47 protein-coding genes and 2 tRNA genes (1 of these 49 cut by a window edge) are annotated in these 56,057 nt (G+C 66.7%); 12 read left to right on the plus strand and 37 right to left on the minus strand.

What is annotated here, in order from left to right; all coding sequences use genetic code 11:
* The 6 genes from ACYVH8_RS07485 to ACYVH8_RS07510 all read right to left on the minus strand — a co-directional run.
* Positions 1-556, minus strand: partial view of an ABC transporter substrate-binding protein gene (locus ACYVH8_RS07485; RefSeq protein WP_460488215.1) — the beginning only. Its footprint begins 1,178 nt before the window's first position; only the first 556 of its 1,734 coding nucleotides appear in the window; it begins with the start codon at positions 554-556; its stop codon lies beyond the left edge, outside the window.
* A gap of 119 nt (positions 557-675) precedes the next feature.
* Complete coding sequence (locus tag ACYVH8_RS07490) at positions 676-984, minus strand: DUF2160 domain-containing protein (protein ID WP_460488216.1); 309 nt, start codon at positions 982-984, stop codon at positions 676-678.
* Positions 985-1,127: 143 nt separating this feature from the next.
* Positions 1,128-1,949 carry a carbohydrate ABC transporter permease gene (locus ACYVH8_RS07495; protein ID WP_460488217.1) on the minus strand — a complete coding sequence of 274 codons (822 nt, stop codon included), beginning with the start codon at positions 1,947-1,949 and terminating at the stop codon, positions 1,128-1,130.
* Complete coding sequence (locus ACYVH8_RS07500; protein WP_460488218.1) at positions 1,942-2,823, minus strand: carbohydrate ABC transporter permease; 882 nt, start codon at positions 2,821-2,823, stop codon at positions 1,942-1,944. Before ACYVH8_RS07500 ends, ACYVH8_RS07495 begins: the two co-directional genes overlap by 8 nt.
* Positions 2,820-3,932 carry an ABC transporter ATP-binding protein gene (locus ACYVH8_RS07505; RefSeq protein WP_460488219.1) on the minus strand — a complete coding sequence of 371 codons (1,113 nt, stop codon included), beginning with the start codon at positions 3,930-3,932 and terminating at the stop codon, positions 2,820-2,822. Before ACYVH8_RS07505 ends, ACYVH8_RS07500 begins: the two co-directional genes overlap by 4 nt.
* A 1-nt stretch (position 3,933) precedes the next feature.
* A complete protein-coding gene (locus ACYVH8_RS07510; RefSeq protein ID WP_460488264.1) occupies positions 3,934-5,034 on the minus strand; it encodes an ABC transporter ATP-binding protein in 1,101 nt (366 codons plus the stop codon).
* 146 nt (positions 5,035-5,180) lie between these two features.
* Between ACYVH8_RS07510 and ACYVH8_RS07515 the strand changes: the two genes are divergently transcribed.
* The 3 genes from ACYVH8_RS07515 to proC all read left to right on the plus strand — a co-directional run bounded on the left by ACYVH8_RS07515 (position 5,181) and on the right by proC (position 8,417).
* Positions 5,181-5,993, plus strand: a complete 813-nt coding sequence (locus ACYVH8_RS07515; protein WP_460488220.1) for a DeoR/GlpR family DNA-binding transcription regulator — start codon at positions 5,181-5,183, stop codon at positions 5,991-5,993.
* 24 nt (positions 5,994-6,017) lie between these two features.
* A complete protein-coding gene (glpK, locus tag ACYVH8_RS07520; protein ID WP_460488221.1) occupies positions 6,018-7,511 on the plus strand; it encodes a glycerol kinase GlpK in 1,494 nt (497 codons plus the stop codon).
* A gap of 90 nt (positions 7,512-7,601) precedes the next feature.
* Positions 7,602-8,417 (plus strand): pyrroline-5-carboxylate reductase, encoded by an 816-nt coding sequence (gene proC / locus ACYVH8_RS07525; RefSeq protein ID WP_460488222.1) that lies wholly within the window; start codon positions 7,602-7,604, stop codon positions 8,415-8,417.
* A gap of 3 nt (positions 8,418-8,420) precedes the next feature.
* On the opposite strand, the gene ubiA is transcribed toward proC, so the two are convergent.
* The 4 genes from ubiA to ACYVH8_RS07545 all read right to left on the minus strand — a co-directional run bounded on the left by ubiA (position 8,421) and on the right by ACYVH8_RS07545 (position 11,447).
* On the minus strand, positions 8,421-9,278 hold the full coding sequence (ubiA, locus tag ACYVH8_RS07530; protein ID WP_460488223.1) for a 4-hydroxybenzoate octaprenyltransferase: 858 nt from the start codon (positions 9,276-9,278) through the stop codon (positions 8,421-8,423).
* A gap of 26 nt (positions 9,279-9,304) precedes the next feature.
* On the minus strand, positions 9,305-9,796 hold the full coding sequence (locus ACYVH8_RS07535) for a Dps family protein (protein WP_460488224.1): 492 nt from the start codon (positions 9,794-9,796) through the stop codon (positions 9,305-9,307).
* Between the two features lie 25 nt (positions 9,797-9,821).
* Positions 9,822-10,787, minus strand: coding sequence for a LysR substrate-binding domain-containing protein (locus tag ACYVH8_RS07540; protein WP_460488225.1), 966 nt, complete (start codon positions 10,785-10,787; stop codon positions 9,822-9,824).
* Positions 10,788-10,880: 93 nt separating this feature from the next.
* Entirely contained in the window at positions 10,881-11,447 is a 567-nt protein-coding gene (locus ACYVH8_RS07545; RefSeq protein WP_460488226.1) for a hypothetical protein, read from the minus strand.
* Between the two features lie 124 nt (positions 11,448-11,571).
* On the opposite strand from ACYVH8_RS07545, the gene ACYVH8_RS07550 reads away from it, so the two are divergent.
* On the plus strand, positions 11,572-12,693 hold the full coding sequence (locus tag ACYVH8_RS07550; RefSeq protein WP_460488227.1) for an NADH:flavin oxidoreductase/NADH oxidase: 1,122 nt from the start codon (positions 11,572-11,574) through the stop codon (positions 12,691-12,693).
* A 9-nt stretch (positions 12,694-12,702) separates the two neighbouring features.
* On the opposite strand, the gene ACYVH8_RS07555 is transcribed toward ACYVH8_RS07550, so the two are convergent.
* The gene (locus ACYVH8_RS07555) at positions 12,703-13,884 is read right to left on the minus strand and encodes an SPOR domain-containing protein (protein WP_460488228.1); all 1,182 of its coding nucleotides are present in this window, start codon (positions 13,882-13,884) and stop codon (positions 12,703-12,705) included.
* Between the two features lie 98 nt (positions 13,885-13,982).
* Positions 13,983-16,328 carry an ATP-dependent DNA helicase RecG gene (gene recG / locus ACYVH8_RS07560; RefSeq protein WP_460488229.1) on the minus strand — a complete coding sequence of 782 codons (2,346 nt, stop codon included), beginning with the start codon at positions 16,326-16,328 and terminating at the stop codon, positions 13,983-13,985.
* 95 nt (positions 16,329-16,423) lie between these two features.
* On the opposite strand from recG, the gene ACYVH8_RS07565 reads away from it, so the two are divergent.
* Positions 16,424-18,994: a chemotaxis protein CheW gene (locus ACYVH8_RS07565; RefSeq protein WP_460488230.1), complete on the plus strand. Its 2,571-nt coding sequence runs from the start codon at positions 16,424-16,426 to the stop codon at positions 18,992-18,994.
* A 13-nt stretch (positions 18,995-19,007) separates the two neighbouring features.
* On the opposite strand, the gene ACYVH8_RS07570 is transcribed toward ACYVH8_RS07565, so the two are convergent.
* From ACYVH8_RS07570 to ACYVH8_RS07580, 3 genes are all read right to left on the minus strand, one after another.
* On the minus strand, positions 19,008-19,976 hold the full coding sequence (locus ACYVH8_RS07570) for a Bug family tripartite tricarboxylate transporter substrate binding protein (RefSeq protein WP_460488231.1): 969 nt from the start codon (positions 19,974-19,976) through the stop codon (positions 19,008-19,010).
* Between the two features lie 32 nt (positions 19,977-20,008).
* Positions 20,009-20,326, minus strand: coding sequence for an AtuA-related protein (locus ACYVH8_RS07575; protein ID WP_460488232.1), 318 nt, complete (start codon positions 20,324-20,326; stop codon positions 20,009-20,011).
* A 158-nt stretch (positions 20,327-20,484) separates the two neighbouring features.
* The gene (locus tag ACYVH8_RS07580; RefSeq protein ID WP_460488233.1) at positions 20,485-21,822 is read right to left on the minus strand and encodes an acyclic terpene utilization AtuA family protein; all 1,338 of its coding nucleotides are present in this window, start codon (positions 21,820-21,822) and stop codon (positions 20,485-20,487) included.
* 165 nt (positions 21,823-21,987) lie between these two features.
* Between ACYVH8_RS07580 and queA the strand changes: the two genes are divergently transcribed.
* Complete coding sequence (gene queA, locus ACYVH8_RS07585) at positions 21,988-23,043, plus strand: tRNA preQ1(34) S-adenosylmethionine ribosyltransferase-isomerase QueA (RefSeq protein WP_460488234.1); 1,056 nt, start codon at positions 21,988-21,990, stop codon at positions 23,041-23,043.
* A gap of 492 nt (positions 23,044-23,535) precedes the next feature.
* Here the strand turns inward: queA and katG are convergent, their stop codons facing one another.
* Positions 23,536-25,695, minus strand: coding sequence for a catalase/peroxidase HPI (gene katG / locus ACYVH8_RS07590; RefSeq protein ID WP_460488235.1), 2,160 nt, complete (start codon positions 25,693-25,695; stop codon positions 23,536-23,538).
* Between the two features lie 311 nt (positions 25,696-26,006).
* A complete protein-coding gene (locus tag ACYVH8_RS07595) occupies positions 26,007-26,903 on the minus strand; it encodes a LysR substrate-binding domain-containing protein (protein WP_460488236.1) in 897 nt (298 codons plus the stop codon).
* A 143-nt stretch (positions 26,904-27,046) separates the two neighbouring features.
* On the opposite strand from ACYVH8_RS07595, the gene ACYVH8_RS07600 reads away from it, so the two are divergent.
* A complete protein-coding gene (locus tag ACYVH8_RS07600; protein ID WP_460488237.1) occupies positions 27,047-27,895 on the plus strand; it encodes a class II aldolase/adducin family protein in 849 nt (282 codons plus the stop codon).
* Between the two features lie 38 nt (positions 27,896-27,933).
* Here ACYVH8_RS07600 and ACYVH8_RS07605 read toward each other — a convergent pair whose 3' ends face one another.
* Both ACYVH8_RS07605 and ACYVH8_RS07610 read right to left on the minus strand, forming a co-directional pair.
* The gene (locus ACYVH8_RS07605; RefSeq protein WP_460488238.1) at positions 27,934-28,902 is read right to left on the minus strand and encodes an AEC family transporter; all 969 of its coding nucleotides are present in this window, start codon (positions 28,900-28,902) and stop codon (positions 27,934-27,936) included.
* Positions 28,903-28,929: 27 nt separating this feature from the next.
* Positions 28,930-29,634, minus strand: a complete 705-nt coding sequence (locus tag ACYVH8_RS07610) for a GntR family transcriptional regulator (protein WP_460488239.1) — start codon at positions 29,632-29,634, stop codon at positions 28,930-28,932.
* 196 nt (positions 29,635-29,830) lie between these two features.
* Here ACYVH8_RS07610 and ACYVH8_RS07615 point away from each other — a divergent pair, with 196 nt between their 5' ends.
* From ACYVH8_RS07615 to ACYVH8_RS07635, 5 genes are all read left to right on the plus strand, one after another.
* Positions 29,831-31,381 (plus strand): Rieske 2Fe-2S domain-containing protein, encoded by a 1,551-nt coding sequence (locus tag ACYVH8_RS07615; protein WP_460488265.1) that lies wholly within the window; start codon positions 29,831-29,833, stop codon positions 31,379-31,381.
* Between the two features lie 16 nt (positions 31,382-31,397).
* A complete protein-coding gene (locus tag ACYVH8_RS07620; protein WP_460488240.1) occupies positions 31,398-32,366 on the plus strand; it encodes a PDR/VanB family oxidoreductase in 969 nt (322 codons plus the stop codon).
* Positions 32,367-32,429: 63 nt separating this feature from the next.
* Positions 32,430-34,553, plus strand: coding sequence for an ATP-dependent helicase (locus ACYVH8_RS07625; protein WP_460488241.1), 2,124 nt, complete (start codon positions 32,430-32,432; stop codon positions 34,551-34,553).
* Positions 34,550-35,659 carry a phospholipase A gene (locus ACYVH8_RS07630; protein ID WP_460488242.1) on the plus strand — a complete coding sequence of 370 codons (1,110 nt, stop codon included), beginning with the start codon at positions 34,550-34,552 and terminating at the stop codon, positions 35,657-35,659. The genes ACYVH8_RS07625 and ACYVH8_RS07630 overlap by 4 nt, the downstream gene beginning before the upstream one ends.
* Positions 35,660-35,762: 103 nt before the next feature.
* Positions 35,763-35,927 (plus strand): hypothetical protein, encoded by a 165-nt coding sequence (locus tag ACYVH8_RS07635; protein WP_460488243.1) that lies wholly within the window; start codon positions 35,763-35,765, stop codon positions 35,925-35,927.
* Between the two features lie 118 nt (positions 35,928-36,045).
* Here the strand turns inward: ACYVH8_RS07635 and ACYVH8_RS07640 are convergent, their stop codons facing one another.
* The 18 genes from ACYVH8_RS07640 to ACYVH8_RS07725 all read right to left on the minus strand — a co-directional run.
* Complete coding sequence (locus ACYVH8_RS07640) at positions 36,046-36,441, minus strand: carboxymuconolactone decarboxylase family protein (protein ID WP_460488244.1); 396 nt, start codon at positions 36,439-36,441, stop codon at positions 36,046-36,048.
* A 65-nt stretch (positions 36,442-36,506) separates the two neighbouring features.
* Entirely contained in the window at positions 36,507-37,841 is a 1,335-nt protein-coding gene (locus tag ACYVH8_RS07645) for an MATE family efflux transporter (protein WP_460488245.1), read from the minus strand.
* A 142-nt stretch (positions 37,842-37,983) separates the two neighbouring features.
* Positions 37,984-38,385 (minus strand): hypothetical protein, encoded by a 402-nt coding sequence (locus tag ACYVH8_RS07650; protein WP_460488246.1) that lies wholly within the window; start codon positions 38,383-38,385, stop codon positions 37,984-37,986.
* A 253-nt stretch (positions 38,386-38,638) separates the two neighbouring features.
* Positions 38,639-38,714 (minus strand) — tRNA-Phe (locus ACYVH8_RS07655).
* A gap of 47 nt (positions 38,715-38,761) precedes the next feature.
* On the minus strand, positions 38,762-39,436 hold the full coding sequence (locus ACYVH8_RS07660) for a response regulator (protein ID WP_460488247.1): 675 nt from the start codon (positions 39,434-39,436) through the stop codon (positions 38,762-38,764).
* Between the two features lie 37 nt (positions 39,437-39,473).
* Complete coding sequence (locus tag ACYVH8_RS07665; RefSeq protein WP_460488248.1) at positions 39,474-41,762, minus strand: sensor histidine kinase; 2,289 nt, start codon at positions 41,760-41,762, stop codon at positions 39,474-39,476.
* Positions 41,759-42,388, minus strand: coding sequence for a DUF4390 domain-containing protein (locus tag ACYVH8_RS07670; RefSeq protein ID WP_460488249.1), 630 nt, complete (start codon positions 42,386-42,388; stop codon positions 41,759-41,761). Before ACYVH8_RS07670 ends, ACYVH8_RS07665 begins: the two co-directional genes overlap by 4 nt.
* A complete protein-coding gene (rsmB, locus tag ACYVH8_RS07675; RefSeq protein WP_460488250.1) occupies positions 42,348-43,676 on the minus strand; it encodes a 16S rRNA (cytosine(967)-C(5))-methyltransferase RsmB in 1,329 nt (442 codons plus the stop codon). Before rsmB ends, ACYVH8_RS07670 begins: the two co-directional genes overlap by 41 nt.
* A 98-nt stretch (positions 43,677-43,774) precedes the next feature.
* A complete protein-coding gene (gene rpoC, locus ACYVH8_RS07680; protein WP_460488251.1) occupies positions 43,775-47,974 on the minus strand; it encodes a DNA-directed RNA polymerase subunit beta' in 4,200 nt (1,399 codons plus the stop codon).
* Positions 47,975-47,994: 20 nt separating this feature from the next.
* Complete coding sequence (gene rpoB / locus ACYVH8_RS07685) at positions 47,995-52,107, minus strand: DNA-directed RNA polymerase subunit beta (protein ID WP_460488252.1); 4,113 nt, start codon at positions 52,105-52,107, stop codon at positions 47,995-47,997.
* 248 nt (positions 52,108-52,355) lie between these two features.
* Positions 52,356-52,730 (minus strand): 50S ribosomal protein L7/L12, encoded by a 375-nt coding sequence (gene rplL, locus ACYVH8_RS07690; RefSeq protein ID WP_460488253.1) that lies wholly within the window; start codon positions 52,728-52,730, stop codon positions 52,356-52,358.
* Positions 52,731-52,778: 48 nt separating this feature from the next.
* Positions 52,779-53,279, minus strand: a complete 501-nt coding sequence (gene rplJ / locus ACYVH8_RS07695) for a 50S ribosomal protein L10 (protein ID WP_460488254.1) — start codon at positions 53,277-53,279, stop codon at positions 52,779-52,781.
* A gap of 238 nt (positions 53,280-53,517) precedes the next feature.
* Positions 53,518-54,207 carry a 50S ribosomal protein L1 gene (gene rplA / locus ACYVH8_RS07700; protein WP_460488255.1) on the minus strand — a complete coding sequence of 230 codons (690 nt, stop codon included), beginning with the start codon at positions 54,205-54,207 and terminating at the stop codon, positions 53,518-53,520.
* Positions 54,208-54,639 (minus strand): 50S ribosomal protein L11, encoded by a 432-nt coding sequence (rplK, locus tag ACYVH8_RS07705; protein WP_460488256.1) that lies wholly within the window; start codon positions 54,637-54,639, stop codon positions 54,208-54,210.
* A 125-nt stretch (positions 54,640-54,764) separates the two neighbouring features.
* Positions 54,765-55,349: a transcription termination/antitermination protein NusG gene (gene nusG / locus ACYVH8_RS07710; protein ID WP_460488257.1), complete on the minus strand. Its 585-nt coding sequence runs from the start codon at positions 55,347-55,349 to the stop codon at positions 54,765-54,767.
* Complete coding sequence (gene secE / locus ACYVH8_RS07715; RefSeq protein WP_460488258.1) at positions 55,349-55,732, minus strand: preprotein translocase subunit SecE; 384 nt, start codon at positions 55,730-55,732, stop codon at positions 55,349-55,351. The genes nusG and secE overlap by 1 nt, the downstream gene beginning before the upstream one ends.
* Before the next feature lie 113 nt (positions 55,733-55,845).
* Positions 55,846-55,921: transfer RNA gene (locus ACYVH8_RS07720), tRNA-Trp, on the minus strand.
* A 9-nt stretch (positions 55,922-55,930) separates the two neighbouring features.
* A partial coding sequence (locus ACYVH8_RS07725) for an EF-Tu C-terminal domain-related protein (RefSeq protein ID WP_460488266.1) occupies positions 55,931-56,057 on the minus strand: 127 nt, incomplete at its 5' end.

Genomic DNA, 56,057 nt, shown 5'->3' on the forward strand with positions numbered 1-56,057 from the left:
ACTGCTGGTCGGGCAGCTGGTAGAGCTTCTTGTCGGGCGCGGTGGTGAAGCTGGTGCCGATGAAGTCCTTGATGTCCAGCCCCGGGTTGGTCCACTCCTTGCCCTTGCCGGCCATGTAGTCGGTCAGATTCATGATCTTGCCGTAGCGGTAATGCGTACCGATCAGGTCCGAATCCGAAATCCACCCGTCGTAGATCGACTTGCCAGACTGCATCGATGTCTGCAGCTTCTCGACCACGTCGCCTTCCTGGATCAGGTCGTGCTTGACCCTGATGCCCGTGATCTCCTCGAAGGCCTTGGCCAGGGTCTTGGATTCGTATTCGTGCGTGGTGATCGTCTCCGACACCACCGCGATCTCCTTCACTCCCTTGGCCTGCAGTTTTTTGGCCGCCTCGATGAACCATTTCATCTCGGCCATCTGCTGGTCCTTGTTCAGCGTGGACGGCTGGAACTCGCTGTCTATCCACTTCTTCGCTTCAGGCTCGCCGGCCCAGGCCGCCTGGCCCGTCACCAGCGCCGCCGCCGCGAACGCTATCAAACCGTATTTGACTTTCATCGGGATCTCCTCAATATCGGCTCCCCTGAACGAGGAACCCGGCCTGGGGAGCTTGCGGCCGTATTCCCTTGCGTCTTAGAGCTGACGCGGTCTTGCCGGTGGGACACGTGGGGGTGCCCTCACCCTTTCCTCATGATCAGCGCCAGCACCAGCATGGAGGCGCCGAAAGAAGTCCAAACCGAAGGTTCCTGCTCCAGTTCCAGCCAGAGCATCAGCTTCTCGCTCACGCCGACAAAGGCGAGGTTGAGATAGGCCGCGCACAGAAGGCCGATGAAGAGACGGTCACCGCGCGTCGTGCGCAGCGGCAGCCAGCCCTTGCGTTCCACGGTGGGGGATTTGATCTCCCACACCGTCATCACCACCAGCGTCAGCGCCACGGCGGCGAAGAAGCCCGCCACGGGCGCCGTCCAGGCCATCCAGTCAAACATGGTGCCCCCCTGTAGCGCCTGCGGCGCTGCTCCCCCTGGGGGGGACGCACCCTGCGGCCCGGCGGAGCCGGTTCCGCGGGTGCCCTGGTTTTTCCACTCCGGGTGAATGCTGGCTTGGGTTCATGGTCTTGTTCCTCTTCGGGTCAGACCCGCCCCATGGCGAAGCCCTTGGCGATGTAGTTGCGCACGAACCAGATCACGATGGCGCCGGGCACGATGGTCAGCGTGCCGGCCGCGGCCAGCACGGCCCAGTCCATGCCGGCCGCGGACACAGTGCGTGTCATGGTGGCCACGATGGGCTTGGCATCGACGCTGGTCAGGGTGCGCGCCATCAGCAGCTCTACCCAGCTGAACATGAAGCAGAAGAAGGCCGCCACACCGACGCCGGACTTGATCAGCGGCATGAAGATGGTCAGGAAAAAGCGCGGGAAAGAGTAGCCGTCGATGTAGGCGGTCTCGTCGATCTCGCGAGGAATGCCGCTCATGAAGCCTTCGAGGATCCAGACCGCCAGCGGCACGTTGAACACCAGATGCGCCAGCGCCACGGCGATGTGCGTGTCCATCAGGCCCAAGGTCGTGTAGAGCTGGAAGAAGGGCAGCAGGAACACCGCGGGCGGCGTCATGCGGTTGGTGAGCAGCCAGAAGAACACGTGCTTGTCGCCGAGGAATCGGTAGCGCGAAAAGGCATAGGCGGCCGGCAGCGCCACAGCGATGGAGATGATCGTGTTCAGCGCCACATAGATCATCGAGTTCACGTAGCCCATGTACCAGGCCGGATCGGTGAAGATGACCTTGTAGTTGTCCCAGGTGAACGGCTGAGGCCACAGCGCGAAGGTCGAGAGGATCTCCTCGTTGGTGCGGAAGGACATGTTGACCATCCAGTAGATCGGCAGGATGGCGAACAGCAGATAGGCCAGCAGGAACAGCACCCTCAGGCGCGGCAAGCGCAGGAACGGCTTAGTCATGGCTGGCCTCCTTGTCCGACGTGCCCACGCGCTGCATCCAGTTGTAGAGCACGAAGCACAGCAGCAGGATGATGAGGAAATAGATCAGCGAGAACGCCGCGGCCGGCCCCAGGTCGAACTGGCCCACGGCCTTCTGCGTCAGGTACTGGCTCAGGAAGGTCGTCGCATTGCCCGGCCCGCCGCCGGTGAGCACAAAGGGTTCGGTGTAGATCATGAAACTGTCCATGAAACGCAGCAGCACGGCGATCATGAGCACACCGCGCAGCTTGGGCAGCTGGATGTAGCGGAACACCGCCAGGCGGCTGGCGCCGTCGATGCGCGCCGCCTGGTAGTAGGCATCGGGGATGCTGCGCAGGCCGGCGTAGCAGAGCAGCGCCACCAGCGGCGTCCAGTGCCAGATGTCCATCACCAGCACCGTGACCCAGGCGTCGCGCGCGCTGCCTGTATAGCTGTAGTCGATGCCCAGCCGGGCCAGCGCGGCACCGAGCAGGCCGATGTCGGTGCGGCCGTAGATCTGCCAGATCGTGCCCACCACGTTCCACGGGATCAGCAGCGAAATCGCCACCAGCACCAGCACGACCGAGGCGCGCCGCCCCTGCGCCGGCATGGACAGGGCCAGGGCGATGCCCAGCGGAATCTCGATCAGCAGCACCGAGCAGGAATAGACCATCTGCCGCCACAGCGCGGCGTGCAGCTCCTCGTCGCGCATCACGGCCTTGAACCATTCCGTGCCGACAAAGACACGGCGCTCGGGGCTGATGATGTCCTGCACCGAGTAGTTCACCACCGTCATCAGCGGCAGGATGGCCGAGAAGGCCACGCAGACCACCACGGGCAGGATCAGCCACCAGGCTTTCTGATTGACGGGTTTCATGCGCCCGACTCCTTGCCTCGCGACCCCAGCAACTGGCCGTCGCGGTAATAACAACTGCGTGGACCCACCAGCCTGAGCCCCACGCGGGCCCCGGCCACGGGCAGCGCCTCGTTCAGCCCCAGGCGCGCGCGCACCAGTGTGTCGCCGAGGCGTGCCGTCAGCAGGCCATAGGTGCCCACATCCTGGCAGCTCAGCACCTGCGCGCCCAGCACACCGGGCGCGCCTTCCGGCGCCAGCGTCACGTATTCCGGCCGCACGCCCAGCGTGAATTCGCCCGCCGTGGCCAGCAGCTGCGCATCGACACCACCCTCCATCGCCACCGGCCAGCCCGCCACCTCCAACGCGCCGCCGCGCCAGGCCGCGGGCAGGAAGTTCATGCCCGGCGAGCCGATGAAGTGCCCGACGAAGGTGTGCTCGGGCCGCTCGAACAGCGCGTCGGCCGTGCCGACCTGTACCACCCGGCCCTCGGTCATCACCACCACCTGGTCGGCGAAGGTCAGCGCCTCCACCTGGTCGTGCGTGACATAGATCAGCGTGAGCTTGAGTTCGTGGTGGATCTGCTTGAGCTTGCGGCGCAGCTTCCACTTCAGGTGCGGGTCGATCACGGTCAGCGGCTCGTCGAAGAGCACGGCGGACACGTCTTCACGCACCAGGCCGCGGCCGAGCGAGATCTTCTGCTTGGCATCGGCCGCCAGCCCCGCCGCCCGCTGGTCCAGCTGGCCGCTGAGTTCGAGCATCTCGGCGATCGCGCCCACGCGCTGGCGGATGCGCTCGGGCGCGACCTTGCGGTTGCGCAGCGGGAAGGCCAGATTCTCCCCGACGGTCATGGTGTCGTAGATCACGGGGAACTGGAACACCTGGGCGATGTTGCGTTCCTGCGGCGTGCGTGGCGTCACGTCCTGCCCGCCGAACCTCACCTGACCGTGCGAGGGTCGCACCAGCCCCGAGATGATGTTGAGCATGGTGGTCTTGCCGCAGCCCGAGGGGCCCAGCAAGGCATAGGCGCCGCCGTCCTCGAAGGCCATGCGCAGGGGACGCAGGGCGTAGTCAGCGTCCTCCTTCGGGTCCGGCTTGTAGGCGTGCGCGAGGTCGAGCTCGATGCGTGCCATCTCAACGCCCTCCCGCGCGGCCAGCGCGCCGCGGCGCCAGCAGCAGCGCTCCCGACGCGTCAAAGACATAAACCTGCGCCGGGTCCAGGCCCAGGTCCAGGTGCGCGCCCAGTTCGAAGCGGTGCACGCCGGTGAATTGCGCCACGAGCTCGCCCACCGGCGTGGCCACGTGCACAAAGGTGTCGGAGCCCGAGATCTCGGCCAGCTCCACGCTGCCGTGCAGCACCAGGCCGCCGGCCTGGGGGGCGAGATGCAGATCGCTGGAACGTACGCCCAGGGTCAGTTGGCCCCTTGCGCCCGGCGGCAATGCCAGCGGCAGGGGCGCGGGCGCCATCTGGCCTGCGCGCGGTTGCAGCACCACACCCTGCGCACCGGCTTCGGCCGCCAGCAGGTTCATGGGCGGGTCGCTGAAGGCGCGTGCCACGCGCAGGTTGCGCGGCGCGTGGAAGACCTCGGCCGTCGGCCCGTACTGCAGCAGCTCGCCGGCGTCGAGCACGGCCGTGTAACCGCCCAGCAGCAAGGCCTCGCCGGGCTCGGTGGTGGCATAGACCACGGTGGCGTCGGAAGCCGCGAAGAGCTGGGCCAGTTCCTCGCGCAACTCCTCGCGCAGCTTGTAGTCCAGATTCACCAGCGGTTCGTCCAGCAGCATCAGAGGCGCGGCCTTGGCCATGGCGCGGGCCAGCGCCACGCGCTGCTGCTGGCCGCCGGACAGCTCGGCCGGCAGGCGCTTCAGATAAGGCCCGATGTGCAGCCTGGCCGCCAGTTCGCGCACGCGCGCCTCGATACCGGCCTCGCGCCGCAGCTTGAGCGGCGAGGCAATGTTGTCGTAGACCGTCATCGACGGGTAGTTGATGAACTGCTGGTAGACCATGGCCACATTGCGTTCGCGCACCGGCACGCCGGTGACGTCGCGCCCGTCCACGCGCACCGCGCCCTGGGTCGGCCGGTCCAGGCCCGCCATCAGGCGCATCAGGCTGGTCTTGCCGGCCTGGGTAGCGCCCAGCAGCACGGTCACGGCACCGGGCTGCAGGTCCAGGTCCAGGGGGTAGAGGTGGGTGCCCGCCCCGACCACCTGACCCACGCGCTCCAGGCTCAGGCGCATGGCAGCCCCCGGGCGCAGGGCCATGCAGCAAGACGGCTGAGAATCAGGAATAAAGGGCGCATGACGTGGGTTATGTGTTTATTTTTTCGAATTTATTGTTTTTATGTTCGTTTTATTTCGGTATTTTCCCTAATCTAGCGTCGCATTTGTTTGTTTATGGTCTACTCCCATCGGAACAAGAGGCCCGACGTACGATGACCCCGAACCCACGCCAGACCCGCCTGCTCGAAGAAGTGCGCACCCACGGCTCCGCCTCCATCGAGGCCCTGGCCGAACAATTCCAGGTCACCTTGCAGACCGTGCGGCGCGATGTGCAACGCCTGGCCGAGGCCGGCCTGCTGGCCCGCTTCCATGGCGGTGTGCGCCTGCCCAGCTCCACCACCGAGAACATCGCCTACCGCCAGCGCCAGGCCCTGCAGGCCGAAGGCAAGGCGCGCATCGCGCGCGCCATCGCGCAGCGCGTGCCCAACGGCTGCTCGCTGATCATGAACATCGGCACCACCATCGAGGCCGTGGCGCGCGAACTGGTGCGCCACCGGGGCCTGCGTGTCATCACCAACAACCTGCATGTGGCCTCCATCCTGATCGACAACCCGGGCTGCGAGGTCATCATCGCCGGCGGCGTGGTGCGCGCGCTGGACCGCGGCATCGTGGGCGAAGCGACGGTGGACTTCATCAAGCAGTTCAAGGTGGACATCGGCCTGATCGGCATCAGCGGTATCGAGGCCGATGGAACACTACGCGACTACGATTACCGTGAGGTGAAAGTCGCCCGCACCATCATCGACCACTCGCGCGAGGTCTGGCTGGCCGCGGACCACAGCAAGTTCCACCGGCCGGCCATGGTGCAGCTGGCACCGCTGGGGGACATCGACCGCCTCTTCACCGACGCCGAGCCGCCCGAGCTCTTCACGCCCCTCATGGCCCAGGCCGGTGTGGAATGCGTGATCGCCAACTGAACAGGCCCCAAAGGAGATACCGCCGTGGATTACCTGCTGGCCCTGGACCAGGGCACTTCCAGCTCGCGCAGCATCGTCTTCCGCCGCGACGGCAGCATCGCGGCCATGGCGCAGCGCGAATTCCGCCAGATCTACCCGCAGCCCGGCTGGGTGGAGCACGACCCGATGGAGATCTGGCAGACCCAGCTGGAGACCGCGCGCGAGGTGCTGCGCCAGGCCGGGCTCGAAGCACGGCAGATCAAGGCCATAGGCATCACCAACCAGCGCGAGACCACCGTGGTGTGGAACCGCCGCACCGGCCGGCCCATCTACAACGCCATCGTCTGGCAGGACCGGCGCGCCGAGCCCAGCTGCGCCGAGCTGCGCGCGCGCGGCTTGGAAGATACGATCCGCGCCAAGACCGGCTTGCGCATCGACGCCTATTTCTCCGGCACCAAGCTCCAGTGGATTCTGGACCACGTGCCCGAGGCGCGCCAGCACGCCGAACGCGGCGAGCTGGCCTTCGGCACCGTGGACGCCTGGCTGATCTGGCAGCTCACCGAAGGCCAGGTGCATGTGACGGACGTCAGCAACGCCTCGCGCACCATGCTCTTCAACGTGCACGAGAACCGCTGGGACGCCGAACTCCTGGCCGTGCTGAACATCCCGCCCCAGCTCATGCCCGAGGTGCATCCCTCCAGCGCGGATTTCGGCCGCACCGCGCCCGCGCTGCTGGGCGCGTCCATTCCCATCGGCGGCGTGGCCGGTGACCAGCAGAGCGCCCTGTTCGGCCAGGCCTGCTTCGCCGCCGGCCAGGCCAAGAACACCTACGGCACGGGCTGCTTCATGCTCATGCACACGGGTCAGCGCTTTCACACCAGCCTCAACGGGCTGATCACCACAAGTTCGGCACAACCACGTGCCACACCCGAGTTCGCGCTCGAAGGCAGCGTCTTCATCGGCGGCGCCGTGGTGCAGTGGCTGCGCGACGGCCTGCACGCCATCCACAGCAGCGGCGAGGTGCAGAGCCTGGCGCAGAGCGTGCCCGACGCCGGCGGCGTGATGTTTGTGCCGGCCTTCACCGGCCTGGGCGCGCCCTACTGGCAGCCCGATGCGCGTGGTGCCATCGTCGGCCTCACACGCGGCACCACCCTCGCCCACATCGCGCGCGCCGCGCTCGAGAGCATCGCCTTCCAGAGCGCGGCCCTGCTGCAGGCCATGAGCCGCGACGCGGTGGAGAACGGCGGCGTGCCCGTCAGCGAGCTGCGCGTGGACGGCGGCGCCTGCGTCAACGACTTCCTCATGCAGTTCCAGGCCGACCTGCTCGGCATCCCGGTGCTGCGGCCGGCCGTGGTTGAAACCACGGCCCTGGGCGCCGCCTACCTGGCCGGCCTGAGCAGCGGCCTGTACGACAACCTGGAAGAACTCTCGCGCCAGTGGCGCGTGGACCGCACCTTCGTGCCCACGCTGCCGCGCGCGCGCGCTGCGGAGCTGATGGAGCGCTGGGAGCACGCGGTACGCCAGACCGTCGCCCTCTGAACCCCGCGGGTAGCCGCAGCACAAGCTGCGACAATGCCCCAGGAATATTCCCTTGCGCACCCGGCGGCCGAGCGGCCACCCTGAAGACCCATGAACGAACGCATTGCAATCATCGGCGGCGGCAATATGGCCAGCGCCATCATCGGCGGCCTGATCAAGAAGGGCCTGCCGGTCGCCCGCATCGAGGTGGTGGACACCAACCCCGAAGCACAGCAGCGGCTCAAGGACAACTTCGGCCTGGTGGCCCATGCCGAACCCGGCCCTTTCCTGAAGAACTTCCCCATCGTGATCTGGGCCGTCAAGCCGCAGACCTTCAAGGACGCCGCACTACCCGCCGCACCCCATGTGCGCGACGCCCTGCACATGAGCGTGGCCGCCGGCATCCCCAGCGGCAGCATCGCGCGATGGCTGGGCTGCGAGCGCATCGTGCGCAGCATGCCCAACACACCGGCGCTGATCGGCCGGGGCATCACCGGCCTGTACGCGCGCGCCGGCGTGGGTGTGCAAGACCGTGAGCACATCGAACACATTGCCTCGGTCATGGGCGAGTTCGTCTGGGTCGAGCGCGAAGAACTGCTCGACGCCGTGACCGCGCTCTCGGGCTCGGGCCCGGCCTATGTGTTTTATTTCCTCGAAGCCATGGCCGCTGCCGGGGTGGAGATGGGCCTGAGCCATGAGCAGGCTTATCACCTGGCCGTGGACACCTTCCGCGGCGCGGGCGAACTGGCCAAGTTCTCCGACGAGCCGCCCGAGGTGCTGCGCCAGCGCGTCACGTCCAAGGGCGGCACCACTTACGCGGCCATCACCCTGATGGAGAGCCAGAAGCTCAAGGCGCTTTTCGGCCAGGCCCTGCATGCGGCCGAACGACGCTCACGCGAGTTAGGCGCCGAGTACGGCAAAGACTGAGTCTTATTTCAACGCGTAGCCGGCCACGATGCCGGCGAACAACGTGAAGCCGAACCAGTGGTTGACGCGGAAGGCCTTGAAACAGCCCTCGCGCGTGCGGGCACGGATCAGGCGGTAATGCCAGACCACCTGGGCCACGGCCGCCACCAGCGCGAGGAACCAGGGCCAGGGCGCCATGCGCTCCACCAGCAGCACGGTCCACAGCAGCAGCTGAACCACGTAAAAGCTGGTCACAGCCATCACATCCCAGCGCCCCAGCGTGATGGCGGAGGTCTTCATGCCGATGCGCAGATCGTCGTCGCGGTCCACCATGGCGTACGCGGTGTCGTAGGCCAGCACCCAGAACAGGTTGCCCACCAGCAGCCCCCAGGCCAGGCCAGGCACCTCGCCGCGCACCGCCGCGAAAGCCATGGGGATGCCGAAGCTGAAGGCGACACCCAGCACCGCCTGCGGCATGGCGAAGAAGCGCTTGGCATAGGGATAGGCCACGGCCACGGCCAGCGCGGCGAAGGACCAGGCCACCGCCACCGGATTGGTCGTCAGCACCAGGCCGAAGGCCAGCAAAGCCAGCACCGCGCCCAGCCACAGCGCCTCGCGTACCGAGACCTTGCCCGCCGTCACCGGCCGCTGCGCGGTGCGCTTCACATGCCTGTCGAAGTCGCGGTCGGCCACGTCGTTGAGGCAGCAGCCCGCGCTGCGCATGAGGATGGTGCCCAGCACGAACACCGTCACCAGATGCCAGCCGGGGAAACCACCGGCCGCCACCCACAACGCGCTCAGGCTGGGCCAAAGCAGCAGCAACCAGCCCGCCGGACGGTCCCAGCGGATCAGGTCGAGATACAAACGGAATTTTTCAGCCACGGCGATGGCTCACTGCGCCATCGCGCTCACTCTTCAAGCAGCGAACGCAGCATCCAGGCCGTCTGCTCATGCACCGTGAGGCGCTGGGTCAGCAGGTCGGCGGTGGGTTCGTCACCGGCCTTGTCGGCCAGCGGAAAAAGGCTGCGCGCCGTGCGCGCCACGGCCTCGTGGCCCGTGACGAGGATGCGCACCATCTCCATGGCCTTGGGCGGCTTGGCCGGCGCGTCGGGCACCGAGGCCAGCTTGCCGAACTGGGCGTAGGAGCCGGGGGCCGGATGGCCCAGGGAGCGGATGCGTTCGGCGATCGGGTCGACCGCGCCCCAGAGCTCGGTGTACTGCGCCATGAACATGGTGTGCAGGGTGTTGAACATGGGGCCCGTCACGTTCCAGTGGAAGTTGTGCGTGGTCAGGTACAGCGTGTAGGTGTCGGCCAGCAGGTGGCTCAGGCCCTTGGCGATGGCGGCGCGGTCTTTCTCGCTGATGCCGATGTTGATGGCGGGGGCGGCGGTCTTGGTCATGGTCTCTCACTCCGGGATAAAAAATTCATTCAGACAGGCGCTTCACGCCGGGCAGCTCGCAGGCATAGACGGCGTTGCGCAGCGAGGCGATGGCTTCATAGCGCGTGAAGCTGCGCCGCCACACCAGCACCACACGGCGCGTGGGCGCCTCGCCGCTGAAGGGCAGGTAGCGCACAAAGCCTTCGTCGGTGCTTGTCGAGACCTTGGCCTTGCCCTTGGGCAGCAGCGCGGACTTGGGCACGCTCAGGCGCGGCACCAGGGTCACGCCCATGCCGGCGGCCACCATGTGCTTGATGGTCTCCAGCGAAGAACCCTCGAAGCTCTTGCGTATGCCCTCGGCATGGCTGGAGAAGCGCGCGAACTCGGGGCAGACTTCCAGCACGTGGTCGCGGAAGCAGTGGCCCGTGCCCAGCAGCAGCATGGTCTCGGCCTTGATCTCGTCGGTGCTGATGCTGTCGTTCGTGGCCAGCGGGTGGGTGTGTGGCACGGCGGCATAAAAGGGCTCGTCGTACAGCGGCGCCACCGCCAGGCCGGTGTCGGGAAAGGGTTCGGCCAGGATGGCGCAGTCGATCTCGCCGGTACGCAGCATCTCCAGCAGCTTGACGGTGAAATTCTCCTGCAGCATCAGCGGCATCTGCGGCGTGTGCTCGATCATCTGGCGCACCAGGTCGGGCAGCAGGTAGGGGCCGATGGTGTAGATCACGCCCAGCTTGAGCGGGCCCGACAGCGGATCCTTGCCGCGCTTGGCGATTTCCTTGATGCTGGCCGCCTGCTCCAGCACGGCCTGCGCCTGGCGCACGATCTCCTCGCCCAGGGGCGTGACCGTCACCTCGTTGGCGCTGCGCTCGAAGAGCTTGACGTCCAGCTCCTCCTCGATCTTCTTCACCGCCACCGACAGCGTGGGCTGCGACACGAAGCAGGCCTCGGCCGCGCGGCCGAAATGCTTCTCACGGGCGACGGCAACGATGTATTTGAGTTCGGTGAGCGTCATGATTGAATTGTGCCATCCAGGCGCGGAAAGCGATAGCACCAGGGGTCCTCTGCATCACTCCCGCGGTGCGCGGCGGGAGTGATGCAGAGACCCCTAGGGAACGGTCACCCGCAACTGCAGCAGGCGCGGCCGCTGCGGGGCTGCGTCGCTGCGGTAGGTGCCGGGCGGCGCGCTGTTGCCGCTGCGCGCCAGCGTGACCCACTGCCCCAGCGGGGCCTGCACCGTGGTGGCCAACTCGCTGCGCTCCTGCGTGGGCAGGTCCCGTCCAGGCTGCTGCTGCACGCTTTGGGTCTGCACTTCGACCTCCACCGCGGCGGGCTTCTGGCCACCGGGCCAGCGCGGCCGCAGTTGCAGGCTCTGCCCGGCCCGCAGCCAGATCAGGCCCTGCTTCACGCCCGCGCCCGTCATCTGCCCCTGCGCCTGCACGGACTGCACCCACTGCAGCGGCGTGGCCTGCGCAAAACTCAGCCGCGCCTGGCTGCCGTTGCGCACCTGCAGTTGCTGCGGTGCCATCAGCGGCGTCTGGGGCCGTGTGCCCACGACATGGCCTGCGCTCCCCTCCTCGATCTCACGCAGCTCGAGCAGCAGGTCGCGCTGGGGTCCTTGCGCGACCGCCGGCCAGGCCAGCCAGAGCGACAGGAGCAGGAATGGCATGCGCATGGCTGAATCTCCTCCAGAAGGAACGGACTTCATTGTGCCAAAGCGCCCTGCCGGCAGGCCCATGCCAGAATTTGCAGCCCTGCCGATCCCTGCTGCTTGACGTACATCAACACCCCATCCGCCCATGAGCCTGCTGTTCACGCCTTTTGATCTGCCCGCGCCGCGCGGCGCCCTGCCCCTCACCAACCGCATCGTCATCGCGCCCATGTGCCAGTACTCGGCAATGAACGGCGAAGCGACCGACTGGCACCTCGCGCACTGGACCAGCCTGCTCAACAGCGGCGCCGGCCTGATGACCATCGAGGCCACCGCGGTCACCGCGGACGGTCGCATCACGCCCGCCTGCCTGGGCCTGTGGGACGAACGCACCGAACAGGCCCTGGCCAGCACCCTGCAGCGCGCGCGCCAGCTGGCGCCGCCCATGCCGGTCTGCATCCAGCTCGCGCACGCCGGCCGCAAGGCCTCCAGCGCCGCGCCCTGGCATGGCGGGCAGCAGCTCGCCCCCGCACAGGGGGGTTGGCAGGCACTGGCGCCCTCGACCCTGGCGCAACTGCCCACAGAGACACCGCCCACGGCGATGACGCTGGCACAGATGCAGCAAGTGCGCGAAGCCTTCGTGGCCGCTGCGCAGCGGGCAGGACGCATCGGCATCGACGCCATCGAACTGCACGGGGCGCACGGCTACCTGCTGCACCAGTTCCTCTCGCCCCTGGCCAACCAGCGCACCGACGACTACGGCGGCAGCCTGGAGAACCGCATGCGTTTCCCGCTGGAAGTGTTTGCCGCCGTGCGCGCCGTGTTCGACGGCCCGCTGGGCGTGCGCGTCTCGGCCACGGACTGGGTCGAGGGCGGCTGGGACCTGCCGCAGACCACCGAGTTCTCGCGCCGCCTCAAAACCCTGGGCTGCAGCTTCATGCACGTCTCCACGGCCGGCGTCTCGCCGCTGCAGAAGATCAGCACAGGCCCGGCTTACCAGGTGCCCTACGCGAGTGCCGTGCGCAAGGCCTGCGGATTGCCGACCACGGCGGTCGGCCTGATCACGGACCCCAGGCAGGCGGAAGACATCCTGCAGGCCGGTGACGCCGACCTGATCGCGATCGCGCGTGCCCTGCTCTACAAACCGCGCTGGCCCTGGGAAGCCGCCGCTGCCCTGAGCGGCCAGGTGCAGGCCAGCGAACAGTATTGGCGCTGCATGCCGCGCGAGGCGCAGGGCATCTTCGGCCAGGTGCGCATCGGCCAGCGCTGAACAGGAAAACTAGGGCCGCTGGCGTATCACCAGGGTCGGCAGGTTCAGCGTCTTGATGCGCAGCGCGGCCTGCTCGGCCTCGGCCTGGCGCGTGAAGGGGCCCACACGCACGCGCATCAGCTTGCCCTTGGGGCTCTCGAAGGATTCCGCCCCTGCCTCCAGGCCCAGCGCCTGCACCTCGGCCAGGGCCTTCTGCGCGTTTGCTTCCTGGGCGTAGGCGCCCACCTGGATCACCCAGACATAACGCAACTGCGGTGCACTGGCGGCAGGACGCGGTGCGGCCGGCGGGGCCACCGCCACAGGGGTCGCAGCCGCCGGGCGCGCGGGCGCAGGCGTCGTAACAGGCTCCGGCCTGGCCGGCGCCGCGCTGCGATCGGAGGCGTTGACCATGGCCGGCTTGCCTTCAGCAGCCGGTCGGGCCGCCGCGGGGGCCGCGGGCAGGCTCGCGGCTTGGGCCACCTGGGGTGTCTCGGGGGCTGCAGTCGCCACGGCGGGCGTTGCAGCTGCGGCCGTGACCGGCGCGCTGGCCGGCGATACAGGCACACTGGCCATCACGGCCGGCGCAGGTGCGGCCGCCAAAGCGCGAACCTGGCCGGACTGGCCGCCAGCCAGCGAGTGCTCTTCACGCGAGGCCAGCTGGGGCAGGCCACTTTCGGCGCCCTGGAACCAGTTCAGCAAGGACAGCACCAGCGCCAACAACACCGCATTGCCCAGGCCCAGCAGCAGCAGGCGGCGGCTGTCCGGCGCCCGGCTGGCCAGCACCGTGGCCGCGTCCTTCACCTCGGGGGCCGTGCGCAGCGCGTCTGAAATCTTCTCGTTGCAATGGGTGTAGAACCAGGCGTTGGCATACATGCCCGGCACGACAAAGGCCATCGTCAGCAGCAGCAGGGACAGCAGCACGGCGCTGGTGTCGGAATAGTTGAGCACCAGCTTGCCCACGCCGAAGACCAGCAGCGCCAGACCCAGCAGGGCCGCCACATAGGCCAGGGCCCAACCCCACATCCTGCGGTAGACCAGCCAGTTGAGGGTGGTCCAGTAGGCGGCCCAGTTCCAGCTGCTGCCGGCCTTGCCCTCGCCGTCGAAGCGGGCGAAATGGCGCAGGTAATAGTCCTGCGCGCGCGGGCCGATGGCGGCGCGGTAAAGGTAGGCGGTGTCGCCGGAAGCAAGCTTGAGGGAGGGGTCCTTGGCCATCGCTGATGTTCCAGGTTTGCCCGGAGTCTAATTCACATTGACCGCTGTGCCACATCCGGCGTGCCGTGGATGCTACACATTTGCAACTGATCGGCGCCTTAGGCTTTCAAATAGTTGGTGCGACTCCCCAGCCAGCGCAGCACATGGCGTTCGGCCAGGGCCGGGTGGCGGTCCAGCATCACGGGGGCCGCCTCGCGCGCCCAGGCCAGCAACTGGCTGTCTTCCGTCAGGTCGGCAAAACGCAGCAGGGCCGCACCCGACTGGCGCGCGCCCAGGAACTCGCCCGGCCCGCGGATGTCCAGGTCGCGCCGCGCGATCTCGAAACCGTCGTTGGTCTCGGCCATGGCCTTGAGGCGCTCGCGCGCCGTCTCGCCCAGGCGCGGCGCATCGCCCGTGGAAAACAGCAGCACGCAAGCCGAAGCCGCCGCCCCGCGCCCCACGCGCCCGCGCAGCTGGTGCAGCTGCGAGAGGCCGAAGCGCTCGGCATGCTCGATCACCATGAGCGTGGCATTGGGCACGTCCACCCCCACCTCGATCACCGTGGTGCTGACCAGCACCCCCATCTGCCCGCCCGTGAACAGCGACATCACCGCCTTCTTCTCGGCCACGGGCATGCGCGAGTGCAGCAGGCCCACCATGACGCCGGCGCCCCTGCCGCCGGGCCGCCCCAAGGCCGGGGCCGCCCCCTCGGGGGACAGCGCCCCGCGCAGCGGCGGAGCGTGGGGGTCGTTCAATGCCGCGCTGAGTTCAGCGTACGTTTCGGTGGCGTTGGTGAGGTCGAGCATCTCGCTCTCCTCGATCAGCGGACAGACCCAGTAGACCTGCCGGCCCTGCTCCAGCTGGCCGCGGATGCGCTGGATCACCTCGTCACGCCGCTGCTCCGACACCACCTTGGTCACGATGGGGCTGCGCCCCGGCGGCAGCTCGTCGATGGTCGATACATCCAGGTCGGCGTAATAGCTCATGGCCAGGGTGCGCGGGATCGGCGTCGCCGTCATCATGAGGAGGTGAGGTTCGACTTCATCCGTTCGGGCTGAGCCTGTCGAAGCCTGCGCGGACCCTTCGACAAGCTCAGGGTGAACGGTTGATGAGTTTGTTTTTCCTCGCAAAGCCAATCTCTGAGCAACACCGAAGCGGTGCTGCTCGTCGATGATGGCCAGCGCCAGGTTCTTGAACTGCACCTGCTCCTGGATCACCGCGTGCGTGCCCACCACCAGACCGGCCTCGCCGCGTTCGATCAGGCCCAGCATCTCAGCACGCTCTTTTTTCTTCTGGCTGCCGGTGAGCCAGGCCACGCGCACGCCCAGCGGCTCCAGCCAGCCCACCAGCTTGCGGAAGTGCTGGTCGGCCAGGATCTCGGTGGGGGCCATCAGCGCGCACTGCCAGCCCGCGTCCATGCAGATCGTCGCGGCCAGCGCGGCCACCACGGTCTTGCCGGAACCCACGTCGCCCTGCAAGAGGCGGTACATGGGCTGGTGCTGCGCGAGGTCGCGGGCGAGCTCTTCGCTGACGCGCCGCTGCGCCCCGGTGAGCTGGAAAGGCAGCGCGGCCAGCAGTTGCTCGTGCAGCGGCAACATCCGTTCAGGCTGAGCCCTGTCGAAGGGCCCTTCGACAAGTTCAGGGCGAACGGGGACGAGCACCGGCGCGCGCAGATGCTCACGCTCGCGGCGTGACTGCAGTTGCGACAGCTGCTGGGCCAGCAGCTCCTCGGCCTTCAGGCGCTGCCAGGCCGGGTGCGTGCGGTCTTCCAGCTGGGCCAGCATCACATCGGGCGTGGGGTGGTGCAGAAACTCCAGCGCCTGCTTGAGTGTCCACAATGGCCGCAGCTTGAGCCGGGCCGCCACCTCGGTCGGCAGCGTGTCGGAGAGTTCGGCCCGCGTCAGGCCGCTGAGCACGGCCTTGCGCAGATAAGGCTGGGGCAGGCCCGCCACCGTGGGGTAGACAGGGGTGAGCGCCGTGGGCAGCGCGCCGCTGGCCGCCTTGCACTGCGGGTGCACCATGGTCCAGCCCAGGAAGCCGCCGCTGAGCTCGCCACGGGCGCGGATTTTCGTGCCCACGGCCAGGGCCTTCTGCTGCGAGGGATAAAAATTGAAGAAACGCAGCACGCAGCTGTCGCTGCCGTCGTTCACGGTCACCAGCAGCTGGCGACGCGGGCGGTAGGCCACCTCGCAGGCCGTGACCTCGCCCTCGATCTGCGCCGTGTCGCCCTCGCGTGCCTCGGCCAATTTCGTGATGCGGGTCTCGTCCTCGTAGCGCAGCGGCAGGTGCAGGGCCAGGTCGATGTCGCGCCGCAGGTTGAGCTTTTCCAGGGCTTTCTGCGGCGCGCCTTTGGATCCGCCCGACCCTGACGCAGACGCGGACTTTGACACCGGCGCTGCGCCTTCATGGGCGGTCGGCTTCTTCGTGACTTTTTTCTCGCTTCCGGTCAAGGAACGTGAAGGCATGGTCCGATTGTGGCCCAAACCGGCCGATGCACCGCGGGCGGGCACGCCTCTTGCTCTGGTCTCTTCATTATTAGACGTCGTTGGATCCCCTGTTCATGCCTGCATCTGCTTCCGCCCCCTCATCCTCCCCCCGCCTCCAGACCGATACCTACCTTCCTTATATGCGCGACGTGAGCCGCTGCGAGCAATCGCTGCGCGAGCTCAACCAGATGTGGCGCATGATCGAATCCTCGGCCAAGATGAACTGCCCGCAGGAGGCGCAGACCATCCTACCCATCATGGCCGCCACGCGCGCCGGTTTCAGCCGGCTCGAACACGAATTGGTCGACAGCCTGGTCGGAGAAAAAGTGGCCAATGTGCTGGCCGCCATCGGCACCAAAGCGCAGTACGTGATCGACATCGTGGTGCGCAATCTCTACGAACGCACCGCCGACGTGGGTTTCCTCGCCACCGACCGCGAACTCTGCACCTTTGTGGCCGGCCAGAGCGAAGACCTTGACGCCATCCGCTCGCGCCTGCTGGCCTACCGTCACAAGTACACGGTCTACAACGAGATCATGCTGCTCGACACACAAGGCAACGTCCTGGTGCAACTCGACCCGGATTCGCCCGTCGAGGGCAGCACCGACCCGCTGATCGCCCAGACCCTGGCCAGCGACAGCTTCGTCGAGACCTTCCGCGCCACCGACCTGCGCCCCGGCCGCACGCAAGCGCTGATCTATTCGCGCCGCATGCACCATCCCGAGACCGGCGCCGTCGTAGGCCTGCTCTGCCTGTGCTTCGACTTCGAGGCCGAGATGGCCGGCATCTTCCGCTCGCACCGCGACCCCGAGGGCCGCGCCAACATGCTGCTGCTGGACGCCGGGCACCGGGTGATCGCCAGCGCCGACGAATGCTGGATCGTCCCCGGCACCACGGTCCCGGTCAACCCCGACGGGCAGCCGCGGCTGCTCATCCACGAGGGCCGCGAATACCTGGTGCGGACCTTCCAGGCCGAGGGCTACCAGGGCTATGCGGGCCCGCAAGGCTGGTTCGGCCAAGTCATGCTGCCGGTGGACCTGGCGTTCTCCGGCGGCACACGCGACACACTGGGCAGCCTGGACCCCGCCATTGCCAGCGGCTTGCTGTCCCACGCACGCACCTTCAGCCCGCCGCTGTACGAGGTCATGACCGCCACCGAGACGATCCGCCGTGTGGTTTGGAATGGCCAGGTCATCACCGCCGACCGGCGCAGCGAGCTGCAAAAGCTCAAGACCATCCTGGAGCAGATCAGCGAAACCGGCTCGCGCAGCAACGATCTGTTCTCGCAGTCGATCCGCGATCTGTACGAGACCGTGCTGGAATCAAAACTGCGCAACATCGAATCCGTGGCCCAGCTGCTGGTCGACCTGCTGGACCGCAATCTCTACGAGCGCGCCAACGACTGCCGCTGGTGGGCCTTGACCCCGGAACTGCGCGCCACGCTCGCACAGGCCGCGCCTGACGCCGCGCAGCTCAAGCGCATTGCGGACATCCTGCACTACATCAACAGCCTGTACACGGTCTATGCGCGTATCGTGGTCTACGACCGTTCGGGCCGTATCCTCGCCGGTTCGACGCACGGTGCCATCGGTGCGCTGCCGCCGGAAGCGGCCATCGACCCAGCCACGCTGGCCCGCGTGCTGGCGCTGGAAGGCGAACAGGCCTACCATGCCAGCACCTTCGAATCCAGCCCCCTGTATGGAAGACGGCCAACCTACATCTATCACGCCGCCGTGCGTCATCCGCAGGACGAGAACCGCGTGGTGGGCGGAATCGGCATCGTCTTCAACGCCACAGCCGAGTTCGAGGCCATGCTGAGCGGCTGCCTCGACGACAAAGGCGGCGCCACGGCCATCTTCATCGACCGCAGCGGGCGCATCCTCTCCAGCACCGATGCGGCGCGCCCGGTCGGCACGACGCTGGATACCGACGCCGCCGCGCGCGCTCTGACCAATGGCGACAGCCTGTCGCGCATCGTCGAGTTCGACGGACAATACGCCGTCATGGGCGTCGCGGTCTGCGCCGGCTACCGGGAGTTCAAGACCAGCGACGGCTACCGCGACGATGTACTGGCCGTGGTCTTCCACAAGCTGGGGCGGGTGCAGGACGGCGCACGCCTTTCGCGCCAGACCATGATGGCAGCGGGCGGAGAAGCGCCGCCAGCGGGCGGCGGCGCGGTCATCAACACCTACGCCACCTTCTACTGCGGTGGCAATCTGCTGGCGCTGCCAGGCGTCCATGTGCTGGAGGCGGTGCCGGCCGGCGCGCTGTCCGCGCGCGCAAGCAGCAACGACCGCGGGCGCATCGGCATGCTCTCGCCCCAGGGCAGCGGACAGATGCGGCATTTCGTGTGGGTGTTCGACCTGGGCTGGCTGCTTACGGGCCGGGCCAACCCCGTGGATAACAGCGGCCAGATCGTGATCGTGCACCACGGCATCCACACTCTGGGCTTGCTGGTGGACGCGCTGCATGGCGTGCCCGAGTTCAGCGACGGCCAGCTGGCTGCTTCGCCCTTCGGCGCAGGCGGCGACGCGTGCCTCGTGAGCCACTTCATCAAGGCCCGGGACGGGAAGCAGCTGATCCAGTTGCTGGACACGCAGCAACTGTTCCGGCAGCTCGTGGGCGAAACCGCGCTGGCCGCCTGAACGGCCGGCCGCCTTACTGCGGCTCGATCTTCGCGTCGCGGATGGCCTTGGCCCACTTGGCGCTTTCGCGCTGGCTGCGCTGGGCCAGGGCTTCGGGCGTGCCGGGCTCGGTGGCAAAGCCGATGGCGGCGAAGCGCTCCTGGATGTCCGGGCTCTGCGCCGCGTGGTTGATGGCCTGGTTCAGCCGGGCCACGACCTCGGGCGGCGTGCCGGCCGGCGCGAAGACCGCGAAGTAGGCGATCAGTTCGTAGTCCTTCAGGCCCAGGGCCTCGTTCACGGTGGGCAGCTCGGGGATGGCGGCCGAGCGCTTCGTCGAGGTGACGGCCAGGCCGCGGATCTTGCCGGCCTTGACCTGGGGCAGGGTCACGGCGAAGTCGGCGCTGAACATCATCACCTGGCCGCCGATCAGGTCGGTCATGGCGGCCGGGCCGCTTTTGTAGGGCACGTTGGTCATCTGCACACCGGCCATGCTGGCCAGCATCTCGGACGACACCAGCTGCGAGGTGCTGGCGCTGGCGAAGGTCACGTGGCCGGGTTTGGCCTTGGCCAGGTCGACGAACTCGCGCAGGGTCCTGGCCGGCACATCGTTGTTGACGGCCACGATCAGGGGCACCGAGCCCTGGTAGCCGACCGGCACGAAGGCGGTGTCCTGGTCATAGGGCAGCTTCTTCATCAGACTCTTGAGCGCGGCGTTGGTGCTGTTGGTGCCGAACAGGATGGTGTAGCCGTCCGGCGCGGCCTTGGCCACGGCATCGGCGCCCAGCATGCCGTTCACGCCGGCCTTGTTCTCGATCACGATGGGCTGGCCCAGGGTCTCGGACATCTTGGCCGCGAAGGCGCGGCCGATCTGGTCCGTGGCGCTGCCCGCCGCAAAGGGCACGATGCCCTTGATGGGCTTGTTCGGATAGGGCTGGGCCAGCGCCGCGCTGACGCCCAGCAGGGTGGCGCCGCACAGGGCCAGGATACGGGGGATGGTGGGCATAGGAAGTCTCCTCTTGTGGTGGGTGATCGAATTCAGGCAGGGTCCGGCGCCAGCGGCAGGTCCAGAATGGCGCCGCTGAGGCTCTTGCCGTGCGCGTCCAGGGCCAGCGAGCGCGTCACGCCGCCGCCCAGCGCATCATGCATGACGAAATGCACCGCCCCGAGCTGCGGCAGGAGGTAGCGGTCCACCGCGCCGTGCACGCTGTCGCGGTAGCAGGCGCGCACGCGCTCGGCGCTCAGGGCATGCTCCAGCACCGGGTAGTCCGCCGGATCCAGCGCGATGACACTCAGCGTGGCGCGGTTGCCCTTGTCACCGGAGCGGGCGTAAGCGATGTCGCCGATCTTTCTCATGTCCGTCACCTCAATGCGCTTCGTGTTGCCGGCAAATTGTGCAAATACAAATCCAAGCGGGGAACGCCGTGGAACCGGCTTTGCCGGGCCACTGGCGTTGCCCCCTTGAGGGGGGTGGCGCAGCGACACGCAGTGCGCGTAGCCTGGGGTGTTTCATTTCAAAGCTCCAGCACCTGGCAAGAGGTGCCCACCGCGCGGCGCGGGATCAAGGCCGAGGCCGCGGCCACCACCTCGCGCACCGTCTGCGTCACGCCGCCGCCGCCGGCCGGACCGTTGAGATAGAGCGCCTCCACCTCCTGGCCCACGCGCTCGGCCTGCGCGCGCGTGGTCGTACGCGCGGCCAGGCGCACGCGCACCTCGTAGGGCTCGCGATCCCTGCCCAGGCTCGCGCCATGCATGGCGTTGACGCCGATCAGCTCGGCCCGCTGCTCCAGCCCGCCCAGGCCGGTGCGCTGCAGGCGATGCTTCAGCACCGACAGGGCCAGCTCGCCGCGCGCCCGTGCGCCGGGGCCGGCGTAGGAAATCTGCCCTTCGCCGATGTAGCCCTCGCGGTAGCCCAGCGTCACTTTCAGTTGCTCGGGCCGGGCGCTGCCGCTGGCGCCCTGCACCCGCACGCGGTCGGCGCCCGCTTCCTGCAGCTGCACGCGCGAGAAATCGGCCACCACATCGGGCTGCAGATAACGCTGCGGATCTTCCAGCTCATAGAGCAGCTGCGCGGTGCAGGTCAGGCGGTCCACACGCCCACCCGTACCGGCCAGCTTGGTGATGACGGCACGGCCGTCGGCCTGCACCTCGGCCAGCGGAAAGCCCACGTCCTCGAGGCGCGGGATGTCGATGCGGCCCGGTTCGGCGATATAACCGCCGCTGACCTGGGCCGCGCACTCCAGCAGATGGCCGATGACGATACCTTGCCCGAGCAAGGGCCAGTCATCGGCGCGCCAGCCGTAGTGCTGCATGAGCGGTGCGAGGAACAGGGCCGGGTCGGCCACGCGGCCGGTGATCACCACTTCGGCGCCGGACTGCAGGGCCGGCAGCAGGGCATCGGCGCCCAGGTAGGCATTGGCCGAAATCAGCCGGCCGTCCAGGCTGCGCACGGTCTGGTCCGAATCAAGCAGGGGCACATCGTTTGCCTGCATCCAGGGCAGCACGTCGTCGCCCAGCACCACGGCCACGCGCAGGCGCGGCAGGCCCAGTTCGCGCGCCACCTGCAGCACGGCCTCGCCCGCGGCCAGCGGGTTGGCCGCGCCCATATTGGTGACGATGCGCGTGCCCTGGCGCAGGCAGGCCGGCAGCACCGCGCGCATGCGCTCCTCCAGCAGGGGGTCGTAGCCGCGCTGCGGGTCCTGGCTGCGCCGCAGCTGGGCCAGCGCGATCGTGCGTTCGGCCAGGCATTCGAAGGCGAGCACGTCCAACTCGCCGCGCTCGGCCAGATCGCGGGCGGGATCGATGCGGTCGCCGGAATAACCGGCCCCCGATCCGATGCGGAAGGCTTTCATGCGGGCTATTATTTCATCGGCTGTTGCGTCGCCAGCGCGGGATTACCCCAGCCGTGGGAAAATCCGGTTCCCTCACTTGGAACGGGTCTCTCCACCTTGCGGCAAGACCCGCGGGGTATTTCAGGAAATGCATCGCGACCGCGAAGCATGCCAGCCCTCCAGCACATGACTATCTCTAATGGCGCTCCGCGCGTCCACACCCTCAGCGATTTCGACTTCCAGCTCCCGCCCGAGCTCATCGCCCAGCACCCCGCCGCTGAGCGCAGCGCCTCGCGCCTGCTCGACGGCCGCGATAGCTCACCCGATTCACAGCCCGTGGACCGCATCTTCCGCGAGCTGCCCGGCCTGTTGCTGCCCGGCGACCTGCTGGTTCTCAACGACACCAAGGTGGTCAGGGCCCGGCTGTTCGGGGAAAAGCCCACGGGCGGCAAACTGGAAATGCTGGTAGAACGGGTGTTGCCCGGCCACGAGGTCGTGGCCCACATGAAGGTCAGCAAGAAGCCCGCCGTGGGCATGGTGCTGCAGATGACGGGCGGCTACACCGCCGAATTGCTGGGCCGCTGGCCCGATGAAGAAGGCCAACTCTTGCGCCTGCGCTTCAGCGACGAACCGCACGCCCTGATGGAGCAGCACGGCCACGTGCCCCTGCCCCCTTACATCGAACATGGCGACAACGCGGAAGACGTGGCGCGCTACCAGACCGTCTTCGCCGCCAAACCCGGCGCCGCCGCCGCGCCCACCGCCGCCCTGCACTTCGACGAAGGCGTGCTGGCTGCGCTGGCTGCGCGCGGCGTGCAGCGCGCCAACGTCACCCTGCACGTGGGCGCCGGCACCTTCTCACCCGTGAAAACCGAGAACCTTGCCGAACACCGCATGCACCGCGAATGGTACGAAGTGCCCACCGCCACGCAGCAGGCCATCGCCGAGACCAAGGCTCGTGGCGGCCGCATCGTCGCCGTGGGCACCACCACCATCCGCACCCTCGAATCCTGGGCCAAGACAGGCCAGACCAGCGGCGACACCGAGATCTTCATCACGCCGGGCTTCGAGTTCAAAGTGGCCGACCTGCTGATCACCAACTTCCATTTGCCCAAGTCCACCCTCATGATGCTCGTCAGCGCCTTCGCGGGCTACGAGCACATCATGGCGCTGTACCGGCATGCGATTGAACAGCGGTATCGCTTCTTCAGTTATGGGGATGCGATGATTCTGAGGCGATAGATGCAATCCCTCAGCACTCAAGACCAGCCTCGAACAAAACGGCCAGAGGAAATTTACCAGGGCGTCAAAATAATGACATGCCGGACTGATGATTGAGAAGCGCCAACAGGCGCTCCTTTTCGCCACGATGCACTTGGCCGACAGTCATTGTTGATGTTTCTTTATGCATGACACCTTGTCGTTCAGGCTGAGCCTGTCGAAGCCCTTCGACGGGCTCAGGGCGAACGGATGCGAGGCGCTTGTCATGATTTATGGGAACCTCGATAAGTAGCGTTCACAACAACTGAAGGCTGTTTGACGCATGAACTTGACTGTCCATCGTTTCGCGTCGATTTCCCAGTTCTTGCTTTTATGCACACCGGGGAACCCGCTTCAGTTCGGCGACTGAAAGCGCTTGGTTCATTGAGTTGCGCACTGCCCAGAACGAAGGCCACCCGAAGGTGGCCTTTTTCATTCAAGCAAGCGCTCTTGCTTGCTTGCGTGCCGCTGAAATCACGCCAGGTCGAAGCGATCCAGGTTCATCACCTTGGTCCAGGCCGCCACGAAGTCCTGCACGAATTTCTGCTTGCCGTCGGCGCTGGCATAAACCTCGGCATAGGCGCGCAGCACCGAGTTGGAGCCGAAGATCAGGTCGTTGCGGGTGCCGGTGTACTTGACCTTGCCGCTCTTGCGGTCCCGGCCTTCGAACACTTCCGCCGTTGCATCGGTGGCCTTCCACTCCGTGCCCATGTCGAGCAGGTTGACGTAGAAGTCGGTCGTGAGCGCACCCACCTTGTCGGTGAACACGCCGTGCTTGCTGCCGTCGGCATTGGCGCCGAGCACGCGCAGGCCGCCGACCAGCGCGGTCAGCTCGGGGGCGGTCAGGCCCAGCAGCTGGGCCTTGTCCACCAGCAGGGCTTCGGTCGGCGCGCCGATCGGGCCTGATCTGTAGTTGCGGAAGCCGTCGGCCAGGGGTTCGAGCACGGCAAAGGACTCGACATCGGTCTGCGCCTGCGTCGCGTCCACACGGCCCGGCGCGAAGGGCACCTCCACCGCCACACCGGCCGCCTTGGCCGCCTGCTCCACACCCACGCTGCCGGCCAGCACGATCACGTCAGCCAGCGAGAGCTTGCCGGCGATGCCTTGCAGCTTGGCCACAGCCTTGGCCACGCCCTTGTTGACCGCCCAGTCCTTCTGTGGGGCCAGGGCCAGGCGCGCGCCGTTGGCGCCGCCGCGCTTGTCACCGCTGCGGAAGGTGGAGGCCGAGGCCCAGGCCACGGACACCAGTTCGCCCACCGTGAGGCCAGAGGCCGCGATCCTGGCCTTGGCGTCGGCAATGTCGGCGGCCGTGGGCTTGAGCGTGGCCGCAGGCAGCGGGTCTTGCCAGATCAGCTCTTCCTTCGGCACTTCGGGGCCGAGGTAGCGGGCCTTGGGGCCCATGTCGCGGTGGGTCAGCTTGAACCAGGCGCGGGCGAAGGCTTCGGCGAAGGCCTGCGGATCGTCATGGAAGCGCTTGGAGATCTTGCCGAAGGCCGGGTCGAAGCGCAACGTCAGGTCGGTGGTCAGCATGGTGGGCTTGTGGAACTTGCCCTTCACATGGGCGTCAGGAATGATGTCCTCGGCGTTCTTGGCGATCCACTGCTTGGCGCCGGCGGGCGACTTGGTCAGTTCCCACTCGTACTTGAACAGGTTCTCGAAGAAGTTGTTGCTCCACAGCGCGGGCGTCTTGGTCCAGGTGACTTCGATGCCGCTGGAGATGGTGTCCTTGCCGTGGCCGCTGCCGAAGTTGCTGTTCCAGCCCAGGCCCTGGGCTTCAATGCCCGCGCCTTCGGGTTCCGGGCCCTTATGCGCTTCGGGCGCGGCGCCGTGGGCCTTGCCGAAGGTGTGGCCGCCCGCGATCAGGGCCACGATCTCCTCGTCGTCCATGGCCATGCGGTAGAAGGTGGTGCGGATGTCCTTGGCCGCGGCCATGTAGTCGCCGCTGGCGTTAGGGCCTTCGGGGTTCACATAGATCAGGCCCATGTGGGTGGCGGCCAGGTTCTGGTTCAGCTCGCCCTCGCCCTTGTTGCGGTCACCCCCGCCGCTGAAGCGCTTGTCTGCCGCCAGCCACTTGGTCTCGGCGCCCCAGTTGATGTCCTGGTCCGGTTCCCACACGTCTTCGCGGCCACCCGCGAAACCGAAGGTGCGAAAGCCCATGGACTCCAGCGCCACGTTTCCGGCGAGGATGAAGAGGTCGGCCCAGGAGATCTTCTGGCCGTACTTCTGCTTGATGGGCCAGAGCAGGCGGCGCGACTTGTCGATGTTGACGTTGTCTGGCCAGGAGTTGAGCGGCGCAAAACGCTGCTGGCCCCGGCCGCCGCCGCCGCGCCCGTCGAGCGTGCGGTAGGTGCCGGCCGCGTGCCAGGCCATGCGGACCATCTGGGGGCCGTAGTGGCCGAAGTCGGCCGGCCACCAGTCCTGGCTGTCGGTCATGAGCTTGACGAGATCGGCCTTGAGCGCCTTGTAGTCGAGCTTCTTGAATTCTTCGGCGTAGTTGAACTTCGCGCCCAGCGGGTCAGACTTGTTGCCGTGCTGGTTCAGCAGATCGACGCGCAGCTGGTTCGGCCACCAGTCTTTGTTGGTGGTGCCGCCGGCGGCGGCATGGTGGAAGGGACACTTGGCTTCGGTTGACATCAATTCTCTCCTTCGGTCGTTGGTGCTCAGTGGGATGCTGGAAACGTTCAGGCGGGAATCTCAGCTGGACTGCGCCAGCGCGGCCAGGCATTCGAGCCAGCCTGTCGGGCTGGACTCGCGAATGGATGTGGTAGCGAGGGTGCAGGTCATGGTGCGCTTCCTGGGTTTGAACGAGGCTTCAGTTTATGTAATCACTATTGTTTTCTCAATTCGATTGTTTAAATTAATCAAATAGCCGACACCTATAGACCCCCGGCCTTCGGCGCCAGCGCTGGGCGAAGCGGATTTTTAGCCCTGCGAACGCCAGGGGGTCAGCGGGGCTGGACGCCCGCCGTGTCGAGCAGCCATTCCCGGAACACACGCACCTTGTGCAGTTGGCGCTCGCTGGCGCGGTAGGCCAGGAAGTGCAAGGGCTGCTCCAGCGGCAGGAATCGGCCCAGACCCAGTGCCACGAGTTCGCCGCGCTCGAGCTCGCGTTCGGCCAGCCGACTGCTCTCGAGCGCCACGCCCACGCCGTCCACCGCCGCCAGGATGGACAGCGCCGCGCGGTCAAAGGAGGGGCGGGGCCGCGCGGGCAGGACCAGGCCGTTGCGCGCGAACCACTGCGGCCAGGTGATCTCGCTGAGCTGCGAGTCGATCAGCACCAGCTCGGCGATCTGCTGTTCCGGTGGCACGTCCTCGCGCAGCAGGCGCGGCGCGCACAGCGGCACGATGCGTTCTGCGCCCAGGGGCAGGCAGACCACGCCGGCGCGCTCGGCCGGCGCGGCATAGCTGATGGCCACGTCCACCTCCTGCGCCCGGGTCAGGTCGATCGGTTCGGCGCCGCTGGTCAGGCGGATGTTGATCTCGGGATGGGCCTGCATGAAGCCCGGCAGGCGTGGCCCCAGCCATTTGGCCGCGAAGCTGGGCGGGCTGTGCAGCGCCAGCACCTGCGACTGCGGCGCCAGCGACACCTCGCCGCAGGCCGCCTCGATCACGTCGAACACCCGCGCCAGACTGTCGAGCAGGCGCCGTGCCTCGGGCGTGGGTTCGACGCGCCGGTTGCGCCGCACGAAGAGCGCGCGGCCGAAGTAGTCCTCGAGCTCGCGCACCTGGTGGCTGATGGCCGAGGGCGTGAGGTGCAGCTCGGCCGCGGCCAGCGTGAAGCTCTCGAGCCGGGCGGCCGCCTCGAAGGAGCGCAGCAGGACGAAACTTGGAATTCTCCTCATGCTTTCGTTTTATTCATGAATTTGTTTCATCTTTGTATGAACAGTCTTCGTTTGTCAAGACACGCGCAGACGGCCAATATCCCACCAACGTGTAACCGCAGCCCACATCCCGCCGTGGACTGCACAAACCCCAGGAGACCCGCATGAACGCAGTGAACAAGGCCGAAATCGATTCGATCCAACTGAGCGATGGCCGCGTGTCGATCTACCAGCCCGAGCAGGCCGGCCTGATCTTCCCCTACGAAAAGAAGAAGTTCGCCAGCGTGGCCGAGGAACGCCGCCACCTCAAGGAGCGTCTGGTGGCCGCCTGCCGCGCCTTCGCGCTGCAGGGCTTCGACTACGGCTTCGCCGGCCACCTGACCGTCCGCGACCCGGAGCACCCGAACCTGTACTGGACCAACCCGATGGCGGTGCACTTCTCCCAGGTCAAGGTCTCCAACCTGATCCTGGCCGACCACGAGGGCAAGGTGGTCGAGGGCCGGCACGCGATCAACCGCGCCGGCTTCGTGCTGCACGCCGCCGTGCACGAGGCGCATCCCGAGATCGTGGCCATGTGCCACGCCCACACGGTCTACGGCACGGCCTTCGCCTCGCTGGGCAAGAAGCTCGACCCGATCACGCAGGACGCCGCCGCCTTCTTCGAGGACCATGTGGTGATCGGCGCCGAGGGCGGCAAGGTCGCGGTCGAAATCAAGGCCGGCCACAGCGTGGCCGACGCCTTCAAGGGCGTCAAGGCCGCCATCCACCAGAACCACGGCCTGCTGACCGCCAGCCGCCACAGCATCGAGTCGGCCGCCTTCTGGTTCATCGCGCTGGAGCGCTGCTGCCAGCAGCAGCTCATGATCGAGGCCTCGGGCTGCAAACCCATCCTGCTGCCCGATGACAAGGCGCGCTACAGCCGCGAGCACGTGGGCAGCGACTACATCGGCTGGCTGCACTTCCAGCCGATCTGGGAGCAGCTGGTGGCCACCCAGCCCGACATGTTCAGCTGAAATCGATCAGAGACCGGGACGTCCGAGGCAAGCGCGGCTCAGCCGCGCAGCAGCACGACCGCGCCCGAGAAGCTGAGGAAGGCGGCGGCGGTGGAGACCAGGATGATGCGCGCGATGCGCCCGCTGTCGGCGCCGAAGCGCTCGGCCAGCAGGGCCACGTTGCTCGCGCTGGGCAGCGCCGCCACCAGCACCAGCACCTCCAGCTCGGCGCGCTGCAGCGGCAGACCGTAGTGGATCGCGCTGGCGCCGACCAATAGCACCAGCAGCGGATGCAGCAGCAGCTTGAAGATGGCCGCCGGCAGGTAGTCGCGCAGCGGAATGGGCGGGTGCCCCTCCTGTAGCGTCTTCATCTGCGAGCGTGCCAGCACCGCGCCGATGGTGAACAGCGCCGCCGGCGAGGCGGCGTCGGCCAGCAGCCAGATGGTCTTGCTCATCGGCTCCGGCAGTTGCCACTGCGCGTAGGACATCAGGCCGCCGAGCACGATGGCCCAGGGCAGGGGATTGAGCAGCACGCCCTTGAGCGCCTGCCGGCCGGCCACGGCCATGCCGTGCGTGTCGGCGCCGTCCAGGCGCGACAGCGCGATGCACAGGGAACTGGTCACCAGCATGTCGACCACGATGGTCACGATCATCGGCCCCGCCGCCTGCCCGCCCAGCAACGCCACCAGCAGCGGCACACCCATGTAGCCGGTATTGGGGAAGGCCGCCACCAGCGCGCCGAAAGAGGCGTCGTTCCAGCCCACGCGCCGGTTCATGGTGACGGCGATCGTGAAAGCCACCATGGTGAGCGCGCACATCAGCCAGGTGATCAGGACACTGGCATCGAGCAGCTGGGCGATCGGCGTGGTGGCGCCGAATCGGTACAGCAGACAGGGCAGCGAGAAATAGAGGCTGAAGGTGTTGAGCCCGCCGATGGCGTCGGCCGGCAGCCAGGCGCGGCGCGTGGCGACGTAGCCGCAGAGCACCAGCGCGAAGAAGGGGAAGGTAACGGACAGGATGTTCAGCACGCGCGCATTGTCTCAGCTTGCGCCGGCTCAGGCCGCCTCCACGCCCGCCGGCGCCTCGCCCCGGGCCTGCAGCGCCTCGCTGAGGCGGCGGCGCCAGTACTGGCCGGCGCGCGAAACATGCTGCTCGGTCAAGGCAGCGGCGCGCGGCGCGTCGCCACGCGCGATGGCATCGGCGATCGCGGCGTGCTCGTCCCAGATGGCCTCGCGCTGGCCGCTGGCCTGCAGCACCGACCCCATGACGCGGCGCAGATGGGCCCAGTGCAGCTGCGCGGTCTCCACCAGCAGCGGGTTGTCCGAGGCCTGGTCCACCGCGCAGTGGAAGGCCATGTCGGCGTCGATCATGGCCTTCACGTCGCTGCCGCGCGCGGCCGCGCGGCCGGCCATGATCAGGGCCGGGTCGATCACGGCGCGGCGCTCGGCCGCCAGCCGCGCCGCCAGCGAATGCAGCGCGCCGCGCACCTCGTAGATCTTGCCGATCCAGTTGGCGTCCAGCGGCGCGACCTGCACGCCGCGCCCCGGCGCGTCCTGCAGCAGGCCGTCCTTCTTGAGCAGGCGGATGGCCTGCAGCACCGGCGAGCGCGAGACCTGCAGTTGCTCGGCGATCTCCTCCTGGGTGATGCGCTCGCCCGGCGCCAGCGTGCCGGCGCTGATGGCGTCGAGCAGCACCTCGTAGACCTCCTGGACGAAGTCGGGCCGCTTTCGATTGATTTCCTGGAATTTCAAGGTCGCCATATCTGCTTGCATTGTAGGAAGCGGTTCGAGACCGCCCCAGAACCCCTTCCGGGGAGCCGGGCCCGCCTTCGGACCTCGCTCGCCCTCAAATCCTAGGGTTTACCCTCTGTCTGCGATTTTTTCATGATTCTACACTCTGTATACAGAGTACAGAGTACTCCCGTCTCTCGCAACAAGGACGCACACCATGCAGAAAATGGAACAACTGGACAAGGCCCGCAGCGCCGGCACCGAGGCTCCGCGCCAGGCCAAGCGCCTGATCCCCTACGGCGGCTACTACGCCAACCGGATTCCCGCGCACGACCCTGAGCTGACCGAAACCGGCCCCGGCACGCCCATGGGCGAATACATGCGCGGCTTCTGGCATCCGGTGTGCATGTCCATGGAGCTGACCGACACGCCGCGCTTCCTCAAGATCCTGGGCGAGGAGCTGGTGGCCTTCCGTGACAAGAGCGGGCGCGTGGGCGTGCTGCACGCCCACTGCGTGCACCGCGGCGCCTCGCTCGAATACGGCGCCATCCAGGAGCGCGGCATCATGTGCTGCTACCACGGCATGGTGTTCGACGTGGACGGCACCTGCCTGCACGTGCCCTATCCCAAAGGCGAGGAGAAGGAGGCCGAGCGCTTCGCCTGCAGCATCCAGCAGGGCGCCTACAAGGCGGTCGAGAAGCACGGCCTGGTGTTCGCCTACATGGGCCCGCCCGAAAAGGAGCCGCCCTTCCCCCTCTGGGAGGGCGACTTCACCGTGCTGCCCGGCGACGAGCTCGTGCCCTACAGCAACTTCCAGCACTGCAACTGGCTGCAGGTGCAGGACAACGCGGCCGACAACTACCATACGGCCGCGCTGCACGCGGCCTCCAGCGTGACCGGCGGCAACTTCCAGGGCACCACCTTCAACGAGGTCGGCGCGGCCTCCATGGAAGTGGCGCCCGACATGCTGTTCGTGCCCATCCACGAGGGCCGGGGCCTGGCCTGCGCGGGCGCACGCCGCTCGGATGACGCGCACATGTTCGTGCGCGTGCAGCATCAGGTGCTGCCCAACCTGAGCCTGCACGCCTACACCTCGGAGGACGGCCACCAGAAGAAGCTCTTCAGCCGCTTCAACATCATCCGCTGGACCGTGCCGGTGGACGACCAGAACAGCAAGATGGTCGGCTGGCGCGTGCTCGGCCCGGGCATCGACACGCGCGGCGTCGGCGACAAGAACATGGTGGGCTACGAGGCCATCGACTTCCTCGAGGGCCAGGTCGCCATGCGCCGCCCCGAGCGCTTCGGCCAGTACAAGCTGGAGGACATGCCGCCGATCCCGCCGAACCACCGCGAGCGCGCCCACTACAAGGACTGCCAGTACGCGCCCGGCGACTACGAGGCCATCATCAGCCAGCGCCCGATCGCGGTGCACGCGCTGGAAAACCCGACCAAGTTCGACGCCGGCCTCTACATGTTCCGCAAGATGCTGCGCGACGCGGTGCGCGGCACCAACCCGGCGGCCAGCGCGGAGAGCATCGCCGAGTGGATGCGCGCCTCGGGGGGCATGCCCAACAGCTACTGCTCGGGCAATGTGTTCCACCTGCCGCTGGCCCAGAAGGTGGAGGACGAGGTGGCCCAGCGCCGCATGCTCTCCAAGCAGGTGATCGCCATCCTGACGGAGAGCGACAAGCTTTCGGGTCAGGCGCGCCGCGACTTCGTGCGCGACAAGTTCGAAGCGCTCGAGCAGGCCGTCAAGCAGGCCTACCCGCAGTCCTGAAGCCGGGCCGCCCCTCATGAGTTCCGCCGAACTGCAACTGCTGGTGCGCCAGATCCGCCGCGAGGCGGTGGGCATCCATTCCTACGAGCTGGTGCATCCGCAGGGCCAGGCCCTGCCGGCCTTCACCGCCGGCGCGCACATCGACGTCCACCTGGGCGCCGGGCTGGTGCGCCAGTACTCCCTGAGCAACGCGCCCTCGGAGCGGCACCGCTACGTGATCGCCGTGCTGCGCGAGGAGCAGGGCCGCGGCGGCTCCCGCGCCCTGCACGACGAGGTGGCCGTCGGCCAGCTCGTGGGCGTGAGCGCGCCGCGCAACCATTTCGAGCTGCGCCCCGGCCTGCGCCGCGCCATCCTGCTGGCCGGCGGCATCGGCATCACGCCGCTCAAGGCCATGGCGCACGCGCTGGCCGAGCAGGGCGTCGCGCACACGCTGCACTACTGCGTACGCGACGCCGACCGCGTCGCCTTCGCCGACGAGCTGCACGCGCTGCGGAGCGAGGGGCGCGCGCAGCTGCACCTGGACGGCGGCAAGCCGGCCGACGGCCTGGACATCCCAGCCCTGCTGCGCGAGCCCGAAGCGGGCACGCACGTCTACTACTGCGGCCCGGCCGGCTTCATGGCGGCCTGCCGCCAGGCTACGGCGCACTGGCCCGAGGGCAGCGTGCACTGCGAGCATTTCAAGGCCCCCGAGCCCGACGCGGCGGCCGGCGCGGTGCCGGCGGGGAGCTTTCGCGCGCAGATCGCCAGCAGCGGCCTGATTCTGCTCGTGCCGGCGCACCAGAGCCTGGCCGACGCGCTGATCGAGGCCGGCGCGGCGCTCGACACCTCCTGCGTCTCGGGCCTGTGCGGCACCTGCAAGGTGGGCTATCGGTCGGGCGAGGTGGAGCACCAGGACCACATCCTGAGCGAGACCGAGCAGCGCAGTTGCCTGACGCCCTGCGTCTCGCGCGGCAAGGCGGGCGATCTGCTGGTGCTCGATCTCTGAGCGCGCCGGGCGGCCGGGCCCCGTATCATCGGGGCTTTGCCTGTCGCCCGCTTCGTCCGCTCCATGTCTTCCTCTCCGAACCACGGCCTGAACCTCGCGCAGCAGGACGCCGTCAACTACTTGCACGGCCCCTGCCTGGTGCTGGCCGGCGCCGGCTCCGGCAAGACGCGGGTCATCACGCACAAGATCGGCCGCCTGATCCAGGCCGGGCTGGAGCCCAAGCGCATCGCGGCCATCACCTTCACCAACAAGGCCGCGGCCGAGATGCGCGAGCGCGCCAAGAGCCTGATCGGCAAGGCCGCGAAAGAGGTGCGCATCTGCACCTTCCACGCCCTGGGGGTGCACCTGCTGCGTGAAGACGGCGAGGCCGTGGGCCTGAAACCGAAGTTCTCCATCATGGACAGCGACGACGTCACCGGCATCCTCAAGGACGCCGGCGGCAGCACCGACGCGGCCACCGCGCGCCAGTGGCAGTGGACCATCAGCCTGTGGAAAAACATGGGGCTCGACGCGGCGCAGGCCGAAGCCCAGGCCCGGGACGACAACGAGCGCATCACCGCGCGCATCATGGCGCGCTACGAAGAGCGCCTGACGGCCTACCAGAGCGTGGACTTCGACGACCTGATCGGCCTGCCGCTCAAGCTGCTGCGCGACCACGCCGAGGTGCGGACCAAGTGGCAGAAGATCATGGGCCACATCCTGGTGGACGAATACCAGGACACCAACGCCACGCAGTACGAGCTGCTCAAGCTGCTGGTGCCGCCGGACCCGAGGGACGCGCGTTTCACCGCCGTGGGTGACGACGACCAGTCCATCTACGGCTGGCGCGGCGCCACGCTGGACAACCTCAAGAAGCTGCCGGTGGACTTTCCCACCCTCAAGGTCATCAAGCTGGAGCAGAACTACCGCTCCACCGGCGCCATCCTGCAGGCCGCCAACAATGTGATCGGCCCCAACCCCAAGCTCTTTCCCAAACGCCTGTGGAGCGATCTGGGCGAAGGCGAGCCGGTGCGCGTGGTGGACGCCGACAACGAGGAGCACGAGGCCGAGCGCATGGTGGCGCGCATCCAGAGCCTGCGCGCGGAGTCGCAGCACAAGGAGCTCAAGGACTTCGCCGTGCTCTACCGCGCCAACCACCAGGCCAAGGTCTTCGAGCAGGCCCTGCGCAAGGCCCAGATCCCCTACAAGGTTTCGGGCGGCACCAGCTTCTTCGACCGGGCCGAGATCCGCGATCTCTGTTCCTGGTTCCGGCTCTGGGTCAACAACGACGACGACCCGGCCTTCCTGCGCGCCGTGACCACGCCCAAACGCGGCATCGGCCACCAGACCCTGCAACAGCTGGGCACCTTTGCCGGCCAGTACAAGCTGAGCCTGTTCGAGGCGCTGTTCTCCAGCTCCCTGCCCTCGGTGCTCAATGCGCGCGCGGTCGGCAGCCTGCACGAGTTCGGACGTTACGTGAACGACCTCGAATACCGCGCCCGCCACACCACCGGCGCCGAAGACGCACGCGCCTTCATGGCCGAATGGCTCAAGGACATCGGCTACGAAAAGCACCTCTACGACAGCGAGGACAACGAGAGGCTGGCCGCCTCGCGCTGGATCAACGTCATGGAGTTCTGCGACTGGATGGCCAAACGCTGCGGCGGCGAGATCGACGACACGGCCGGTGTGACCCTGGCCAGCGAAAAGAAATCGCTGCTTGAAGTCGCGCAGACCGTCTCCCTGCTATCGACCATCAGCGAACGCGAGAAGGACCAGAACGTGGTGACCCTCTCCACCCTGCACGCCGCCAAGGGCCTGGAGTGGCCACACGTGATGATGGTGGGCGTTAGCGAGGGCATGCTGCCCTTCAAGCTCGACGAGGGGGGCGACTCCCTGGGCGGCTCCACGCGCGAGCACGAGGCCGTGAACGAGAGCGTGGCGCTGCGCCTGCAGGAAGAACGCCGCCTGATGTACGTGGGCATCACACGCGCGCAGCGTTCGCTGGCCGTGAGCTGGCCCAAGCGGCGCAAGAAGGGCCGCGAGATGGTCAGCGTGCAGCCCAGCCGCTTCATCGCCGAGATGGCGCTGAACCAGGCGACCACCAAAGAAGACCCGCGCGAGAAACTGCGCGCCCTGCGCGCCGAGTTCGCCAAGAAGGCACAGGACACGGCGGCCGCGCAGGCCCTGGCGGGAGGCGCCGCATGAAAGCACAGCGCATCCTCGGGCTGCTGGCCGGTCTGGCCGGCGGCGGCGTCTGGGCCCAGGCCCCGGCCGTGAACGCGGATGCCACGGCCACCAGCGGCTGGCAGCTCTGCGCGCAGCAGACGCAGGACGCCAGCGCGCGCCTGGCCTGCTACGACCGCTGGGTGCAAGAGGGCGTCACGGCCAGCCCGACCCCCGCCCAGGTCGCCGGGACACCGTCGGCACCGCTCGAACCAGGGCCCGATTGCCACAGCCCCCGGTATTCGGTGCTCTCGCGCTACTGGGAACTCGAGGACGGTACGGACTGCGGGCGCTTCAACATCCGCGGCTACCGGCCCATCAGCCTGTCCTACATCCACTCGGACACGGTCAACCGAGCGCCGAGTTCACCCACAGCCGGTCACAGCGCCACCAGCGAGACGCCTTATCTGATCAACGAAGGCCGTCTGCAGCTCTCGGTGCGCACCAAGATCGGCCAGGGCCTGCTGCCGGTGAGCGATTTCGGCGGGCGCGATTCGCTCTGGTTCGCTTACACCCAGCAGTCCTACTGGCAGCTCTTCACGTCGAGCATCTCGCGGCCCTTCCGCAACACCGACCATGAGCCCGAAGTCATGTACATCGTGCCCACGCCGGTCGATCTGCCGGGCGGCTGGCGCCTGCGTTACAGCGGGCTGAGCTTCAACCACCAGTCCAACGGCCAGAGCCTGCCGCTGTCGCGCAGCTGGAACCGCGCCATCCTGATGGCCGGCATGGAAAAGGGGGAGCGCTACACCCTGACCGCCCGCCTGTGGAACCGCATTCCCGACGGCGACGAGACCGACGACAACCCGGACATCGACAATCTGGTCGGCCGCGGCGAAGTCACCGGCAGCTGGCAGGTCAACAAGGACAACACCCTGATACTGACGCTGCGCCACTCCATGACCAGCCCTGCCAACGGCTCCTACCGGCTGGAGTGGTTGCAGGCCCTGGGCGCCGCCAACCGCAACGGCGCCGCCAGCGGCCTGCGCCTGCATCTGCAGCTCTTCAACGGCTACGGCGATTCGCTGGTGGATTACAACCGCGGCCGCACCGTGCTCAGCATCGGCCTGAGCCTGGTGGACTGGTAAACCATTACGAACCATGATTCTCATTTAATCCATGCTTGCTCTCGTCTCCAGCCCTTGATGGCGACCGTATCTCACCCGTAGCCGGGGTGCCGAGGACGAGAGCATGCACCGCCACATCCTCACTCTGCTGATCTTCCCGCTGGCCTTGCTGGCCAGCCCTGTCCGCGCCAGCGATAACGATGCGACGCGCACCGCCCCGCATCTGCTGGACTTCATCGCCGTCGACGACGGGGGCCGTGCAGGACGGCAAGGTGCTCCACCAGGATGAATACGCCGAGATGGCGCAGTTGGTGCTGCGCTGAACAAGTCCGTTCGCGTTGAGCCTTTCGACTCGGCTCAGGACAGGCCAAGCTCAGTCCGAACGAAGGAATTTGTTCAGCGCATCCCTAGGCCTTCTTGGCAGCCTCGTCCTTGAAGACCTGCTGCGCGATCTTGAAGGAATCCAGCCCCGCAGGTGCGCCGCAATAGACGGCGGCCTGCAGGAAGATCTCGCGCATCTCCTCCTTGCTCACGCCGTTGTTGAGCGCGCCCTTGATGTGCAGCTTGAGTTCGTTCGGGCGGTTCAGCGCGGTAAGCATGGCCAGGTTGAGCATGCTGCGGGTCTTGCGGTCCAGGCCTTCGCGGGTCCAGACCGTGCCCCAGGCGTTCTCGGTGATGAACTGCTGGATCGAGGCCATGAACTCGTCGGCCTTGGCATTCGCCAGCGACTGGCTGACGTACTCTTCGCCGAGCACGGCCTTGCGCACGGCCAGGCCGGCTTTGAATTTCGGGTTCTCGTCCATGGGGTCTCCGTTGTAGTGGGTGGCTTGTTGCCGCCTACTGTACAGGGCCGGGACGCCCCCCGCGTTCAATCGCCCCAGCGTACGTAGTAGACCGTAAGCGCCGTGGCCACCCCGTAGAGCAGCATGGCCGCGCTGATGAGGGCGAACATGCTTCCCACCGGCGCGCCGTAACGCACCAGCAGCCAGCCGCCCACAGCCACCAGCAGCAGGCGCAGCGTTCCGGCCAGCACCGGGCCCAGCAGCTTGCCCGCACCCTGGGCCGCGAAGTACAGGCACAGACCAAAGGCGAAGAAACCATAGGCCGGCGCGACCCAATGGAAATAGCTGCGTGCGTGCGCGATCACCTGCGGCTGGTCCGTGAACAGGCCCGACCAGGCATCGGGAAAGACCGTCACCAGCAGGCCGATGCTCCCGACGATGGCCGCCGCCAGGCCGGCGCCCGTCCAGGCCACGCGCCGCGCGCGCGGCACCAGGCCCGAACCCAGGGCCATGCCCACCAGGGGCAGGCAGGCCACGCCGATGGCGAAGGTGACGGGGATCAGCAGGAATTCAAGCCGGGCACCGATGCCGTAACCCGCCAGCGCCTCGGTGCCGAAACCGGCCACGATGCGCGTGACGATGAGGATGGTCAGCACCGTCTGCAGCGCGGACAGGCTGGAGACCGCGCCGACCTTGAGGATGTCCCTGAAATTCTCGCGCTGCAGGCGCGCCGTGAACACCAGCCGCACACGCGCCCGGCCAGAGCGCAGATGACGGAACAGATACAGCGCACCCAGGGTGAAGGCCAGCACCTGCCCCAGCGCGATCCCTGTCATGCCCAGACGCGGCACGGAGCCCCAGCCCAGCCCCAGCAGGCCGCCGAGCGCGATCTGCCCCACCGCCACCAGCAGCAGCGTGAGCGACGGTGTCTGCATGTCGCCCGCGCCGCGCAGGGACGAAGCAAAGGCATTGAGCAGCCAGATCGCGGTCGCGCCGGCAAAGGCCACGCCGGCATAGGCCAGGGCCTCGTCCAGCGCAGCCTCGCGCCCGCCGATCAAGCTTATCAAGGGCCGCCCCCAGATCAGCACCAGCGCGCTGAAGAGCAGGCCCAGCAGGGCACTGATGATCACGGCGTGCAGCACCAGTGCATCGGCCCGCGCCTGCTGCCCCGCGCCCAGCGCGCGGCTGATGGCCGAGGCAATGCCCCCGCCCATGGAGCCGGCCGAGAGCATCTGCTGCAGCATGACCAGCGGAAACACCAGAGCCATGCCCGCCAGCGGCGCCGTGCCCAGCTGCCCCACATAGACCGTCTCGGCCACGCTGACCAGGGCCGTGGCCACCATGGCGAACATATTGGGCAGGCTCAGCCGCCAGATGGTGGGGAGGATGGGGGCCGAGGTCAGGGAATGTGGAGCAGCCATGGAGTCTTGAGAGGGCCGCCACCGGCCCGCGTGTCTCATGATGGCAGGGTTCCCGGTTTTCTGCTGCGCGCCTCGGCGACCTGGCTGCGCCAAGGCCAGCAAAGTCAGCCGCAATAAAAAAGCCCCTTGCGGGGCTTGTGGCTCAGGCGGCTTGCACGCTGCCGGGGGACAGCGGCCGGCCCGTCCAGGCGGCACACAGCGAGGCCGCCAGCTTTTCCGGCACCTCGTTGTCAAAGCTCATCAGCAGTTCCGGGGCCTGGGCCTCGGCGGCCGATTTCAGGATGCCGGCCAGACTGGCCTTCTGCGCCTCGTTCGCCACCAGGCTGTGGCGCTGGGCCATGCAGGCCAGCGTGGCCTCACGCAGCCGCTCGGAGCCCAGCACGTGCCAGGCGTAGTCGATTTCATAACGCTCGAAAGCATCCTTGAGACTCTCGCCGTTGATCTTGGCTTCTTCGGCGAAGTGGTTCAGCGTGCGGGTGCAGATGGCGCTCATGACGTGGGCCAGTTGCGCGGCGTGCTCGTGCACAGAATTTTCAGTGGTCATGGAAGACTCCTGGTGGGGTGACGAGCATGGGCCCGAAAAGCGCCTGACGGCCATCGTTTGGGTCGACGGGACAAGCGCTGAAAATGTGGCCGGCCGGCTGGCCGCCACGGTGCATCGGCGCCGCCTCGCTGAGGTGTCGGCGCCCGGACAAGCTGGGGCTGGCTGCACCTGAGGCGTCCTATCCTCATGGAGCCGACAGGGTGGTGCAGGAAAATAAAAAGCCACCCCTGAGAGGATGGCTTTCGGAGAAATCTGGTGGCCTGGGGCGGAATCGAACCACCGACACGCGGATTTTCAATCCGCTGCTCTACCAACTGAGCTACCGGGCCTGGAGAGGTGGAATTATAGCAGCACTCCGGCGGCCTTCCGGCCGGGCTCAGCTGCCGTTGCGCTTGCCGCGGCTGAGGTCCACGCCGAGCTGCTTGAGCTTGCGGTAAAGGTGGGTGCGCTCCAGGCCGGTCTTCTCGGCCACGCGGGTCATGGAGCCGCTTTCGCGCGCCAGGTGGTACTCGAAATAGGCCTTCTCGAACTCGTCGCGCGCTTCGCGCAACGGTTTGTCGAGCTGGAAATTCTGCTGCGCCTGAGGGCCCGCTTCGACACTGGCCGTCAACGGCTGGACCAGGCCGACCGGCTCGCCGCCATGCGCGGGCTGCAGGCCCACATGGGCCGGGGCCGCCGGCTGCGGCGTGTTGCGCGCCAGGCCCTGTTCCACCGCCTTGAGCAGCTTCTGCAGCGTGATGGGTTTTTCCAGGAAGGCCTGCGCGCCGATCTTGGTGGCCGCCACCGCGGTGTCGATGGTGGCGTGGCCGCTCATCATGATGACAGGCATGGTCAGCAGGCCGCCCGTGGACCATTCCTTGAGCAGGGTGACGCCGTCGGTATCGGGCATCCAGATGTCGAGCAGGACCAGGTCGGGGCGCTCACGCAGACGGGCGCCACGCGCCTGCGCGGCGTTCTCGGCCACCTCGACGCTGTGCCCCTCGTCGTTCAGGATTTCCCATAGCAGATCGCGTATGCCGAGCTCGTCATCGACTACCAGTATGTTTGCCATGATGTGAACGCTGGGTCTCTCGTAGTACGGGCGGGATTCAGGCCGGTGCCAGTTTCTCCACTGCGAATGATAACGATACTTGCGCCCCCACCACCTTCTCCTCGGCCAGGCGGTTGGCCAGGTCGATCCGGGCACCGTGTTCGTCGGCAATCTTCTTCACCACGGCCAGACCCAGGCCCGTGCCCTTGGCCTTGGTGGTGACATAGGGCTCGAAGGCCCGCTTGAGGATGGCCTCGGGGAATCCCACGCCCCAGTCCAGCACGCTCAGGCGCACGCGGCCGCTGGCCTCCACCCACTGGGTGCGCACGGTGACAGGGAATTCCGGCCCGCTGCGCCCGGCCGTCTCGGTGGCGTCCTGGGCGTTCTGCAGCAGGTTGTGCAGCACCTGACGCAGCTGCTGGGCGTCGCCCATGACACGGGGACAGCGCTCGTCCAGTTCGGCGCGCACCGGCACGCGCGCGCCCTCGCCGCCATAGAGGTGCAGCACTTCGCCCACTTGCGCATTGAGGTCCAGCGGCTTGAGATCGGCCGCGGGCAGGCGCGCGTAGTCGCGGAATTCGTTGACCAGGCGCTTCATGGCGTCAACCTGGTCGACGATGGTCTTGACCGATTTGGTCAGCACCGCCTGCTCAGCCGGTTCGACCTTGCCGGCGAGCTTTTTCTCCAGCCGCTCGGCCGAGAGCTGGATGGGCGTCAGCGGGTTCTTGATCTCGTGCGCCAGGCGGCGCGCCACCTCGCCCCAGGCCTGGGAACGCTGGGCCGAGACGATCTCGGAGATGTCGTCGAACACCAGCAACCAGGCCTTGCCCGGCAGTTCGGCGCCACGCGCCACCAGGGTCAGGGTGCTCTCCCCGCTGGCGCCGGCCGCCGGCGAGCCCGAAGGCGGACCGAGCTCGAAGGACTGCTGCCAGTGGTCCAGGGCATGTTCGGCGCGCTCCTCCACGAAGCGGTCAAACTGCTGCTGCACATTGCGGGCGAAATCCTCCAGGCCCTCGATGTCGGCCAGGCGCCGGCCCTCCCAGGCTGCCATGGGCACACGCAGGATGCGCGTGGCGCCGGGGTTGACGGACTGGATCACGCCCTTGACGTCCAGCACCATGACACCGCCCGTCAGGTTGTCCAGGATGGTCTGCAGGTTCTCACGCGCGGCGTTGACCTGCTCCATGCTGTTTTCCACCGCACGGCGCGCATCGGCCAGTTGCTGGGTCATGTCGGCGAACGAACGCGTGAGGCCGCCAAGTTCGTCGCGCCCCTGCAGCGCGGCCTTGGGTGTCAGGTCACCCGCCGCAACCTGGCGCACGCCGTCGGCCAGCAGCAGCAAGGGGCGCGTGATCTGGTTGCCCAGCACCACGGCCAGCAGCACGGCGCCGAAGACAGCCAGGAAGAGGCTGAGTGTGAGCGTGCCGATGTACATGCGCCGCAGGCCCTGACGCGCCAGCGCGCGCTCCTGGTACTCACGATGCGCCTCGGTCACGGCCAGAGCGTTGGCCACCAGGGTTTCGGGCAGGACCTGGGTCACCATGAGGAAACGGGGCTCGTCCAGCATGTCCAGGCCCGTGCGCGGCACCAGCACCAGGGCCTTGATACGCGCCTGCGCCGGCGCCATGGCGCTGCCCTCTTCCAGGCCCTCGATCCAGGTGAGGGCGCGCTGGCTGCGCGCCTTGCGGAACTGCGAGGGCACCGGTTTTTCCGGGTTGAGCTGGAAGCGCGAATCCCCCGCACTGGCCAGCAGCTGGCCGTTGGCGCTCCAGAGGATGGCGTCGCGCACCTCGAGCTGTTCGCGCAGGCGCTCCAGCATCAGGCCGGCCACCACGTCGGGGGTGTCCTGCAGTTGCGTGGCCGAAGCGCGGGTCTTGCCGGCCAGGTCGTTGGACAGGGTTTCCAGCGTCGCGCGACCCAGGCCCAGGCCGGCTTCGAGCGCACCCTCGACCTGCACGTCGAACCAGCTCTCGATCGAGCGCGAGACAAACTGGTAGGACACGACGTAAATCAGCAGGCCGGGCGCGAAACCGGCCAGGGCGAACACGGCGGCCAGCTTGACCAGCAGGCGGCTGCCGAAGCGCCCCTGGCGCAGGCGCTTGAAGAGGCGCCAGGCCACCCAGCTGATGACCGCCAGCAACACCACGGCCACCACCACATTGAGGACGAAGAGGCGCGCGTAATTGCGCTCGTACAGCTGGCGGTTGTCGGTGGCCTGGGTCAGCAGGAACAGCAGCACCAGGCCGATGGCCACCACGATGGCCAGCACCACCCCCAGGGTCCAGCGCAGGGCTTTGGACTGCTGCGGGTGCTGGCGCTTCTCAGTCCCCGTGGCCGGGGTGCTCACTTCAGGCTCTCCGGCAGCAGGCGCTTGCTGGCGCTGGCGGCCAGCACCCAGTCGCTCTCGCCGAGGGCGCCGATCTGCAGGGGACGGGGCAGTTGCGCGATGTCGAGCCGGAAGCGCAGGTCCAGACGGTGTCGCGTGCCGGCCTCTAGTTCGGCAAAGTCGGCGATGCGCCAGCTCGAGACGCGCCGGATCACGCCCAGGGCTTCATCCAGCGTGTCGAAGCTCTGCGCCAGGGCCACGCCGGCCTCGCTGCCGCTGGCCGGGCCGGTTCCCACCGAAAGCCGCCAGCGCCGGACCAGGGGCTGGAACACCAGGCGCATGTGGCGCTGGGCGCCGCCCACGCGCTTGTCCAGCCAGTACCAGCGTTCCCGGAAGATTTCCGCCTCTTCGACGAAGATCACCGGCAGGCCCTTGTACAGGGCATCCTGCACGGCGGACGGCAACTGAAACTTGACGCTGGCCGCCAGTTCGACGCCGTCGCCGTTGCGGCTGAGGTCCATCTGGCTGATTTCAGCCACGGCCGGCTGGGCGTGCAGGACCGGCGGCGACAGGCCGAACAGGGCGCAGGCCAGCAGCACGGACAGGTCAGCCCGCGCCCTTCTCCAGCCGTGCGTAATAAAAGCCATCGTGGTCACTGCTCTGATTGTCCGTGACCGCGGCGCTTCTCCGCGACATGGAAGGCCATAAATGGCCGGGAGCAGGCAGCAAACGGGCCTCTTTGTTGTGCGCAAGAAACGCCTGCACCTGATCTTCACCCTCGGCCCGGAACACCGAGCAGGTGCAGTACACCAGTCGCCCGCCAGGCTTCAACAGGGGCCAGAGCGTCTTGAGCAGGCGGGCCTGCTGGGCTGCCAGCTGGGCCACGTCGCCTTCGCGGCGCAGCCAGCGCACGTCCGGATGGCGGCGCACGATACCCGAGGCGGTGCAGGGGGCATCGAGCAGGATGGCATCAAAAGCCTGCCCATCCCACCAGCGTTCAGGCACCCCGGCATCGGCCGCCAGCACCTGGGCCTGCAGGCCCAGGCGGTGCAGGGTGTCTGCTATGCGTTGGCAGCGCTCGGGGGCGATGTCCAGCGCGGTCACCTGCGCCTCGCCCAGCTCCAGCAGGTGCGCCGTCTTGCCGCCGGGCGCGGCACAGGCGTCCAGCACACGCAGGCCGGGCCGGCCCTCCAGGCCCTGCAGCAGCAGGGACGCGGCCAACTGGGCGGCCGCATCCTGCACCGAGACCCGGCCCTGGGCAAAACCGGGGATCTGCTGCACCGGCAGGGGTGCGGCCAGCGTGATCCCCTGGGCCCCATTGCGCCGGGCGCTGATGCCAGCGGCCTGCAAGGTGGCCAAGTAATCCTCCACACTGCCCTGGCGCAGATTCACGCGCAGCGTCATGGGCGCCTGGCTGTTGCTGGCCTGCAGAATGGCCTGCCAGCGCTGCGGCTGCTCACGTTGCAGGCGGGTGATCCACCAGGCCGGGTGGTTCCAGCGCGCCACCGGATCGGCGTCGGTTTGCGCGACCAGGGCCTCACGCTCGCGCAGGAAACGGCGTAGGCAGGCGTTGATGAAGTTGGCCTGGGCCTGGGTGGCCTCGGTCCGCTTGGCGGCTTCCACCGCCTGGTTGACCAGGGTATGGACCTCGTAAGGCGCACTCTCATCGCGCCAGGCCAGGGCCAGCGCCAGGCACAGCAGGGCGTCGGCCGCCGCCGGCGGCTTGCGCGGAGCCAGCACTTTGCGCAGGGCCTCGGCGCGGCCGAGCTGGCGCAGTGCGGCATAGACCAGCGCCTGCACACCGGGGCGCAGCAGAGCGGGCACGGCCTCGATGGCTTGTGTCCCCGAGGTGCCGGCACGGATGGCCGCCAGCGCAACAGCGCCGGCCTGCAGCTGGCGCCACAGCGGGGGGGCTTGCCCGGTCGTCTCACTCATGCGGGGATTCCTCGTGCGGTGGTTCGGGTTTCATCGGGCTCAAAAAAATGCCCCAAGTGCGGCAGCACCTGGGGCATTTTGCGCGAGCGCAACCGGTTTTACTCGGTGGCGGCGCCTTCGCTGCTCTGGGCCAGCTCGGCGGCTTCCGCATCGGCGATGGCGCGGCGCTCGGCCTCGTCCATGCCTTCGCGGATCTTGCGCGCATCGTGGTAGGCCATGCCGGTACCTGCGGGGATCAGGCGGCCGACGATGACGTTTTCCTTCAGGCCGCGCAGCTCATCGCGCTTGCCCATGATGGCGGCTTCGGTCAGCACGCGCGTGGTTTCCTGGAAGGAAGCCGCGGAGATGAACGAGTCCGTGGACAGCGAGGCCTTGGTGATGCCCAGCAGCAGGTTGGTGTAGGTCGAGGGGACCTTGCCGTCCTTGCGCAGCGCGTCGTTGGTGTTGAGCATCTCGGAACGCTCCACCTGCTCGCCGCCGATGTAGCCGGAATCACCAGGGGCCTCGACCACCACACGACGCAGCATCTGGCGCACGATCACCTCGATGTGCTTGTCGTTGATCTTCACACCCTGGAGGCGGTAGACATCCTGGACTTCGTCCACGATGTAGCGTGCCAGCTCTTCCATGCCCAGCAGGCGCAGGATGTCCTGCGGATCGGCCGGGCCGTCGACAATGCTCTCACCCTTGTTGACCACCTGGCCTTCGTGCACCACGATGTTCTTTTCCTTGGGCACGAGCTCTTCCCAGACCTTGCCCTCCGGATCGGTGATCTGCAGGCGAACCTTGCCCTTGGTCTCCTTGCCGAAGGACACGGTACCCGTGACCTCGGCCAGGATGCCCTTGTCCTTGGGAGAACGGGCTTCGAACAGCTCGGCCACACGCGGCAGACCGCCGGTGATGTCGCGGGTCTTCTGGCCTTCGATCGGGATACGGGCCAGCACTTCGCCGGGGCCCACGTCCTGGCCGTCGCGCACCTGGATCAGGGCGCCGACCTGGAAGCCGATGGTCACCGAGTGGTCGGTGCCGGGGATCTTGACCTCGTTGCCGGAGGCGTCGATCAGCTTCACTTGCGGACGCACGACCTTGGCGGAGCCACGGCGCTTCGGATCGATCACGACCAGGGTGGACAGGCCGGTGACTTCGTCCACCTGCTTGGCCACGGTCAGGCCCTCTTCGACATTCTCGAAATGCGCCTTGCCGGCGAACTCGGTGATGATCGGGCGGGTCAGCGGGTCCCAGTTGGCCAGGATGGTGCCGGCCTTGATCGTCTGGTCGGCCTTGACCGTCAGCGTGGCGCCGTAAGGCACCTTGTGACGCTCGCGCTCGCGGCCGTGCTCGTCATGGATGACGATCTCGCCGGAACGGGCGATCACCACGAGCTCCTTCTTGCTGTTGGTCACGTAGCGCATCGTGGCGTTGAAGCCGATGATGCCGTTGGACTTGGCTTCCACGCTGGAGGCGATGGCGGCGCGCGAAGCGGCGCCACCGATGTGGAAGGTGCGCATGGTCAGCTGGGTGCCCGGCTCGCCGATCGACTGGGCAGCGATCACACCGACCGCCTCGCCCATGTTGACCAGACCGCCACGACCGAGGTCGCGACCGTAGCACTTGGCGCACAGGCCGAAACGCGTGGCGCAGGTCAGCGCGGTGCGGACCTTGACCTCGTCGACACCGGCGACTTCCAGTTCCTCGATGACGTCCTCGTCCAGCATATTGCCTGCGGGCACGAGCACGGCGCGGGATTCCGGATGCAGCACGTCCTCGGCCGCGGTACGGCCCAGGACACGGTCGCGCAGCGATTCGATCACCTCGCCGCCCTCGACGATGGCGCGCATCAGCGAACCCTCGCTGGTGCCGCAGTCGTCCTGCGTCACCACCAGGTCCTGCGTCACGTCCACCAGACGGCGGGTCAGGTAACCCGAGTTCGCGGTCTTCAGCGCCGTGTCGGCCAGGCCCTTGCGGGCGCCGTGCGTGGAGATGAAGTACTGCAACACGTTGAGACCTTCACGGAAGTTGGCCGTGATGGGCGTCTCAATGATGGAGCCGTCGGGCTTGGCCATCAGGCCGCGCATGCCGGCCAGCTGGCGAATCTGCGCAGCGGAACCGCGCGCTCCCGAGTCGGCCATCATGTAGATGGAGTTGAAGGACTCCTGGTCCACCGTCTTGCCGTGGCGGTCGGTGGTCTTCTCGGTGCGCAGCTGGTCCATCATGACCTTGGAGACCTTGTCGCCGGCCTTGCCCCAGATGTCCACCACCTTGTTGTAGCGCTCACCGGAGGTGACCAGACCCGAGGTGTACTGCTGCTCGATGTCCTTCACTTCCTTCTCGGCGGACTCGATGATCTCGTGCTTTTCCTTCGGAACCAGCATGTCGTCGATGCAGATCGAGATGCCGGCCTTGGTCGCCAGACGGAAACCGTTTTGCAGCAGCTTGTCTGCGAACACCACGGTTTCCTTCAGGCCGCACTTGCGGAAGGACACGTTGATCAGCTTGGAGATTTCCTTCTTCTTCAACGCCTTGTTGATGTTGGAGAAGGGCAGGCCCTTGGGCAGTATCTCGGACAGCAGCGCACGGCCGGCCGTGGTCTCGACCAGCCGGGTCTCGGGCACGAACTCGCCGCTGTCCTTGTCCTTGGTCCATTCGGTCAGGCGCACGTTGACGCGGGCGGTCAGCTCGACCTGGCCGTTGTCCAGCGCGCGCTGGACTTCGGTCGTGTCGGCGAAGATCATGCCCTCGCCCTTGCCGTTGGTGCGCTCGCGGGTCGTGTAGTACAGGCCCAGCACCACGTCCTGCGAGGGGACGATGGAGGGCTCGCCGTTGGCGGGGAAGAGCACGTTGTTGGAGGCCAGCATCAGGGTGCGGGCTTCCATCTGGGCTTCCACCGACAGCGGGATGTGCACGGCCATCTGGTCGCCGTCGAAGTCGGCGTTGAAGGCGGCGCAGACCAGCGGGTGCAGCTGGATGGCCTTGCCCTCGATCAGGATGGGCTCGAAGGCCTGGATGCCCAGGCGGTGCAGCGTCGGTGCGCGGTTCAGCAGCACCGGGTGCTCCTTGATCACCTCTTCCAGGATGTCCCACACCACCGGCGTGCCGGTTTCCACTTCCTTCTTCGCCGCCTTGATGGTGGTGGCGATGCCCATGGCTTCCAGGCGCGAGAAGATGAAGGGCTTGAACAGCTCCAGGGCCATCAGCTTGGGCAGGCCGCACTGGTGCAGCTTGAGGGTCGGGCCCACGGTGATGACGGAACGGCCCGAGTAGTCGACGCGCTTGCCCAGCAGGTTCTGGCGGAAACGACCGCTCTTGCCCTTGATCATGTCGGCCAGGGACTTGAGAGCGCGCTTGTTGGCGCCCGTCATGGCCTTGCCACGGCGGCCGTTGTCCAGCAGCGAGTCCACCGCTTCCTGCAGCATGCGCTTCTCGTTGCGCGCGATGATTTCCGGAGCCTTCAGCTCCAGCAGGCGACGCAGACGGCTGTTGCGGTTGATGACGCGGCGGTACAGGTCGTTCAGGTCGGAGGTCGCGAAGCGGCCGCCGTCCAGCGGCACCAGCGGGCGCAGGTCCGGCGGCAGCACGGGCAGCACCTCCAGCACCATCCACTCGGGCTTGATGCCGGACTTCTTGAAGGCTTCCAGCACCTTGAGGCGCTTGGCGTTCTTCTTGACCTTCATCTCGGAACCGGTCAGGTCACCGCGCAGGCGTTCGATCTCGGTGTCGATCTCGATGCCCTGCAGCAGGTCCTTGATGCCTTCGGCGCCCATCTTGGCGGTGAACTCGTCACCGTATTCCTTGATCTTGGCGTCGTAATCGTCCTCGGACATGATGCCGAACTTCTTCAGCGGGGTCATGCCGGGGTCGGTCACCACATAGGCTTCGAAGTACAGCACGCGCTCGATGTCGCGCAGCGTCATGTCCAGCACCAGGCCCAGGCGCGAAGGCAGGGACTTCAGGAACCAGATGTGGGCGCAGGGCGCGGCCAGGTCGATGTGACCCATGCGCTCGCGGCGCACCTTGGTCTGCGTGACTTCAACGCCGCACTTCTCGCAGATCACGCCGCGGTGCTTGAGGCGCTTGTACTTGCCGCACAGGCACTCATAGTCCTTGATGGGGCCGAAGATCTTGGCGCAGAACAGGCCGTCACGCTCGGGCTTGAAGGTGCGGTAGTTGATGGTCTCGGGTTTCTTGACCTCGCCGAAAGACCAGGAACGGATCTTCTCAGGCGAGGCCAGGCCGATCTTGATGGCATCGAAATGCTCATCCGGCGTGAACTGCTTGAACAGGTCGAGTAGGGATTTCATATGACTCTATCCTTTGCGAATTAGGAGCGCTCGAGCTCGATGTCCAGGCCCAGGGAACGGATTTCCTTGACCAGCACGTTGAACGACTCGGGCATGCCGGCTTCGATGGCATGCTCGCCCTTGACGATGTTCTCGTAGACCTTGGTACGGCCCTGCACGTCGTCCGACTTGACGGTGAGCATTTCCTGCAGCGTGTAGGCGGCGCCGTAGGCTTCCAGCGCCCACACTTCCATCTCGCCGAAACGCTGGCCGCCGAACTGGGCCTTGCCGCCCAGCGGCTGCTGGGTCACCAGGCTGTAGGGGCCGGTCGAACGCGCGTGCATCTTGTCATCCACCAGGTGGTGCAGCTTGAGCACGTGCATGTAGCCGATGGTCGTCGGGCGCTCGAACTGCTCCCCGGTGCGGCCGTCGAACAGGCGGGCCTGCGTGCGCGTGTCGGTCAGACCCTTGGCCTTGGCGACTTCTTCCGGATAGGCCAGCTTGAGCATGCCGCGGATCTCTTCTTCCGAGGCGCCGTCGAACACCGGGGTGGCGAAGGTGACGCCGGTCGACAGATTGCCGGCCATTTCCTGCACCTGTGCGTCGGTCAGCTTGGACAGGTCTTCCTTGCGGCCCGAGCTGTTGTACAGGCCTTCCAGGAACTTGCGCAGCTCGGCGGCCTTGGCCTCCTCCTGCAGCATGTCGCCGATGCGCTGACCGATGCCCTTGCCGGCCCAGCCCAGGTGCACTTCCAGCACCTGGCCCACGTTCATGCGCGAAGGCACGCCCAGGGGGTTGAGCACGATGTCGCAAGGCGTGCCGTCGGCCATATAAGGCATGTCCTCGACCGGAACGATCTTGGAGACCACACCCTTGTTGCCGTGGCGGCCGGCCATCTTGTCGCCGGGCTGCAGGCGGCGCTTGACGGCCAGGTAGACCTTGACCATCTTCAGAACACCGGCGGGGAGTTCATCACCCTGCGTGAGCTTCTTGCGCTTCTCTTCGAAAGCCAGGTCGAAGCTGTGGCGGGTCTGCTCCAGCGAGTTCTTGATGCTCTCCAGCTGGCTGGCGACTTCGTCGTCGGCCGGGCGGATGTCGAACCAGTGGAACTTCTCGACGCTGGCCAGATAGGCCTTGTCGATCTTGCTGCCCTTGGCCAGCTTCTGCGGGCCGCCATTGGCGACCTTGCCGCCCAGCAGCTTCTCGATACGGTCGAAGGCGTCGGCCTCGACGATGCGCAGCTGGTCGTTGAGGTCCAGGCGGTAGCGCTTGAGCTCGTCGTCGATGATCTGCTGGGCGCGCTTGTCGCGCGTGATGCCTTCACGGGTGAAGACCTGCACGTCGATGACGGTGCCCTGCGAACCCTGGTCCACGCGCAGCGAGGTGTCCTTCACGTCGGACGCCTTCTCGCCGAAGATGGCGCGCAGCAGTTTCTCTTCCGGGGTCAGCGTGGTCTCGCCCTTCGGCGTGACCTTGCCCACCAGCGTGTCACCCGGCATGACTTCGGCGCCCACGTAGATGATGCCGGACTCGTCCAGACGGTTGAGCTGCTGCTCGGACAGGTTGGGGATGTCGCGGGTGATTTCCTCGGCGCCCAGCTTGGTGTCGCGCGCCATGACCACCAGCTCCTCGATGTGGATCGAGGTGTAGCGGTCTTCGGCGACCACGCGCTCGGAGATCAGGATCGAGTCTTCGAAGTTGTAGCCGTTCCAGGGCATGAAGGCCACCAGCATGTTCTGGCCCAGGGCCAGTTCACCCAGATCGGTGGAGGCGCCGTCGGCGATCACGTCACCCTTGGCCAGCTTGTCGCCCTTCTTGACGATGGGACGCTGGTGGATGTTGGTGTTCTGGTTGGAACGCTGGTACTTGATGAGGTTGTAGATGTCCACACCCACTTCACCGGCCAGGGCCTCGTTGTCGTTCACGCGGATCACGATGCGGGTGGCGTCGACATAGTCGACCACGCCGCCGCGGTTGGCGGTGACCACGGTGCCGGAGTCCACCGCGGAGACGCGCTCGATACCGGTGCCGACAAAGGCCTTCTCGGGACGCAGCACCGGCACGGCCTGGCGCTGCATGTTGGCGCCCATCAGCGCGCGGTTGGCGTCGTCGTGCTCCAGGAAGGGCACCAGCGAAGCGGCCACCGACACGATCTGAGCCGGCGACACGTCCATGTACTGGATGCGCTCGGCACCGCACAGGATGGATTCGCCGGTCTCACGGGCAGACACCAGCTCGTCGGTCAGCTTGCCGTCCTTGTCCAGCGTGGCGTTGGCCTGGGCGATGACGTACTTGCCTTCCTCGATGGCGGACAGGTAATCGATCTGCATCGTCACCTTGCCGTCGACCACGCGACGGTAGGGGGTCTCGATGAAACCGTACTCGTTCAGGCGGGCGTACAGGGCCAGGGAGTTGATCAGGCCGATGTTCGGGCCTTCCGGTGTCTCGATCGGGCAGACACGGCCATAGTGCGTGACGTGCACGTCGCGCACTTCGAAGCCGGCGCGCTCGCGCGTCAGGCCACCCGGGCCCAGGGCGGAGACACGACGCTTGTGCGTGATCTCGGACAGCGGGTTGGTCTGGTCCATGAACTGCGACAGCTGGGACGCACCGAAGAACTCCTTCAGGGCCGCGGAGATCGGCTTGGAGTTGATCAGGTCGTGCGGCATCAGCGGCTCCTGCTCGGCCTGACCCAGACGCTCCTTCACGGCCTTCTCGATACGGGCCAGGCCGGCGCGGTACTGGTTCTCGGCCAGTTCACCGACGCAACGCACGCGGCGGTTGCCCAGGTGGTCGATGTCGTCCACTTCGCCACGGCCGTTGCGCAGGTCCACCAGGATCTTGACCACGGCGAGGATGTCCTCGTTGGTCAGCACCATGGGGCCGTTCGGGTCGTTGCGACCCATCTTGGCGTTGAACTTCATGCGGCCCACGCGCGACAGGTCGTAGGTGTCCGGGTTGTAGAACAGGCGCTGGAACAGGGCCTGCACGGCGTCTTCGGTGGGCGGCTCGCCGGGGCGCATCATGCGGTAGATGGCCACGCGGGCGGCGAACTCGTCGGTCGTTTCGTCGATGCGCAGGGTCTGCGAGATGTAGGCGCCCTGGTCGAGTTCATTGGTGTAGATGCACTGCAGCTCCTGCACACCGGCGGTGCGCAGCTTCTTCAGCAGGGCGTCGGTCAGCTCGTCGTTGGCCTTGGCGATGATCTCGCCGGTGTCCGGGTCAACGATGTTGCGGGCCACGACACGGCCGACCAGGAAGTCTTCCGGCACGCTGATGTGCGTGGTGGCGGACTGCTCCAGATCGCGCGTGTGGCGCGCGGTGATGCGCTTGTCCTTGGCGACGACGACCTTGCCGCTCTTGTCGGTGATGTCGAAACGGGCGACTTCACCGCGCAGGCGCTCGGCCACGAATTCCATCTGCGCGCCGCTGTCCATCAGGCGGAAGTTGTCGTTGACGAAGAAGTTCGCCAGGATGGACTCGGGGTTCAGGCCGATGGCCTTGAGCAGGATGGTGACCGGCATCTTGCGGCGACGGTCGACACGGAAGTACAGCACGTCCTTGGGGTCGAATTCGAAGTCCAGCCAGGAACCACGGTAGGGAATGATGCGAGCCGAGAACAACAGCTTGCCCGAGCTGTGGGTCTTGCCCTTGTCGTGTTCGAAGAACACGCCCGGCGAACGGTGCAGCTGCGACACGATGACGCGCTCGGTGCCGTTGATGATGAACGAGCCCTTGGTCGTCATGAGCGGCACTTCGCCCATGTAGACCTCTTGCTCCTTCACTTCCTTCACGACCTTGTTCTGCGGCGTCGAGGACTCGCGGTCATAGATGATGAGCTGGACGCGGGCGCGCACGGCGGACGCGAAGGTCAGGCCGCGGGTCTGGCACTCGCGCACGTCGAAAGCGGGCTTGGCCAGGTTGTATTCCAGGAACTTCATCTCCACAAAACCGTTGTGCGAGACGATGGGGAAGGCGGCTTCGAAAGCGGCCTGCAAACCCTCGGGGGTGCGCTTGGTGGGGGCGTTGTCTGCCTGCAGGAAGGCTGTGTAGGCGTCCTTTTGCATCTGCAGCAGGTAGGGGATTTCGAGCACGCTGTCGCGGCTGCCGAAGCTTTTGCGAATCCGCTTGCGTTCGGTATAGGTATAGGCCATGAGATCTCCGGGCTATGAGGTCTTTGGCGACTGGCGCGCCGGGCATCACACCCAGCAGGCTTGGTGGTTGGCCGCTACCAACCAATGGCGGACGGCCGCGCGTTGCACGCGGCCCGAACCAAGGCGTCTTCTGCAGTCGGGTCAGAAGACACTCAAAAACCGTCTGGAGAGGCGATTTTCGGGTGCGCTCTGTAAGCGCCAAAGGCTGGAGGCCTTTGCAGACACTCCAGCCTTCGAGCGGGGCTGAATTACTTCAGTTCAGCCTTGGCGCCGGCTTCCACCAGCTTCTTGACGGCTGCTTCGGCGTCGGCCTTGGGCATGGCTTCCTTGACAGCCTTGGGAGCGCCGTCGACCAGGTCCTTGGCTTCCTTGAGGCCCAGACCGGTGATTTCGCGCACAGCCTTGATGACCGACACCTTGTTGGCGCCGGCTTCCAGCAGCATCACGTTGAACTCGGTCTTCTCTTCCACGGCAGCAGCAGCGGCACCACCACCAGCAGCGGGGGCGGCCATGGCAGCAGCGCTCACGCCGAATTTCTCTTCGATGGCTTTCACCAGGTCGTTGAGATCCATGACCGTCATGCTGTCCAGCGCGGTCAGAAATGCGTCTTTATCGAATGCCATTTTTGATTCCTTCAATTTCCAATAAGTTGGTTAACAGGCCACGCCGTTTCAGGCGGCAGCCGTTTCGCCTTTTTTCGCCGCCAGAGCACCCAGCACCACGGCGGTGCGGGACATCGGCGACATCAGCAAGCCACACAGCTGTGCCAGCAGCACTTCCTTGGAGGGAATGCTTGCCAGCTGCTTAACGCCGTTGACGTCCAGGGCCTTGCCGCCGTATGCGCCGCCGCGAATCACCAGCTTGTCGTTGGTTTTCGCGAAATCGGCCACCACGCGAGCGGCGGCCACGGCATCGACGGAGAAGCCATAGATCAGCGGACCGGTCATCTTCTCGGCCGCGACTTCAAACTGGCTACCCGCCACAGCCCGGCGAGCCAGCGTGTTTTTCAACACACTGAGGCTCACGCCCTGGCTGCGGGCGTTGGCGCGCAGTTTGGTCATGTCAGCGACCGTGATGCCGCGGTATTCCGCCATCACGAGCGTTTGAGCTTTAGCGGCGAGGCCGGTCACGTCATTGATGACCGCTTCTTTCTCACTGCGATTCAGACTCAAGGTCTAACTCCTTCAAAATGTGTCCGTCGGCTTATCGCCAGCGGACACGCCTCTCATGCAGCGACCAACTGTTCAGGAACTCGTTCCATCTGCAGCGGGATCGCCATCTACGCTGGCTTTCACTGATTAAGCACAGCAGAACTGTGCGCCAACGGTCTTGGATGGCCCAATCGGTCTTGCAACCGACCGGCCCACCACATTGACCAGCCGTTTCCAGCCGGTCAGATCTCTTCTGCGATTACGCCGAGATGGTCTGGGTGTCGACGCGGACACCCACGCCCATCGTGGACGAAACAGCAACCTTGCGCAAAAACACACCCTTGCTCGAAGCCGGCTTGGCCTTGTTCAGCGCTTCGATCAGCGCTGCCAGGTTGCCCTGGAGCTTGGCGGCATCGAAGGAACGGCGGCCGATCGTGCTGTGCACGATACCGGCCTTGTCCACGCGGAACTGCACCTGGCCGGCCTTGGCGTTCTTCACGGCCGTGGCCACGTCAGCGGTCACAGTGCCGACCTTGGGGTTGGGCATCAGGCCGCGGGGGCCCAGAATCTGACCCAGGGTACCGACAACGCGCATCGCATCGGGAGCGGCAATCACCACGTCGAAGGGCATGTCGCCAGCCTTCACGCGGGCAGCCAGGTCGTCCATGCCGACGACGTCGGCGCCGGCGGCCTTGGCCTCCTCAGCCTTGGCGCCCTGGGCGAACACGGCCACGCGCTTGGTCTTGCCGGTGCCGTTGGGCAGCACGACGGCGCCACGCACCACCTGGTCCGACTTCTTGGCGTCGATGCCGAGCTGCACGGCCACGTCGATGGACTCATCGAACTTGGCGGTGGCGCACTCTTGCACGATCTTCAGCGCATCGGCCAGCGGGTACAGCTTGTTGCTGTCAACCTTGCCTTGCAGGGCTTTTTGTTTCTTGGTGGTCATTTACACGCCCTCCACATTCACGCCCATGGAACGGGCAGAACCAGCGATGGTGCGAACCGCGGCGTCCAGATCGGCGGCCGTCATGTCCTTCATCTTGGTCTTGGCGATTTCCTCGAGCTGGGCACGGGTGATCTTGCCGACCTTGTCCTTCAGCGGATTGGACGAACCCTTGTCGAGCTTGATGGCCTTCTTGATCATCACGGTCGCCGGCGGCGTCTTGATGATGAAGGTGAAGCTCTTGTCCGCGAAGGCGGTGATCACCACCGGCAGCGGCAGACCGGGCTCGACGCCCTGGGTCTGGGCGTTGAACGCCTTGCAGAACTCCATGATGTTCAGACCGCGCTGGCCCAGAGCGGGACCAATCGGCGGCGAGGGATTGGCCTTACCAGCCGGCACTTGCAGCTTGATAAAACCGACGATTTTTTTCGCCATGCTTTTCTCCTTACGGGTAAAAACGCCTGGGCAATCTGCCTGGGCTCCCCGGGGTTAACGACTCACTTCAAACATTCGCGCCGAGTCGAAAAACGCGAAATCCCAAACTTGCCTGGTGCCGGATCTCAGGTTTTCTCGACCTGGGAGAACTCCAGCTCCACCGGCGTCGAGCGGCCGAAGATCGTGACCGCCACGCGCACCTTGTTCTTTTCGTAGTTGACTTCCTCGACCGTGCCGTTGAAGTCGGTGAAGGGGCCGTCCTTGACGCGAACGTACTCACCCACCTCGAACTCAACCTTGTGACGCGGCTTGTCGGAGCCTTCCTGCATCTGGTTGACGATCTTCATGACCTCCTCTTCGGAGATCGGGGCCGGGCGGTTCTTGGCGCCGCCCACAAAACCCGTCACCTTGTTGGTGTGCTTCACCAGGTGCCAAGTGTCGTCGCCCATGACCATTTCCACCAGCACGTAGCCAGGGAAGAACTTGCGTTCGGTGGTGCGCTTCTGGCCATTCTTGACCTCGACCACCTCTTCCATCGGCACCATGATGCGGCCGAACTTGTCCTGCATGCCGGCCCGGTTGATGCGCTCGATGATGTTGCGCTCGACCGCCTTCTCCATGCCGGAGTAGGCGTGCACGACATACCAGCGCAGGTCCGGATTGGCCGGCTTGGCCGCCGGCGCGGACGAAGCATCCATCACGTCAGTCATCACTTCCTCCAGCCCAGAATCAAATCGAAGATCACCCATTCGAGCGACTTGTCGGTCAGCCACAGGAACAGGGCCATCACCACCACAAAGGCGAAGACATAGGCCGTCATCTGAATGGCTTCCTTGCGCTCCGGCCAGACCACCTTGCCGACCTCACGCCAGGCATCGCGACCAAAGGCCAGCAGGTCACGCCCCGTCTGGGCCGTGAAGAAGACGATCACAGCCGCAGCCACACCGGCCAGCAGTGCGGCCCATTGCGCCAGGGCGCCCTGCTTGCTGAACCAGTAGAAGGCCACCAGGCCAGCCAGCAGCAGCAGCACTGCCGCAACCAGCTTGAGCCTGTTCGCCCCGCTACCGACCGTTTCCACTTGTGACGTTGCCATTTTCAAAAATTCCGCTTAGCGCCTGTATCGAAACCACCGCGCCTCTTTAGACGCTGAAGCCCGCCACGGCGGTGGCGGGCTTTTTGTGCACCAACCCGCTACAGCAGGTCAGGTGGCAGGGGCAGTAGGAATCGAACCTACAACCTTCGGTTTTGGAGACCGACGCTCTGCCAATTGAGCTATACCCCTACAAAACCTTTACGCGAGGATCTTGGCGACCACACCGGCGCCCACGGTCTTGCCGCCTTCGCGGATGGCGAAGCGCAGGCCTTCTTCCATGGCGATGGGGGCGATCAGCTTGACGGTGATCGACACGTTGTCACCC

Source organism: Curvibacter fontanus (assembly GCF_054780335.1).

Excerpts from the sequence above, each read along its gene's own strand:
- rpoC (WP_460488251.1), bottom strand. The coding sequence starts at position 47,974 with ATGAAATCCCTACTCGACCTGTTCAAGCAGTTCACGCCGGATGAGCAT.
- ACYVH8_RS07580 (WP_460488233.1), bottom strand. The coding sequence starts at position 21,822 with ATGAAAGCCTTCCGCATCGGATCGGGGGCCGGTTATTCCGGCGACCGC.
- queA (WP_460488234.1), top strand. The coding sequence starts at position 21,988 with ATGACTATCTCTAATGGCGCTCCGCGCGTCCACACCCTCAGCGATTTC.
- ACYVH8_RS07540 (WP_460488225.1), bottom strand. The coding sequence starts at position 10,787 with ATGACGCTCACCGAACTCAAATACATCGTTGCCGTCGCCCGTGAGAAG.
- rpoB (WP_460488252.1), bottom strand. The coding sequence starts at position 52,107 with ATGGCCTATACCTATACCGAACGCAAGCGGATTCGCAAAAGCTTCGGC.
- katG (WP_460488235.1), bottom strand. The coding sequence starts at position 25,695 with ATGTCAACCGAAGCCAAGTGTCCCTTCCACCATGCCGCCGCCGGCGGC.
- ACYVH8_RS07620 (WP_460488240.1), top strand. The coding sequence starts at position 31,398 with ATGAGTTCCGCCGAACTGCAACTGCTGGTGCGCCAGATCCGCCGCGAG.
- recG (WP_460488229.1), bottom strand. The coding sequence starts at position 16,328 with ATGCCTTCACGTTCCTTGACCGGAAGCGAGAAAAAAGTCACGAAGAAG.
- ACYVH8_RS07595 (WP_460488236.1), bottom strand. The coding sequence starts at position 26,903 with ATGAGGAGAATTCCAAGTTTCGTCCTGCTGCGCTCCTTCGAGGCGGCC.
- ACYVH8_RS07610 (WP_460488239.1), bottom strand. The coding sequence starts at position 29,634 with ATGGCGACCTTGAAATTCCAGGAAATCAATCGAAAGCGGCCCGACTTC.
- ACYVH8_RS07645 (WP_460488245.1), bottom strand. The coding sequence starts at position 37,841 with ATGGCTGCTCCACATTCCCTGACCTCGGCCCCCATCCTCCCCACCATC.
- ACYVH8_RS07510 (WP_460488264.1), bottom strand. The coding sequence starts at position 5,034 with ATGCGCCTGAGCCTGGAGCGCGTGGGTCAGGTGGTCGGGGCGGGCACC.
- ACYVH8_RS07545 (WP_460488226.1), bottom strand. The coding sequence starts at position 11,447 with ATGCGCATGCCATTCCTGCTCCTGTCGCTCTGGCTGGCCTGGCCGGCG.
- ACYVH8_RS07505 (WP_460488219.1), bottom strand. The coding sequence starts at position 3,932 with ATGGCACGCATCGAGCTCGACCTCGCGCACGCCTACAAGCCGGACCCG.
- ACYVH8_RS07565 (WP_460488230.1), top strand. The coding sequence starts at position 16,424 with ATGCCTGCATCTGCTTCCGCCCCCTCATCCTCCCCCCGCCTCCAGACC.
- ACYVH8_RS07550 (WP_460488227.1), top strand. The coding sequence starts at position 11,572 with ATGAGCCTGCTGTTCACGCCTTTTGATCTGCCCGCGCCGCGCGGCGCC.
- ACYVH8_RS07555 (WP_460488228.1), bottom strand. The coding sequence starts at position 13,884 with ATGGCCAAGGACCCCTCCCTCAAGCTTGCTTCCGGCGACACCGCCTAC.
- ACYVH8_RS07615 (WP_460488265.1), top strand. The coding sequence starts at position 29,831 with ATGGAACAACTGGACAAGGCCCGCAGCGCCGGCACCGAGGCTCCGCGC.
- nusG (WP_460488257.1), bottom strand. The coding sequence starts at position 55,349 with ATGACTGACGTGATGGATGCTTCGTCCGCGCCGGCGGCCAAGCCGGCC.
- ACYVH8_RS07500 (WP_460488218.1), bottom strand. The coding sequence starts at position 2,823 with ATGAAACCCGTCAATCAGAAAGCCTGGTGGCTGATCCTGCCCGTGGTG.
- ACYVH8_RS07640 (WP_460488244.1), bottom strand. The coding sequence starts at position 36,441 with ATGGACGAGAACCCGAAATTCAAAGCCGGCCTGGCCGTGCGCAAGGCC.
- ACYVH8_RS07670 (WP_460488249.1), bottom strand. The coding sequence starts at position 42,388 with ATGGCTTTTATTACGCACGGCTGGAGAAGGGCGCGGGCTGACCTGTCC.
- rplA (WP_460488255.1), bottom strand. The coding sequence starts at position 54,207 with ATGACCACCAAGAAACAAAAAGCCCTGCAAGGCAAGGTTGACAGCAAC.
- rplK (WP_460488256.1), bottom strand. The coding sequence starts at position 54,639 with ATGGCGAAAAAAATCGTCGGTTTTATCAAGCTGCAAGTGCCGGCTGGT.
- proC (WP_460488222.1), top strand. The coding sequence starts at position 7,602 with ATGAACGAACGCATTGCAATCATCGGCGGCGGCAATATGGCCAGCGCC.
- ACYVH8_RS07600 (WP_460488237.1), top strand. The coding sequence starts at position 27,047 with ATGAACGCAGTGAACAAGGCCGAAATCGATTCGATCCAACTGAGCGAT.
- ACYVH8_RS07635 (WP_460488243.1), top strand. The coding sequence starts at position 35,763 with ATGCACCGCCACATCCTCACTCTGCTGATCTTCCCGCTGGCCTTGCTG.
- secE (WP_460488258.1), bottom strand. The coding sequence starts at position 55,732 with ATGGCAACGTCACAAGTGGAAACGGTCGGTAGCGGGGCGAACAGGCTC.
- ACYVH8_RS07660 (WP_460488247.1), bottom strand. The coding sequence starts at position 39,436 with ATGGCAAACATACTGGTAGTCGATGACGAGCTCGGCATACGCGATCTG.
- ACYVH8_RS07625 (WP_460488241.1), top strand. The coding sequence starts at position 32,430 with ATGTCTTCCTCTCCGAACCACGGCCTGAACCTCGCGCAGCAGGACGCC.
- ACYVH8_RS07490 (WP_460488216.1), bottom strand. The coding sequence starts at position 984 with ATGTTTGACTGGATGGCCTGGACGGCGCCCGTGGCGGGCTTCTTCGCC.
- ACYVH8_RS07575 (WP_460488232.1), bottom strand. The coding sequence starts at position 20,326 with ATGAGAAAGATCGGCGACATCGCTTACGCCCGCTCCGGTGACAAGGGC.
- ACYVH8_RS07570 (WP_460488231.1), bottom strand. The coding sequence starts at position 19,976 with ATGCCCACCATCCCCCGTATCCTGGCCCTGTGCGGCGCCACCCTGCTG.
- ACYVH8_RS07650 (WP_460488246.1), bottom strand. The coding sequence starts at position 38,385 with ATGACCACTGAAAATTCTGTGCACGAGCACGCCGCGCAACTGGCCCAC.
- ACYVH8_RS07630 (WP_460488242.1), top strand. The coding sequence starts at position 34,550 with ATGAAAGCACAGCGCATCCTCGGGCTGCTGGCCGGTCTGGCCGGCGGC.
- rsmB (WP_460488250.1), bottom strand. The coding sequence starts at position 43,676 with ATGAGTGAGACGACCGGGCAAGCCCCCCCGCTGTGGCGCCAGCTGCAG.
- ACYVH8_RS07495 (WP_460488217.1), bottom strand. The coding sequence starts at position 1,949 with ATGACTAAGCCGTTCCTGCGCTTGCCGCGCCTGAGGGTGCTGTTCCTG.
- ACYVH8_RS07535 (WP_460488224.1), bottom strand. The coding sequence starts at position 9,796 with ATGACCAAGACCGCCGCCCCCGCCATCAACATCGGCATCAGCGAGAAA.
- rplL (WP_460488253.1), bottom strand. The coding sequence starts at position 52,730 with ATGGCATTCGATAAAGACGCATTTCTGACCGCGCTGGACAGCATGACG.